General features: G+C 66.6%; 58 protein-coding genes (1 of these 58 cut by a window edge). 29 read left to right on the forward strand and 29 right to left on the reverse strand.

Annotated elements, in window-relative coordinates; all coding sequences use genetic code 11:
- Positions 1-840: YihY/virulence factor BrkB family protein (locus tag NP3_RS22540; RefSeq protein WP_084508814.1), on the reverse strand; the 840-nt coding region annotated here is incomplete at its 3' end.
- A 288-nt stretch (positions 841-1,128) separates the two neighbouring features.
- Between NP3_RS22540 and NP3_RS22545 the strand changes: the two genes are divergently transcribed.
- Positions 1,129-2,787, forward strand: a complete 1,659-nt coding sequence (locus NP3_RS22545; RefSeq protein WP_245721069.1) for a DEAD/DEAH box helicase — start codon at positions 1,129-1,131, stop codon at positions 2,785-2,787.
- A gap of 9 nt (positions 2,788-2,796) precedes the next feature.
- Here the strand turns inward: NP3_RS22545 and NP3_RS22550 are convergent, their stop codons facing one another.
- A complete protein-coding gene (locus NP3_RS22550; RefSeq protein WP_063043593.1) occupies positions 2,797-3,405 on the reverse strand; it encodes a TetR/AcrR family transcriptional regulator in 609 nt (202 codons plus the stop codon).
- Positions 3,406-3,512: 107 nt separating this feature from the next.
- Between NP3_RS22550 and NP3_RS22555 the strand changes: the two genes are divergently transcribed.
- On the forward strand, positions 3,513-4,253 hold the full coding sequence (locus NP3_RS22555) for an SDR family NAD(P)-dependent oxidoreductase (RefSeq protein WP_063043594.1): 741 nt from the start codon (positions 3,513-3,515) through the stop codon (positions 4,251-4,253).
- A gap of 15 nt (positions 4,254-4,268) precedes the next feature.
- Here the strand turns inward: NP3_RS22555 and NP3_RS46215 are convergent, their stop codons facing one another.
- On the reverse strand, positions 4,269-5,345 hold the full coding sequence (locus NP3_RS46215; protein WP_245721064.1) for an AraC family transcriptional regulator: 1,077 nt from the start codon (positions 5,343-5,345) through the stop codon (positions 4,269-4,271).
- A gap of 55 nt (positions 5,346-5,400) precedes the next feature.
- Between NP3_RS46215 and NP3_RS22565 the strand changes: the two genes are divergently transcribed.
- Complete coding sequence (locus NP3_RS22565; RefSeq protein WP_063043595.1) at positions 5,401-5,970, forward strand: class I SAM-dependent methyltransferase; 570 nt, start codon at positions 5,401-5,403, stop codon at positions 5,968-5,970.
- Between the two features lie 6 nt (positions 5,971-5,976).
- Here NP3_RS22565 and NP3_RS22570 read toward each other — a convergent pair whose 3' ends face one another.
- Together NP3_RS22570 and NP3_RS22575 are read right to left on the reverse strand one after the other, a co-directional pair.
- A complete protein-coding gene (locus NP3_RS22570; RefSeq protein WP_063043596.1) occupies positions 5,977-6,537 on the reverse strand; it encodes a hypothetical protein in 561 nt (186 codons plus the stop codon).
- A complete protein-coding gene (locus tag NP3_RS22575; RefSeq protein WP_063043597.1) occupies positions 6,537-8,282 on the reverse strand; it encodes a DEAD/DEAH box helicase in 1,746 nt (581 codons plus the stop codon). The genes NP3_RS22570 and NP3_RS22575 overlap by 1 nt, the downstream gene beginning before the upstream one ends.
- Positions 8,283-8,425: 143 nt before the next feature.
- Between NP3_RS22575 and NP3_RS22580 the strand changes: the two genes are divergently transcribed.
- The gene (locus tag NP3_RS22580; RefSeq protein WP_063043638.1) at positions 8,426-9,166 is read left to right on the forward strand and encodes a TetR/AcrR family transcriptional regulator; all 741 of its coding nucleotides are present in this window, start codon (positions 8,426-8,428) and stop codon (positions 9,164-9,166) included.
- Positions 9,167-9,234: 68 nt separating this feature from the next.
- On the opposite strand, the gene NP3_RS50560 is transcribed toward NP3_RS22580, so the two are convergent.
- Positions 9,235-9,429, reverse strand: a complete 195-nt coding sequence (locus NP3_RS50560) for a DUF7455 domain-containing protein (RefSeq protein WP_029903635.1) — start codon at positions 9,427-9,429, stop codon at positions 9,235-9,237.
- A gap of 273 nt (positions 9,430-9,702) precedes the next feature.
- On the opposite strand from NP3_RS50560, the gene NP3_RS22590 reads away from it, so the two are divergent.
- On the forward strand, positions 9,703-10,077 hold the full coding sequence (locus NP3_RS22590; protein WP_373864779.1) for a DUF952 domain-containing protein: 375 nt from the start codon (positions 9,703-9,705) through the stop codon (positions 10,075-10,077).
- Position 10,078: 1 nt separating this feature from the next.
- Here NP3_RS22590 and NP3_RS22595 read toward each other — a convergent pair whose 3' ends face one another.
- Together NP3_RS22595 and NP3_RS22600 are read right to left on the reverse strand one after the other, a co-directional pair.
- Positions 10,079-10,723 carry a response regulator gene (locus NP3_RS22595; RefSeq protein ID WP_063043598.1) on the reverse strand — a complete coding sequence of 215 codons (645 nt, stop codon included), beginning with the start codon at positions 10,721-10,723 and terminating at the stop codon, positions 10,079-10,081.
- Positions 10,720-11,916, reverse strand: a complete 1,197-nt coding sequence (locus NP3_RS22600; RefSeq protein WP_063824863.1) for a sensor histidine kinase — start codon at positions 11,914-11,916, stop codon at positions 10,720-10,722. Before NP3_RS22600 ends, NP3_RS22595 begins: the two co-directional genes overlap by 4 nt.
- A gap of 103 nt (positions 11,917-12,019) precedes the next feature.
- Here NP3_RS22600 and NP3_RS22605 point away from each other — a divergent pair, with 103 nt between their 5' ends.
- Positions 12,020-12,502: a cation:proton antiporter regulatory subunit gene (locus NP3_RS22605; protein WP_063043599.1), complete on the forward strand. Its 483-nt coding sequence runs from the start codon at positions 12,020-12,022 to the stop codon at positions 12,500-12,502.
- 4 nt (positions 12,503-12,506) lie between these two features.
- The gene (locus tag NP3_RS22610; protein WP_063043600.1) at positions 12,507-13,691 is read left to right on the forward strand and encodes a cation:proton antiporter; all 1,185 of its coding nucleotides are present in this window, start codon (positions 12,507-12,509) and stop codon (positions 13,689-13,691) included.
- Here NP3_RS22610 and NP3_RS22615 read toward each other — a convergent pair.
- Positions 13,593-14,537, reverse strand: a complete 945-nt coding sequence (locus NP3_RS22615; RefSeq protein ID WP_174566251.1) for a rhomboid-like protein — start codon at positions 14,535-14,537, stop codon at positions 13,593-13,595. The two genes, NP3_RS22610 and NP3_RS22615, sit on opposite strands and share 99 nt — an antisense overlap.
- 600 nt (positions 14,538-15,137) lie before the next feature.
- On the opposite strand from NP3_RS22615, the gene NP3_RS22625 reads away from it, so the two are divergent.
- Positions 15,138-15,914 carry an MHYT domain-containing protein gene (locus NP3_RS22625; RefSeq protein WP_063043602.1) on the forward strand — a complete coding sequence of 259 codons (777 nt, stop codon included), beginning with the start codon at positions 15,138-15,140 and terminating at the stop codon, positions 15,912-15,914.
- A 58-nt stretch (positions 15,915-15,972) separates the two neighbouring features.
- On the opposite strand, the gene NP3_RS22630 is transcribed toward NP3_RS22625, so the two are convergent.
- The 3 genes from NP3_RS22630 to ppgK form a co-directional block, all read right to left on the reverse strand.
- Positions 15,973-16,818, reverse strand: coding sequence for an MHYT domain-containing protein (locus NP3_RS22630; RefSeq protein WP_063824862.1), 846 nt, complete (start codon positions 16,816-16,818; stop codon positions 15,973-15,975).
- A gap of 413 nt (positions 16,819-17,231) precedes the next feature.
- Positions 17,232-18,605, reverse strand: coding sequence for an RNA polymerase sigma factor (locus NP3_RS22635; protein WP_063043603.1), 1,374 nt, complete (start codon positions 18,603-18,605; stop codon positions 17,232-17,234).
- Positions 18,606-18,801: 196 nt separating this feature from the next.
- Positions 18,802-19,560 carry a polyphosphate--glucose phosphotransferase gene (gene ppgK / locus NP3_RS22640; protein WP_063043604.1) on the reverse strand — a complete coding sequence of 253 codons (759 nt, stop codon included), beginning with the start codon at positions 19,558-19,560 and terminating at the stop codon, positions 18,802-18,804.
- A 180-nt stretch (positions 19,561-19,740) separates the two neighbouring features.
- Between ppgK and NP3_RS22645 the strand changes: the two genes are divergently transcribed.
- The gene (locus tag NP3_RS22645; protein WP_063043605.1) at positions 19,741-20,646 is read left to right on the forward strand and encodes an inositol monophosphatase family protein; all 906 of its coding nucleotides are present in this window, start codon (positions 19,741-19,743) and stop codon (positions 20,644-20,646) included.
- A gap of 63 nt (positions 20,647-20,709) precedes the next feature.
- Here the strand turns inward: NP3_RS22645 and cei are convergent, their stop codons facing one another.
- Positions 20,710-21,390: an envelope integrity protein Cei gene (cei, locus tag NP3_RS22650; RefSeq protein ID WP_040692557.1), complete on the reverse strand. Its 681-nt coding sequence runs from the start codon at positions 21,388-21,390 to the stop codon at positions 20,710-20,712.
- A gap of 373 nt (positions 21,391-21,763) precedes the next feature.
- Between cei and NP3_RS22655 the strand changes: the two genes are divergently transcribed.
- Positions 21,764-22,066: a DUF4193 domain-containing protein gene (locus NP3_RS22655; RefSeq protein ID WP_040692543.1), complete on the forward strand. Its 303-nt coding sequence runs from the start codon at positions 21,764-21,766 to the stop codon at positions 22,064-22,066.
- 65 nt (positions 22,067-22,131) lie between these two features.
- On the opposite strand, the gene NP3_RS22660 is transcribed toward NP3_RS22655, so the two are convergent.
- Positions 22,132-22,611, reverse strand: coding sequence for a DUF3093 domain-containing protein (locus NP3_RS22660; RefSeq protein ID WP_063043606.1), 480 nt, complete (start codon positions 22,609-22,611; stop codon positions 22,132-22,134).
- Positions 22,612-22,690: 79 nt separating this feature from the next.
- Here NP3_RS22660 and dut point away from each other — a divergent pair, with 79 nt between their 5' ends.
- The gene (dut, locus tag NP3_RS22665; protein ID WP_084508820.1) at positions 22,691-23,188 is read left to right on the forward strand and encodes a dUTP diphosphatase; all 498 of its coding nucleotides are present in this window, start codon (positions 22,691-22,693) and stop codon (positions 23,186-23,188) included.
- Positions 23,189-23,193: 5 nt separating this feature from the next.
- Positions 23,194-24,171: a DUF3710 domain-containing protein gene (locus NP3_RS22670; protein WP_245721065.1), complete on the forward strand. Its 978-nt coding sequence runs from the start codon at positions 23,194-23,196 to the stop codon at positions 24,169-24,171.
- Here the strand turns inward: NP3_RS22670 and NP3_RS22675 are convergent.
- Positions 24,168-24,884, reverse strand: a complete 717-nt coding sequence (locus NP3_RS22675) for an alpha/beta fold hydrolase (RefSeq protein ID WP_245721066.1) — start codon at positions 24,882-24,884, stop codon at positions 24,168-24,170. The two genes, NP3_RS22670 and NP3_RS22675, sit on opposite strands and share 4 nt — an antisense overlap.
- Before the next feature lie 130 nt (positions 24,885-25,014).
- Between NP3_RS22675 and NP3_RS22680 the strand changes: the two genes are divergently transcribed.
- The 3 genes from NP3_RS22680 to NP3_RS22690 all read left to right on the forward strand — a co-directional run bounded on the left by NP3_RS22680 (position 25,015) and on the right by NP3_RS22690 (position 26,909).
- Positions 25,015-25,392 carry an OB-fold nucleic acid binding domain-containing protein gene (locus NP3_RS22680; RefSeq protein ID WP_063043609.1) on the forward strand — a complete coding sequence of 126 codons (378 nt, stop codon included), beginning with the start codon at positions 25,015-25,017 and terminating at the stop codon, positions 25,390-25,392.
- A 3-nt stretch (positions 25,393-25,395) separates the two neighbouring features.
- Complete coding sequence (locus tag NP3_RS22685; protein ID WP_084508806.1) at positions 25,396-26,124, forward strand: DUF3159 domain-containing protein; 729 nt, start codon at positions 25,396-25,398, stop codon at positions 26,122-26,124.
- 149 nt (positions 26,125-26,273) lie between these two features.
- Entirely contained in the window at positions 26,274-26,909 is a 636-nt protein-coding gene (locus NP3_RS22690; protein ID WP_084508808.1) for a sigma-70 family RNA polymerase sigma factor, read from the forward strand.
- A gap of 40 nt (positions 26,910-26,949) precedes the next feature.
- Here NP3_RS22690 and NP3_RS22695 read toward each other — a convergent pair whose 3' ends face one another.
- Entirely contained in the window at positions 26,950-27,621 is a 672-nt protein-coding gene (locus NP3_RS22695; RefSeq protein ID WP_063043610.1) for a potassium channel family protein, read from the reverse strand.
- A gap of 1 nt (position 27,622) precedes the next feature.
- A complete protein-coding gene (locus NP3_RS22700) occupies positions 27,623-28,288 on the reverse strand; it encodes a potassium channel family protein (RefSeq protein ID WP_040692532.1) in 666 nt (221 codons plus the stop codon).
- Positions 28,289-28,530: 242 nt separating this feature from the next.
- On the opposite strand from NP3_RS22700, the gene NP3_RS22705 reads away from it, so the two are divergent.
- From NP3_RS22705 to NP3_RS22715, 3 genes are all read left to right on the forward strand, one after another.
- Positions 28,531-30,519, forward strand: coding sequence for an APC family permease (locus NP3_RS22705; protein WP_063043644.1), 1,989 nt, complete (start codon positions 28,531-28,533; stop codon positions 30,517-30,519).
- A complete protein-coding gene (locus NP3_RS49905) occupies positions 30,516-32,141 on the forward strand; it encodes a class I SAM-dependent RNA methyltransferase (RefSeq protein ID WP_063043611.1) in 1,626 nt (541 codons plus the stop codon). Before NP3_RS22705 ends, NP3_RS49905 begins: the two co-directional genes overlap by 4 nt.
- 147 nt (positions 32,142-32,288) lie before the next feature.
- On the forward strand, positions 32,289-32,588 hold the full coding sequence (locus NP3_RS22715; RefSeq protein WP_063043612.1) for a DUF1330 domain-containing protein: 300 nt from the start codon (positions 32,289-32,291) through the stop codon (positions 32,586-32,588).
- Positions 32,589-32,591: 3 nt separating this feature from the next.
- Here the strand turns inward: NP3_RS22715 and NP3_RS22720 are convergent, their stop codons facing one another.
- From NP3_RS22720 to glsA, 3 genes are all read right to left on the reverse strand, one after another.
- Positions 32,592-33,395 (reverse strand): enoyl-CoA hydratase, encoded by an 804-nt coding sequence (locus NP3_RS22720; RefSeq protein WP_063043613.1) that lies wholly within the window; start codon positions 33,393-33,395, stop codon positions 32,592-32,594.
- A gap of 63 nt (positions 33,396-33,458) precedes the next feature.
- Positions 33,459-34,142, reverse strand: a complete 684-nt coding sequence (locus NP3_RS22725) for an SIMPL domain-containing protein (RefSeq protein ID WP_063043614.1) — start codon at positions 34,140-34,142, stop codon at positions 33,459-33,461.
- 77 nt (positions 34,143-34,219) lie between these two features.
- On the reverse strand, positions 34,220-36,085 hold the full coding sequence (glsA, locus tag NP3_RS22730) for a glutaminase A (protein ID WP_084508810.1): 1,866 nt from the start codon (positions 36,083-36,085) through the stop codon (positions 34,220-34,222).
- 201 nt (positions 36,086-36,286) lie between these two features.
- Here glsA and dxs point away from each other — a divergent pair, with 201 nt between their 5' ends.
- On the forward strand, positions 36,287-38,185 hold the full coding sequence (dxs, locus tag NP3_RS22735) for a 1-deoxy-D-xylulose-5-phosphate synthase (RefSeq protein WP_063043615.1): 1,899 nt from the start codon (positions 36,287-36,289) through the stop codon (positions 38,183-38,185).
- Between the two features lie 59 nt (positions 38,186-38,244).
- Here the strand turns inward: dxs and NP3_RS22740 are convergent, their stop codons facing one another.
- A complete protein-coding gene (locus NP3_RS22740) occupies positions 38,245-38,814 on the reverse strand; it encodes a CGNR zinc finger domain-containing protein (protein WP_063043616.1) in 570 nt (189 codons plus the stop codon).
- 107 nt (positions 38,815-38,921) lie between these two features.
- Between NP3_RS22740 and NP3_RS22745 the strand changes: the two genes are divergently transcribed.
- On the forward strand, positions 38,922-39,338 hold the full coding sequence (locus tag NP3_RS22745; RefSeq protein WP_063043617.1) for an SRPBCC family protein: 417 nt from the start codon (positions 38,922-38,924) through the stop codon (positions 39,336-39,338).
- Positions 39,339-39,351: 13 nt separating this feature from the next.
- On the opposite strand, the gene NP3_RS22750 is transcribed toward NP3_RS22745, so the two are convergent.
- Positions 39,352-40,626, reverse strand: a complete 1,275-nt coding sequence (locus tag NP3_RS22750) for an HRDC domain-containing protein (protein ID WP_063043618.1) — start codon at positions 40,624-40,626, stop codon at positions 39,352-39,354.
- 22 nt (positions 40,627-40,648) lie between these two features.
- Positions 40,649-41,200 carry a DUF3000 domain-containing protein gene (locus NP3_RS22755; RefSeq protein WP_063043646.1) on the reverse strand — a complete coding sequence of 184 codons (552 nt, stop codon included), beginning with the start codon at positions 41,198-41,200 and terminating at the stop codon, positions 40,649-40,651.
- A gap of 171 nt (positions 41,201-41,371) precedes the next feature.
- Between NP3_RS22755 and hemE the strand changes: the two genes are divergently transcribed.
- Together hemE and NP3_RS22765 are read left to right on the forward strand one after the other, a co-directional pair.
- Complete coding sequence (gene hemE / locus NP3_RS22760) at positions 41,372-42,427, forward strand: uroporphyrinogen decarboxylase (protein WP_063043619.1); 1,056 nt, start codon at positions 41,372-41,374, stop codon at positions 42,425-42,427.
- A gap of 36 nt (positions 42,428-42,463) precedes the next feature.
- The gene (locus NP3_RS22765; protein WP_063043620.1) at positions 42,464-43,018 is read left to right on the forward strand and encodes a uridine kinase family protein; all 555 of its coding nucleotides are present in this window, start codon (positions 42,464-42,466) and stop codon (positions 43,016-43,018) included.
- A 78-nt stretch (positions 43,019-43,096) separates the two neighbouring features.
- On the opposite strand, the gene NP3_RS22770 is transcribed toward NP3_RS22765, so the two are convergent.
- A complete protein-coding gene (locus NP3_RS22770) occupies positions 43,097-43,738 on the reverse strand; it encodes a TetR/AcrR family transcriptional regulator (protein ID WP_063043621.1) in 642 nt (213 codons plus the stop codon).
- A 217-nt stretch (positions 43,739-43,955) separates the two neighbouring features.
- Between NP3_RS22770 and NP3_RS22775 the strand changes: the two genes are divergently transcribed.
- The 5 genes from NP3_RS22775 (at position 43,956) to hemQ (ending at position 50,084) form a co-directional block, all read left to right on the forward strand.
- A complete protein-coding gene (locus NP3_RS22775; RefSeq protein WP_063043622.1) occupies positions 43,956-44,759 on the forward strand; it encodes an SDR family NAD(P)-dependent oxidoreductase in 804 nt (267 codons plus the stop codon).
- Between the two features lie 29 nt (positions 44,760-44,788).
- Positions 44,789-45,916 carry a DUF5938 domain-containing protein gene (locus NP3_RS22780; protein WP_063043623.1) on the forward strand — a complete coding sequence of 376 codons (1,128 nt, stop codon included), beginning with the start codon at positions 44,789-44,791 and terminating at the stop codon, positions 45,914-45,916.
- An 82-nt stretch (positions 45,917-45,998) separates the two neighbouring features.
- Complete coding sequence (locus NP3_RS22785; RefSeq protein WP_063043624.1) at positions 45,999-47,534, forward strand: acyl-CoA synthetase; 1,536 nt, start codon at positions 45,999-46,001, stop codon at positions 47,532-47,534.
- A 102-nt stretch (positions 47,535-47,636) separates the two neighbouring features.
- Positions 47,637-48,995: a protoporphyrinogen oxidase gene (locus tag NP3_RS22790; protein ID WP_063043647.1), complete on the forward strand. Its 1,359-nt coding sequence runs from the start codon at positions 47,637-47,639 to the stop codon at positions 48,993-48,995.
- Between the two features lie 393 nt (positions 48,996-49,388).
- Positions 49,389-50,084: a hydrogen peroxide-dependent heme synthase gene (gene hemQ / locus NP3_RS22795; protein ID WP_063043648.1), complete on the forward strand. Its 696-nt coding sequence runs from the start codon at positions 49,389-49,391 to the stop codon at positions 50,082-50,084.
- A gap of 88 nt (positions 50,085-50,172) precedes the next feature.
- Here hemQ and msrB read toward each other — a convergent pair whose 3' ends face one another.
- The 4 genes from msrB to NP3_RS22815 form a co-directional block, all read right to left on the reverse strand.
- Positions 50,173-50,616, reverse strand: a complete 444-nt coding sequence (msrB, locus tag NP3_RS22800; RefSeq protein WP_063043625.1) for a peptide-methionine (R)-S-oxide reductase MsrB — start codon at positions 50,614-50,616, stop codon at positions 50,173-50,175.
- 47 nt (positions 50,617-50,663) lie between these two features.
- Complete coding sequence (locus tag NP3_RS22805; protein WP_245721067.1) at positions 50,664-52,010, reverse strand: glycosyltransferase family 87 protein; 1,347 nt, start codon at positions 52,008-52,010, stop codon at positions 50,664-50,666.
- Positions 52,011-52,231: 221 nt separating this feature from the next.
- Complete coding sequence (locus NP3_RS22810) at positions 52,232-53,788, reverse strand: alpha/beta hydrolase (protein ID WP_063043626.1); 1,557 nt, start codon at positions 53,786-53,788, stop codon at positions 52,232-52,234.
- Between the two features lie 32 nt (positions 53,789-53,820).
- A complete protein-coding gene (locus tag NP3_RS22815; protein WP_063043627.1) occupies positions 53,821-54,582 on the reverse strand; it encodes a pyrimidine reductase family protein in 762 nt (253 codons plus the stop codon).
- A gap of 35 nt (positions 54,583-54,617) precedes the next feature.
- Here NP3_RS22815 and zapE point away from each other — a divergent pair, with 35 nt between their 5' ends.
- On the forward strand, positions 54,618-55,634 hold the full coding sequence (gene zapE, locus NP3_RS22820) for a cell division protein ZapE (protein WP_063043628.1): 1,017 nt from the start codon (positions 54,618-54,620) through the stop codon (positions 55,632-55,634).
- Positions 55,631-56,440 (forward strand): tyrosine-protein phosphatase, encoded by an 810-nt coding sequence (locus tag NP3_RS22825; RefSeq protein ID WP_245721068.1) that lies wholly within the window; start codon positions 55,631-55,633, stop codon positions 56,438-56,440. The genes zapE and NP3_RS22825 overlap by 4 nt, the downstream gene beginning before the upstream one ends.
- 1 nt (position 56,441) lies before the next feature.
- Here the strand turns inward: NP3_RS22825 and NP3_RS22830 are convergent, their stop codons facing one another.
- Positions 56,442-56,518, reverse strand: the 3' portion of a protein-coding gene (locus NP3_RS22830; RefSeq protein ID WP_063043629.1) for a GbsR/MarR family transcriptional regulator. It continues 415 nt past the right edge of the window; 77 of the gene's 492 nt are visible here — the last part of the coding sequence; its start codon lies beyond the right edge, outside the window — the gene reads right to left on this strand; the stop codon is at positions 56,442-56,444.

Genomic DNA, 56,518 nt, shown 5'->3' on the forward strand with positions numbered 1-56,518 from the left:
GGACAGATAGCGGCGCAGCCCCTCGCTGGCGGCCATGAAGAACACGCCCGCGACCAACGCCCCGCCGAACAAGCGATGCCACGGCAGCGATTTGTGCAGTGCCAGCTTGTAGAGGGTGGTGAGCCCGATGATCAGCACCAGGCCGACGCCCGGGTAATAGAACGAGTCGATCAGCCGCAACCCGGGTTCCCGCCACGAATCCGGCAGGACCCGTCCGATCAATGTCGGCCCCAGCGCGATCAGCGGGAGCAGGAATACCGCGACCACCAGGAACAGCACATACAGGAGCAACGCGAAGATGCGCTGCCACACCGGATGCCGGGCATCCTTCTGGCCGTGCGCCTCGACGATCGAATCCACGAAGGTCGACATGGCCGAGGATCCCGCCCACAGCGACATTACGAAACCCACCGAGACGAAGGCGGCGCGTCCGCGACTGAGCACATCGGTGACGGTCGGTTCGATCAGATCGCTCACCACACTGGTGCTGAACAGGTCCCGGCTGAAGGCGATGATCTTCTGCTGGACGATCTCCACGGTATCGGGTCCGAACCATTCCCCGACGTAACCGAGGCTGCCGAGCACCCCGAGCAGCAGCGGCGCCAGCGACATCGTCTGCCAGAACGCCGCGGCCGCGGATTTGGCGAAAATCGAATCGTTCCATGACTTCACCGCCACCCGGACGACGAGTTTGCCACCATGTCGCGCGACATGCGCAGCTCGCGTTGCGGCGTTGCGCACATAGGTCGCCGCCGTGGGTTCCGCGCCGCCTCCGCCGCTGTGGATCGGCTGGTCGCCGACCCCCGGGGTATGGCGCGGTAGAGCACTTTCGTCGGTCATGATGCTTAACAGCATCGCGCATCCGAGCATATTGTTCCGGTTTGCCGTGGCATCGAGTCGATGGGGAGCAGATGAACACGGCGTGGCGCACGGTTCGGCGTGTGACGCCCGTCGCCCACGCCGCGTCGGTTTGGCGACACGCCATGGGGGACAGCTAGGGTCGTCCTCGTGACTGTGTCGGGTGGCGCCGCTGTGGCGGGAGAAGCGGAAACACCGGGCGATTCGCAAAAATCGAGCGCCGCGGGTTCCTCAGGTGGTTCGCTACGTGCTTGGCAGCGCCGGGCCCTGATGAAGTACTTGTCCACCAAGCCCAGGGACTTTCTCGCGGTGGCGACGCCGGGCGCGGGTAAGACCACCTTCGCACTGCGGGTCGCGGCCGAACTGCTGGCCGACCGCACCGTCGACCAGGTCACCGTGGTCGCCCCGACCGAACACCTCAAACATCAGTGGGCCCAATCCGCGGCCCGCGTGGGCATTCAGCTGGATTCGCGCTTCTCCAACGCGACCGGTGCGACCTCCGGCGACTATCACGGCGTCGTGGTCACCTACGCACAGATCGCCTCGCATCCCGCGCGGCACCGTGTCCGCACCGAAAGACGCAGAACGCTGGTGATTCTCGACGAGATCCACCATGCGGGCGATGCGAAGTCCTGGGGCGAGGCGACCGCCGAGGCATTCGGTGACGCCACCCGCCGACTCGCGCTGACCGGTACCCCGTTCCGCAGCGATGACAGCCAGATCCCGTTCGTGATCTACGAACCCGATGAAGCCGGTTTCCCACGCTCGCGCGCCGACCACACCTACGGCTATGCGGAGGCTTTGGCAGACGGCGTGGTCCGGCCCGTTGTCTTTCTGGCGTATTCCGGTGAGGCGCACTGGCGCGACAGCGCGGGGGAGGAGTACTCGGCCCGCCTCGGTGAGCCGCTGAGCGCGGAACACACCGCCCGTGCGTGGCGCACCGCCTTGGATCCAGCTGGCGACTGGATGTCCAAGGTGCTCGTCGCCGCGGACACCCGGCTGCGCCAGCTGCGTGCGACCGGTATGCCCGATGCCGGTGGGCTGGTGATCGCCACCGATCAGGAGCGGGCCCGGGATTACGCCGAACTGCTGGAACACATCTCGGGCGAGCGGCCAGCGGTGGTGCTCTCGGATGATCCGTCCTCCTCGAACCGGATCGCCGAATTCAGCAAGAACACCCAGCCGTGGATGGTCGCGGTCCGCATGGTCTCCGAGGGCGTCGACGTGCCGCGACTCGCGGTCGGCGTCTATGCGACCAGCGCCTCGACCCCGCTGTACTTCGCCCAGGCCATCGGCCGGTTCGTGCGCGCGCGCAAGCCAGGCGAGACCGCCAGCGTGTTCCTGCCGTCGGTGCCGGTGCTGCTCGATCTGGCCGCGCAACTGGAACTGCAGCGCGATCACGTCATCGGCAAGCCGCACCGCGAGCAGAACGGCCTCGAAGACGAACTCCTGATCGACGCGAACAAGCAGAAGGACGAGCCGGGCGAGGACGAGAAGCCCTTCGTCGCGCTCGCCGCCGACGCCGAACTCGACCAGGTGATCTACGACGGATCCTCCTTCGGCACAGCGACTTTCGCGGGCAGTGCCGAGGAGGCCGACTACCTCGGGATTCCCGGGCTGTTGGACGCGGAGCAGATGCGGGCGCTGCTGCGTGAACGTCAGTCCAAGCAACTCGCCGAACGCGGTGAGGCCACGACGCCCGATCCTGGTCCGCAGGTCGCCTCGGCCGCCGAGCGGGTCGCGACTGCGGACAAGCTCGGTGAGCTGCGTCGTGAGCTCAACAGTCTGGTCGCCATGCACCACCATCGCACTGGCAAGCCGCACGGTGTGATCCATGGTGAGTTGCGCCGCGAATGCGGTGGTCCGCCAACGGCATTGGCCTCCGCGGACCAACTCGGTGAGCGCATCGCCGCCCTGCGCCGTAAGTAACCGCGGCGATCAGCGTGCGCTGGCCGATGCGGGCCACGCTGCCATGGCGCAGTCGATGGATCGGGTGAGTTCGGTGTGCGAAGCGCCGTCGCGGGCGCGGATCGACAGGCCGTACAGGACCGTGGTGTAGAAGCTGGCGAGTGCCGCGGTATCGGTGTCGGAAGGCAGATCACCTTCCGTGACTCCGCGATCCAGGCGTTCGCGGATGTCTTCGGTTGTCTCGCGGCGCTTTTCGACCAGGAAGTCGCGGATGGTTTCGCTGCGGGTGGTGTAGGTGGAGCCCGCCAGTACGACCATGCAGCCGTGCGGTTTGTCCTCGTGGGTATAGGCAGTGGCATTGTCGCGCAACATGGCTTCGACGCTGGCGCGGGCGGTGGGTTCCTCGCGCAGCGCGCGTGCGGTGTAGCCGCCTTCGGTCTCGCCGTACAAGCCGACAGCCGCGCGGAACAGCTCTTCCTTGCCGCCGAAGGCGGCGTAGAGGCTCGGTGAGTTGATGCCCATCGCCGCGGTGAGATCGCTCATCGACGAGCCCTCGTATCCGTGTTCCCAGAACACCTCCATGGCGCGACGTAGCGCGACCTCGCGGTCGAATGCGCGTGGGCGTCCACGTTCGGCCATGACCCGTTCCTTTCTGTGTCGATCGTTAAATATACCCCTTGACGCCGTCGCAGCTCATGCGCTTAGCTATTTATGTACTGATCGACACAGAATTAGGAGGAGTCACGATGGCGGATCTGACGGGCAAAGTTGCGCTGGTGACCGGGGGCAGCCGGGGGATCGGAGCGGCGATCGTGCGGCACCTGGCCGCGGCGGGCGCGGATGTGGCACTGACCTACCAGCACAACGAACTGCTGGCGAAATCGGTGGTCGCCGAGGCGGAAGCGTTGGGGCGGCGCGCGATCGCCATTCGAGCCGACAGCGCCGACGCGGGCGCGGTCGTTGCGGCGGTGCATCGGGCCGCGACCGAACTCGGCGGGCTCGACGTGCTGGTCAATAACGCGGGCATCTTCCCGGCCAAGCCGTTCGAGGAGTTCACCGTCGAGGAGATCGACCGCGCGCTCAATATCCACGCGCGGGCGGCGTTCGTCGGTTCACAGGCGGCGGTCGAGCATATGGCCGAGGGTGGACGAATCATCAGCATCGGCAGCAACCTGTCCGAGCGCGCCGCATTCGGTGGACTTACGCTGTACAACCTGAGCAAATCCGCACTCAACGGATTCACGAAGGCCCTTGCGCGCGAACTCGGTCCGCGCAACATCACGGTCAACCTGGTGCAGCCGGGCTCCACCGACACCGATATGAACCCGGCCGACGGCGACCACGCCTCCCACCAGATCGACCTGACCGCGCTCGGCCGCTTCGGCACCACCGACGATATCGCCGCCACCGTAACCTTCCTCGCCGGTCCCTCCGGCCGCAGCATCACCGGAGCGACCTTCACCGTCGACGGCGGCACCAACGCCTGACTCCGCAGCGCGCGATTACCCGGTGAAGTAGCGGCCCGGGGAGACGCCGACGGTGCGGCGGAAGGCGGCCACGTAGGCGCTGGGGGTGGCGTAGCCGACGCGGCCCGCGATGCGGGCGATCGGCAGGCCCTCGGCGAGCAGGGGGAGGGAGGCGGCCAGGCGGATCTGGGTTCGCCACTGGCCGAAGGAGATTCCGGTTTCGACGAGGAACAGACGGGCCAGGGTGCGGGGGCTGGTTGCGGCGTCGGCGGCGAATTCGGCGAGGGTGCGGGGGTCGGCGGGATCGCGGGTCATGGCGTCGGCGACCCGTCCGGCTCGGGCATCCACCGGTCGGCGCGCGCCTACGGGGATCACCTCGACCGGCTCGAGCAGGTCGAAGATGACCGCCTCCGCGCGCCCGCGCCGCGCGGCGGCGTTGTCGTCGGCGGGATTTCGGGTCGTCGCTGCGGCGGTTCTTTCAGGTCGAGCGTCCGTGAGCGGGCGGGCGCTGACCGGATTCTCGTCGGCCTGCTCGAATCGAACCGCTTCCGCGCGCTCGCCTCGTGCGGCGGCGTTGTCGGCGGGATTTCGAGTCGCCGCGGTGACCATCCCGTCGGTTCGGGTGTCCGTGCGCGGGTGCTCGCTGGCAGTGGGCTCGTCGACGTGCTCGCGTCGCTCCGCGTCATCTCCGCGCGCGAGGGCGGTGTCTGGCCCGGTGAGATGGTCGAACAGTTCGCGCAGCAATGGCGACACTCTGAGCATTGTCGGGGTAGTGAGCGAGACCGGGCATCGGTCGGGTGCCACGAAGATGCCGCGCATGGTCGCGCCCTGGGCGGTTCCGGTTCGGTGTCGGGTGCCGCCGGGGATCCACAGGGCGCGGGTGGGTGGCAGCACCCAGTACCCGTCGCCGATTTCGACGGCGATGACCCCTCTTGCCGCCCAGGCGATTTGGTGCTGCGGATGTTCATGGGTGTCGAACCAGTAGCCCGCGGATATGACGCCCGCGCCGAAGACCATGGCGGTATCACCGATCGCGGCCGGGAATATTACGGATCCGTCGTTCGGCTGGGATGTCCCGGGTTGGGGCACCAAGAATTGGCCGTTTCGCGACACAACTTGTCACCGTAGCCTCTCGTGGTCACAGCTGGCCGCTTCTAGCGTGAATCGCATGGCGATGAACTACGTACACAAATTGATGTGCCGATCGGCGGCGTGGGAGCGTACGAGTACGACACGGATCGTCCCGTGGGCGCTGTCCGGTCTCGACCTCGGTGCGTCCGCACTCGAGATCGGCCCCGGCTACGGTGCCAATATCCGCGCCTTGCGAGAGCGCACCAGCAAGCTGACCGGTGTCGAGATCGATCCGGTGCTGGTCGATCGGCTGCGCACCCGGCACGGCAGCGCGATGACGGTGATCGAGGGCGACGGCGCGGATATGCCCTTGCCCCCAAGGCAATTCGACTCGGTCGTGTGCTTCACCATGCTGCACCACGTACCCACTGTCGGAGCACAGGACGCGCTTTTCGGCGAAGCCCTGCGTGTCCTGCGTCCCGGCGGTGTATTCGCAGGCAGCGATGGCCTCGACGGCCGCGTATTCCGCCTGCTGCACCTCGGCGACACCTGCGTGCCGGTACCGCCGGAGCACGCCGCGGACCGGCTCACCCGAGCCGGTTTCACCGATGTCGAGATCGAAACCGGCGAACGCAGTTTCCGCTTCCGCGCCCGCCGTCCCGAGTGAATCCTTTCAGCGCACCGCTATCGCGGCCTCGAAGTAGTCCGCGGGATCGAGTGCATTGATCGGCGTCCAGCGGGGAGACTCGACCGGCGCTGTCGAATCCTGCGGTGCCGCTTGGAAATAGCCCTGGATCTCCAGCGCCAGGCGAGGGTTCTCGTCCACGCGGCGGGCCATGTCGTAGAACACCGCGAGGACGTGCACGCAGCGGGGGGTGCGGGCCGAACAGGAGCAGTCCGTCCCGGCCGGGCCAGACGCCGGGCTGATGCCAGCGTTGACCAGCGCTCGGTGCATTTCGTCGGTGAGAACTGTGGTAACCGGGATGATTTCGGCGATCGCTGTGATGTCCGAACGGGAAAGTGGCGCGACTTCGAGGTGGGTTACCGAGGCCTGCCCACCGCGATGGATGGCGGCGCGCACGATGCGCCCTTCGACGGTCGCCTGGACACCGTTGTTGCGTGCAATGCTGCGGGCACGGGGGAGCAGCGGGTCGGGTCGGGTCTGGCGCAGAGGTTCGGCGAGCCGGACCCAGTCCATCCCCCATGCCGTGTATCCGAATTCGTTGTCCGCCATCAGTTCTCCCTCTTGCGGCGCAGGATTTCGATGAGCTGGTCGTCGTCGAGGCGGGCCAGTGCGGCGATCCCGGCCGAATCGTTGAGGTCCGCGAGGGCGGATTTGCGCTCGTGCATGCCCGCGATGTGCTCCTCGACGGTGGTGCCCGAGGTCAGGGTGGTGATGGTGACGGTGCGGGTCTGGCCGATGCGGTGCACCCGGTCGGAGGCCTGAGCTTCGACGGCCGGATTCCACCAGCGGTCGAAGTGGATGACATCGGCGGCACGCGTCAGGGTGAGACCGGTGCCTGCGGCGCGCAGACTCAGGATCAACACGGGTGGACCGTCTTCGGCCTGGAAACCCGAAACGATCTCGGCTCGCTCGGCCTGATCCAGTCCGCCGTGGAAGAACGGCGCCCGCACCCCGAACTGCTCGTGCAGGTGGCGGACCAGCAGGTCACCGGTGGCGCGATACTGGGTGAATATCAGTGTCGGGTCGCCGGTTTCGAGATTGTTGGCCACGATATCGGCGCACAGGTCCAGCTTTCCGGACCGGCCCGCCAATTCGCCCAGCTCACCGGTGATCAGTCCCGGATGGTTGCAGACCTGCTTGAGAGCGGTCAGCGCCGCGAGCACCCGGCTCTGTCGTTGCACGCCGTGGCCGAAGCCGTCATCGATCGCCCTGTCGAGCAGCTGGTCGTAGAGCCGTTCCTGTTCGGTGGTCAGATCGCAGAGCAGATCGCTGTGGATCTTCGCGGGCAGTGATGCGGCGACCTGAGCCTTCTTGCGCGCCAACAGCACCGGTTCGAGCGCATCCCGCAGCCGGGCCGCCGCGACCGCCGAACCCTCGTGGACAGGCCGGACGAATCGACGGCGGAACTGGGTGCGATGCCCGAACAGCCGCGGCGCCACCAGATTCAGCAGCGCCCACAGCTCCGCGAGATGGTTCTCCACCGGCGTACCCGTCAGCGCGACCTTCGCCTCCGCCGTCAATGCCCGCGCCGCCTTGGACACCTGGGTACGCGGATTCTTCAATGCCTGCGCCTCATCGAAAACGACTGTCGCCCAGCAACGATCGGTCAACACAGCACCGTGCAACCGCAGTATCGGATACCCGGTCACCACAATCGTCCCGGCCTCATCGGCGATCTCGCCCCCGCGCCACGCCACCACCCGCAGCCCGGGCGCGAACCGCGTGATCTCATGCGCCCAGTTCCCCACCAGCGACGTCGGGCAAACCACGAGCTGCGCTCCGCTCTCGGCCCGCCCGAGCAGAAACCCGATAGTCTGCACTGTTTTCCCGAGCCCCATCTCATCGGCCAAGACCGCCCCACCGTGCGCCGCGACGGTCTCGTGTAACCATCCCACCCCGCGCACCTGATACGGCCGCAACTCCGCCTTCAGCCCCGCCCGCAGTTCCGCCCCGGCGCACCGTGTTTCACGCAACACCCGCACCGCACGCTCGGCGGACACGATCGATGTTCCGACAGCGTCAGGGACAGCGTGCGCCGCAATGGGCAGCGGCACCATCTCGGCATCACCCGGTTCGGCTCCGTCCTGCAGTACTGCGCGCCAAGTGTGTACGGACGGGCCCGCGTTACCGAGCTCCAAGTCCAACAGCTCGTCCGGATCAACTAGTGCGCATTCGACATCCGTGACCTCGATCGCGCCGTCCGGACCCGTCGGCACTGCCAAAGAGAGTGCTTCCCGATCGCCGTCGGGCGCGCGGCCGGGCGCGGATCCGTTCCAGGTCCACAGCGCGAACATGTGGCGGTCGGGTAGATAGGTGGCCTGTGTGCTGGGCAGAGCTGTCCCCTAGATCGTCGTATGGCGTACGGAGTATTATAACAACGTACAGCGTACCGAATTAATTCCGAGGGGACCACGTGACCGACCAGGCGAAACAGTTGATGAGCCTGCTCTGGCGACATGCTGTGCCGCCGCGATCCGGTGGGCGCGGCCCGAAGCAGACGGTGAGTGTCGATGAGGTCGTCGTCGCCGCGATCGCCCTCGCCGATCGGCAGGGGTACGAGAAGGTGTCGATCCGCGCGGTCGCCGCCGAACTCGGCCTGCGCCCGATGAGCCTCTACACCTATGTGCCGAGCAAGGAGGCTTTGACCGTGTTGATGGTCGACACGGTCGCACTGGAGGACGTGCCCATCCCGATCGATCTCCCGGTCCGTGACCGAATGTCCGCGATCGCCGAACAGGTCCGTGCGGAATTGGTCGCGCACCCATGGCTGCTCGAGGTGCCACCGTGGCGGCTGGTCCTCGGTCCGGGCCGGATGCGCCGATATGAAAGGCAGCTGGCCGCGATCGAGGGGATCGGGTTATCCGATCTGGCTATGGATCGGGTGATCGCGGTGCTGTCGGAATTCGCGACCGGCAATGCGCGGATGGCGATCGCCGGAATCCGCAGTACCGCGGAGCTGACCGACGCGCAGTGGTGGGAGCGGCACGGCCCGCTGCTGACCGAGGTCATGTCGGTCGAGGAGTTCCCGATCGCCTCGCGGGTCGGTGCGGTGGTAGGCGAACGCTATCAAGCGCCATCGGACCCGCCGGGCGACTTCGCCTTCGGTCTCGGCAAACTGCTCGACGGCATCCTGTCCGGAGTCGCGGGACCGGAAACGCCGACAGCGGGCGACCTGTAGGTCGCCCGCTGTCGTCTATCAGCGATGTTCTGTTGTTCGATGCTGTTGTGTCGGGACGCGAGGACTGGTCAGAGCGCGGGAGCCGATTCCGTATCGATCACGGCTTCGAGCTCACGCAAGCGATCCATGTGTTCATTCGCGTGGTGCTGGCAGAAGAGCAACTCGCCACCTGCGGGCAATACGGCACGAACTCGTGCGGCAGCACCGCAGCGGTCGCAACGATCGACCGCGGTCAGTGGGGTGCTTGTCAGGGTTCCTGGCATGACTCCTCCGTCCTGGCTCCCGGCACTACAGTCCGTTCACCTGGTGTGGGGCCCGTGGTCACTCCGCGGGCTCGCTACCGCTACTTCCCAGCAGGGGTATGACTACTCTGTCAGACGTTCGGGACGGGGGCTTTGTTCCCGGAAGTGATTCTGTGTGTTTTCGATAACACCACCTGGGATTTCGCTACTGGCGAACATCGCTGGTTACGTATCGAACTCCACTCGACCACGATCACGAACAGGCCTATCCAGTTGTCTACCGGGAGATTACCCGTGATCCATGACACTCACACGCTCGTTCACATTTGCACACTCGCCGATTGGCTGAGCGCCCGGCAAACCGGCGAGTACCGCCCGGAGTCGTTCGAAGAGATCGGGTTCATCCATCTGTCCACGCCACAGCAGGCGCATCTGCCCGCCAACCGATTGTTCGCCGGACGGCGTGACATGGTGCTGTTGCGCATCGATCCGGCCTGCGTCGGCGCGCCGGTGAAATGGGAACCGGGCGTGCCCACCGATCCGGAATCGATGCTGTTCCCACATCTGTACGGTCCGCTGCCGGTCGGCGCGGTCACCGCAGTAGTGGAGTACCAGCCCGGGTCGGACGGCACCTTCGCCGCGCTCGACCCGAACTTTCCGGCGTCCTGACCTACCGCTTCCTGGCCTCGCGCGCCACGATGGCGGCCTGAACGCGAGACCGCACACCGAGTTTGGTGAGCACACGTGAGACATGTGTTTTGACTGTTGTCTCGCCGATGAACAGCCGCGTGGCGATCTGAGCATTGGACAGACCGTCGCCGAGACAGTCGAGCACCTCGCGTTCGCGTTCGGTCAGCTTGTCCAAGCCGTCCGGCGCGGGCCGGGCCGGTTCGCCATCGGTCGAGGCGAACGCATGGATCACCGCGGCGGTCACCTCGGGCGCGAGCACGCCGTCACCGGCGGCCACCGCGCGCACCGCATCGATAAGTGCCTGTCCCGACACGGATTTCAGCACGAAGCCGGACGCTCCGGCGCGCAGCGTCCGGAAAACATACTCGTCCAGGTCGAAGGTCGTCAGGATAAGCACCCTGGCCAAGGCGTCTTCGGTGATGCGGCCGGTGGCGGTGATGCCGTCGACGCCCGGCATGCGCACATCCATCAGCACCACATCCGGGCGCAGCGCCTTGGCCTGCGCCACCGCGATATCGCCGTCGGCGGCCTCGCCGACCACTTCGATGCCCTCGGCGGTCTCCAGGATCATCCGCAGTCCGGCCCGGATCGCGCCGTGGTCATCGGCGATCAGTACCCGGATCATGACACCTCCGTCGTCGAGATCGGCAGTCGCGCAAGGACTTCCCAGCCGTCGGCGCTAGGTCCGGCGGTGAAGGTGCCGCCGAGCGCCGCGGCTCGTTCCCGCATATTCATCAGACCACTGTGGCGCGCGTCGTCGGGCGGTCGATTGCGCGCCCGTACCGTGGGATTGCGCACCGAGAGGGCCAGATCCGTTGCCTCCGTACGCACATCGATATCGACCTCCTGTCCCGGTGCGTGTTTCATGGCATTCGTCAGTGCTTCCTGCACGATTCGGTAGGCGGCCTGGTCGACCGCGCTCGGCAGCACCGTGCCGTTCAGTGAATCCCGCACGCGCACGGTGATTCCGGCGGCGCGGGCCGCATCGACGAGAATCGGCAGCTGAGCCAGTTTGCGCGGCGCGGCCGCATCGTCCTCGGCGCCGTCGTCGCGGCGCAGGAGACCGATCATGGTGCGCATTTCCTGCAGCGCGCTGACGCTATTGGACCGGATCGACGAAACGATCCCGGCGACAGTGGGATCGGTTTCCTGCCGGGCCAGCACCCCGAGCGCCGCTTCGGACTGGACGGCGATGGCCGACAGGTGTCCCGCGATCACGTCGTGCAGATCGCGCGCCATCGTCTTGCGTTCGTCGGCGATGGCGGCGCGCCGATCCAATTCGGCGACCAGTGTCATCGCCTGTGCGCGTTTGCGTTCGGCCTCGGCGATCTCCTTGTGTCCGCGCACCGACAGTGCCCACCACAGCGGCGTCGCGACGAAGGCGAACAGCGCGGCGATGGTGATCACCGCGACCCGCCAGTCGCCGAGCACGAGCGCCAGCACGGTCAGTACGGCCGAGACCACCCCGCAAACCGTGACCAGCCAGCGCGAACGCGTGGGCGCGGCATACAGCACACCCGAATAGATCAGATCCGAATAGATAAGCCAGACCGGCACTGTCGGACCGAATGCGAAATCGATGGCGAACGGGATCAGCCCGATACCGAGCGCCGTCATCGGCATGCGACGCCGCAGGAAGCTCGCCACGCAGATCAGCGCGAGCACCCCGAACCGCACCGGCAGCGACGGGTGGCGGCTCAGGTCACTGGCCATCTCGAACAGGCCGGTCAGATAGAGCGCGGCGCCGAGTACAAGCGCGAAGGCGGCGCCCAGCGCGTCCTGCGCGGTCGCCGACAAAGCATCCCAGTGCCGTCGCATCGCCCCATCACAGCACATGCCCTCGCGTCCCAGGGTCCGCCGAAGGAATGAGTGTCGGTGGGCTGTTGGGCGGTCAGCCGCTTTTGCCGGTTAGGGTGGAGGTGTGAACGTCGATGTCACCGCCCTACCCGGGATCGGGGTACGCAAAGACTTCCAGCTGCGGTCGGGCCGCAGGATCGGTGTGGTCGATCACCGCGATGGCGGCATCGATCTGATCGTCTCCAAACCCGATGACCCGGACTCCTGCGCCGCGCAAGTACCGCTGACTCCGGACGAGGCCGCGGTGCTCGCCAACCTACTCGGCTCGCCGCAGCTGGTGGCGAAGCTGCGCGAGGATCACCGCGACCTACCCGGGATCACCACCCGCCAGCTACCCATCGCCGAGGATTCGCCGTACGAGGGCCGCACCCTCGGCGAGACCGGAATGCGCACGCGCACCAAGGCTTCCATCGTCGCGGTGATGCGTGCGGGGCAGTTGCACCCCTCGCCGGGACCGGATTTCACTTTCACCGCCGATGACATACTCGTGGTCGTCGGTACCCCCGACGGTCTGGACGCGGCCGCGAAGATCCTGACGCACGGGTGAGAGCGTGAACGAAACCGCGCTCGCCCTCATCGAGCTCGGGGGGGTGTTATTCACCCTCGGCATGCTCGGGAGAGTGGCGGCACGCTTCGGCATGTCCCCGATTCCGCTCTATCTGCTCGGCGGGCTGGCCTTCGGCCAGGGTGGCTTGGTAGAACTGGGCGCCGCGAACGAATTCGGCCATATCGCAGGCGAAATCGGCGTCGTACTGCTGTTGCTACTGCTCGGCCTCGAATACACCGCGGCGGAATTGGTGACCGGATTGCGCCGCTCCTGGGCCGCAGGTCTGGTCGATCTCGTCGCGAACGCGACGCCCGGCGTGGTGGTCGCCCTGATACTCGGCTGGGGGATGACCGGAGCGATCACCATGGCCGGGGTCACCTACATCTCGTCATCGGGCATTGTCGCCAAGGTGCTGAACGACCTCGGCCGCCTCGGTAACCGGGAAACTCCGGTGATCCTGTCGATCCTGGTCTTCGAGGATCTCGCGATGGCGATGTATCTGCCGATCCTCACCGCGATCCTGGCCGGTACGAGCTTGCTGAGCGGGTTGACCGTGCTCGGTCTGGCCCTGGCCACTGTCACCGTCGTCTTGGTCGTCGCGCTGCGCTACGGCCGGTACGTCTCGGCGATCGTGGACAGCGCCGACCGCGAGGTATTCCTGTTGAAGCTGCTCGGCGCGGCCCTGCTGGTCGCCGGTCTGGCATCGGCGCTGAATGTTTCGGCGGCGGTCGGCGCGTTCCTGCTCGGTATCGCGATCTCCGGTTCCACCGCGCACGAGGCGACCAAACTGCTGGAACCGATCCGGGATCTGTTCGCGGCCATCTTTTTCGTGGCCTTCGGATTCAGCACCGATCCGCGGGCCATTCCGCCGGTACTCGGCTGGGCGATCCTGCTCGCAGTGGTCACCGTGCTGACCAAGGTCGCCACCGGCTGGTGGGCGGCGAGTCGGCAGGGTATCCGCCGGACGGGGCGGGCGCGCGCGGGCGCGGCACTGGTCGCGCACGGTGAATTCTCCATTGTCATCGCGGGTTTGGCGGTGGGCATGGGTGCGGTCGACGTCCAACTCGCCGCACTCGCCTCGGCCTATGTCCTACTGATGGCGGTGCTCGGCCCGATCGCGGCCCGCGTCGTCGAACCGGTCATCGGCATGGTGCAGCGCCGCTTCAGCCCCGCCGTCAGCACCGGATAGCGGCTGCGCCGCCACGGAATTCGTTCCGGTATCGGCGGCGGCCGCGGGAATCCGGGGCACCGTGAGCCGATTCGTCGACGCCGGTGTCGGCGCCGCGGAAATCGCGTCGCGTTCGGAACGAAGACGTTCGATGCGCCGCCAGAAAGTCGACGCGACGAATCCGACCGCCAAACCGATCAGGGCCGCGCACATATGCCCGTAGTCGGTGAAGGTCGGTCCGATCAGCAGCGCCGAGCCGAGGAATACGACGATGACACCCGCCCACAGTGCGCGGACCACACCGCGGAAGTGGAACGCCATGGCCGCTAAAACGGCGGTGAACCCGTAGCTGGTGCCGACATCCGCCGCATACTCCACCCGCACCGGGATGACGTGGTGGTCGATGGCATGGTCGATGGTAGTGACGGTGAGCAGCGTCGCGCCGATATGTCCGGTCGCGAACAGCAGGATCCAGCGACTGGTGCCGAGCCAGCGTTCGGCGAAGCCCATGACCACCAGAATCTCCGCGATGGTGACCCACGGAAATTGCCCCTGAGTCCAGAACGCCGAGGCCACCAGCACCTGGATCGGGTTGTGCTGCATGTTGTAGAGGTTGGTGGAGGCCGAGAAGATCAGCCTGCGCTCCACCGAATCGCCGACGCCGCGCAGCGTCCACCAGGTGACAAACAAGGTGAACGCGTAGGCCGTGCTGGCCGGTGCGCCGGACAGGTCCTGGCGCAGTTCGGGCAACAGTCGGCGCATCAATCGGGGCCGCCGCGCCCATGACCAGACCGCACGCAATTCGTCACCGAGGTCGACGGTCTGCGTCCAGGGGGAGTGGATTCGGCGCAAAGTGGGGGCAACCACATGCACGAGTCTGCCGGTTCCGGGGAACTTCTGCGCGCAGACCCGCCCGGTCTGTGTCCTGGCTCACCTGAGCTGGTCTTTCCGCCCTGACGTCGATTCGCACCCGCAGCAACGTCGGCGCCGCGGAGTCCGCCGACCAAGAGAGCAGGCTCTGTGGGTTCGGCGCGAATGGTGCAGACCCGCCGCGAGCACACGATGCCGGTCGAGTCCGGTTGGCGACCCGAACCTCATCCAGCTCGGCGGCACTGGGCCGCAATGAGATTCGGCATGCGTACCGAAATTGCTGTGGTGTTCTTGCAAATGCGCGAACGCCTGGTGTCGACCGGTGAATTCATGAGATCCATTGTGGCCCAGCAATATCAGTGCTGATCGATTGCCGGGCGGTGGCGATCGGCAGGATTCAGCGGCGGGGACCGTTCGGTATGTATCGGGCACAGGTGATCGCCGACGGATAGCGGGCACTGTCTCACTGATCGGATTCATCCCATGACAAATTTAGCGGACGGTAGTACTGTAAATCGCCTACCTGCTGGTTCTTAGAAGCGGGCAGGCTCGCACTGTCGCGATGACGGTCGACGTCAGCCCAACGAGGGAGTTCGCGTGCTGGAAATCGATCACTTCAGCCACGGGTTGCTCACGCCGGTTGTTGCGTATCTGATGTCATTCACCGGATCATTGCTGGGGCTGCGGTGCGTGGTTCGGGCGCGGGCCGGTAGCGGCCACGCCGGATGGCTCGTCGCCGCGGCCGTCGCGATCGGCGGCACCGGGATCTGGGTCATGCATTTCATTGCCATGCTGGGCTTTTCGATCCACGGCGCATCGATCCGCTACGACGTGCCGATCACCCTGCTCAGCGCGGTTATCGCGATGGTGGTGGTGTGGATCGGATTACGGGTCGCGCAGCTGCCGGGATTGGAGCCGGTGGCGCTGTACATCGGTGGTGCGATCACCGGCGTCGGTGTCGGTGCCATGCACTATTCCGGCATGTATGCGATGAAATCCGACGCGGTCATCGAATACGACGGACGAATAGTGTTGGTGTCCATGGTGATCGCGGTGATCGCCGCGACGGCGGCGCTCTGGTTCGCGCTGCATATCCGCGGCACCCTGGCCACCATCGGCGCGGCGCTGGTGATGGGCGTCGCGGTCTGCGGTATGCACTACACGGGCATGTTCGCGATGCATGTGCAGAACGGCCAGCGCATGCACCCACCCGCGGGCGCGGGCGCGACACAACTGCTGACTCCGCTGACGGTCGGCGTCGGCATGGTCACCATGATGCTGCTACTGCATATCGGCATCACCGATGTCGAGGATCCGGCCTACGACGGTGCGCGCGGACCGCGCCCGGCGCGCTACTGGCCGACCAGGGACTGAGTCGCATCGCCCGGTGAGATCGTCGTGGGTGCTTGTCGCACAGGCGATTTCGATGGGTTCAGTGGCGCGGTACCTCGGTCCGCGTCGGCCAGTACGCGGTCGGCAGTATCTGCGGTTCCACCGGCGGCAGCGGCGGTAGCGGATCGGTTTTGGCGCGCGGTGCGATGCGCAGCGGCGGCAGTTCTACACTGCGATCGATCTCGGTCAGGCTGACGCTGATGAGCAGCAGCATCGTCACCACGCTGATCACGACGATGATCGGCGCGATCAGCTCCATGGCACCGGTCCCTTCCGGGGCGTGCATATCTCCGGTGTGCGCATGCATCGCCGACATCCCGGTGTAATGCATGCCGCAAACGGCCACACCCATGATCAGTCCGGCGCCGATGGTTGCGAAGAATCCCCTGACCCGCAACGTGAACCAGAGTGCAACCGTGGCCGCCACCACCGCAATGACCAACGACAGCCCGACCCGCCGCGCGTCATAGCTGATCATCGCATTCGACTTCATGGCATACATGCCCATGTAATGCATGGCCCCGACGCCGAGGCCGGTGATCGCACCCCCGGCCAGCAGGCCGCGCAGCGACGGTTCGGGTTTGACCACGATGAACAGCCCGATGCCGACCACGGCTATCGCGGTGATCGCGCTGAGCAGGGTGAGCGGAATGTCGTACCGGATCTCGGTGCCGCGGATCGAAAAGCCCAGCATCGCAATGAAATGCATGACCCAGATGCCGGTGCCGCCGATGGCGACCGCCGCGCCGAGCAGCCAGCCGATCCGATCCTTGCCGCTGCGGGCGCGTGCGGCGCACTGCAAGCCGAGCAGGCATCCGGTGACCGACATGGTGTAGGCCAGCAGCGGGGTCAGTAGACCGTAACTGAAATGGTAGATGTCGAGCACGCACGCCCCCACTGCCGAAGAAAAAGCATCGGCGATTGAAACAACAGCGGGTCAGACGATACGACAGCCGTCGACCCGATGGGAGCCGAAATCCGGTTTCGCAGAAGTGGTTTCGGTCACTTTTAGGTTTGATTGAAACCCGAATTGGTTAGCGAGCCGGACGCTGTCTCGTTTGCCGCCCCGTGGCTGATCGGTTGCGCGGCAGAACGCCGAAAGTGACTGTTGCAGAAGCAATTCGGCTCGATGCGGTTGAAAACCCCAATGGGTGCAGCCGGATTCGCCGATAGCGGGACCGTAGGCGGAGCGAATGCGGGCGAAGTTGCCGGTCGACCGAACGACAAGGAGGCCGGTTGCGAAAAAACGAAACGCCCGCGCTGTCAGGCGCGGGCGCTTCGGAAAGCGAGCAGAACGAACTAGTCGAGATAGTCGCGCAGGACCTGCGAGCGGCTCGGGTGGCGCAGCTTGCTCATGGTCTTCGACTCGATCTGCCGGATGCGCTCACGGGTGACCCCGTAGACCTGGCCGATCTCGTCGAGGGTGCGCGGCTGGCCGTCGGTCAGGCCGAAGCGCAGCCGAACCACGCCTGCCTCGCGCTCGGACAGCGTCTCCAGCACCGACTGCAGCTGATCCTGCAGCAGGGTGAAGCTCACCGCGTCCACCGCGACGACGGCCTCAGAGTCCTCGATGAAGTCGCCGAGTTGGCTGTCGCCCTCGTCGCCGATGGTCTGGTCCAGCGAGATGGGCTCACGCGCGTACTGCTGGATCTCGAGGACCTTCTCCGGCGTGATGTCCATTTCCTTGGCCAACTCCTCCGGGGTGGGCTCGCGGCCCAGATCCTGGAGCAGCTCGCGCTGGATGCGGCCGAGCTTGTTGATGACCTCGACCATATGCACCGGGATGCGGATGGTGCGGGCCTGATCGGCCATGGCGCGGGTGATGGCCTGCCGGATCCACCAGGTGGCGTACGTGGAGAACTTGTAGCCCTTGGTGTAGTCGAACTTCTCCACCGCGCGGATCAGCCCCAGGTTGCCCTCCTGGATCAGGTCCAGGAATGCCATGCCGCGGCCGGTGTAGCGCTTGGCAAGCGAGACCACCAGACGCAGGTTGGCTTCCAGCAGATGGTTCTTGGCGCGGTTGCCGTCGCGAACGATCCAGGTGTAGTCGCGGCGCATCGCGACCGGCAGCTTCTCGCCCTGCTCGGCGAATTCGCGCACCTTCTCCGCCGCGTAGAGACCGGCCTCGATCCGCTTGGCGAGTTCGACCTCCTCCTCGGCGTTGAGCAGCGCGACCTTGCCGATCTGCTTGAGGTAGGCGCGCACCGAGTCGGCCGATGCGGTGAGTTCGGCATCCTTGCGGGCCTGACGCAGCGCCTCGGATTCCTCCTCGTCCCAGACGAAGTCGCCGGAGGCCTTGTCCGCGGCGGACGGTTCTTCGGCCTCGCCCTCCTCGACTTCCTCGGCGACGTCCTCGACCAGTTCCTCGGCCTCGTCGGCGAGATCGTCCTCGGAGACCTCGAGATCGCCGAGATCCTCGATGTCGAGATCCTCGGCCTCGAGGTTCTCGTCGCCGCCGGGTTCGCCGTCGGGTCCGGCCTTCTTCGGTCCGGCCTTCTTGGCCGGGCCCTTCGTCGCCTTCGCGGCGGCGGCCTTCTTGGCCGGAGCCTTCTTGGCAGCGGCCTTCTTGGCCGGGGCCTTCTTCGCGGCAGCCTTGCGGACCGGCCGTGCTTCGGTTACATCTGCGGAGTCGGCATCGGCCGATTCGGCGGTCTGACGAGTCGTGGCTACCACGTACGCCCTTTCGTGACGGTCTCGTGCGGCGTCACGCCAGAGTGGTGTTCCGGCGGAGCGGTCTGTCGGGTTTCACCGGCTGAGCGCCGGGTCTGGGGTTTCCGGCTCGCGGCCGGAGTACGTTCCATTGTAACGATCGAACCAGGGTACCTACGGCACGATCCCGGCAACGGCTAATGCCGCACCCTCCGCGCGTCTACGGTGCGATGCCCGCATCGATGGCCATGGCCGCCCCCACGATGCCCGCGGTGTTCTCCAGTCGGGCGGGAATCACCGGGGTTCGGTTGGTGAGCAATGGAATCCATTGTTCGGCATCGCGACTGATGCCGCCACCTGCGACGAAGACCTTCGGCCAGAACAAATTCTCCAGGCCGCTGAGCGCAATGCTGACCTGGGCGGCCCACTGCTCGTAGGTCAGGCCGTCGCGATCCTTGATCGAGGCGGCGGCGCGGTGTTCGGTCTCCATGCCGCCGATCTCGAGATGGCCGAGTTCGGTATTGGGCACCAGCGTGCCGTGGAACAGCAGCGCCGAGCCGATGCCGGTGCCGAAGGTCAGCAGCACCACCAGACCGTCGAATTCCTTTGCCGCGCCGTAGCGATCTTCGGCCAGACCGGCCGCGTCGGCGTCGTTGAGCACGGTGACGGCGCGGCCGTCGAGTGCCGCGGAGAACAGCGCCCGCGCGTCGGTGCCGATCCATGCCTTGTCGATATTGGCGGCCGTCTGCGCGACGCCTTCCAGCACGACCGAGGGCAGCGTGATGCCGACCGGGCCGTCCCAATCGGCCTGGGCGACCAGTTCGGCGACCGCGTCGGCGACCGCCTGCGGTGTCGAGGGATGCGGTGTGAGGATCTTTATCCGCTCATGGACCAATGCTCCGGTGGCCAGATCCACCGCGGCGCCCTTGACGCCGCTGCCACCGATATCGATACCGAATGCGTGCCCCCGAGCGGACATGACGTTCCCTCGTTCCCTGTGCTGGCCGATGTGATGAACGCGCCGCCGCACAGGAGCTCACCACCGGCTGGTCGCGGAGCATGCGGTGTTGTGCCCGACGACGGCGTTGTGTCGTGCACGACAAGAGTAATGGGCGGGCATCGGTTCCCGTTCGCCGAGGATGTGTGATGGCATGGGGGCATGCCGGAGACCACAGCGCCAGTTACCGCCCGCCCGCCCGCGACGCCATCGGCGGATGTCGCCGAATTGCGCCGGATCGCGGTCCAACTCGCCGAAACCGCGGCCGCGCATGTGCGCTCGCGCCGGCCCGAGGTATTCGGTCCGGAGGGCGCGCGCGACGGGGTCGTGCAGGCCAAGGGCCACCCCACCGATCCCGTGACGATCGTCGATACCGAGACCGAGGATCTGATCCGGCGGCTGCTCGACGAAGCGCGTCCCGGCGATCCGATCCTCGGTGAGGAGGGCGGCGGCAGCCTGGCCGGCGGTGACGGGGATACCGTGCACTGGGTGGTGGACCCGATCGACGGCACCGTGAACTTCCTGTACGGCATTCCGGGCTATGCGATTTCGGTGGCCGCGATGCGCGACGGACAACCCGTCGCCGGGGCGGTGGTCGATGTCGCGCGGGCGGCCACCTACAGCGCCGGACTGCGGATGGGAGCCACGAAGGTGACCGGTGACGGCGCCGTGGAACACCTGCGCTGCACGCCGGTGCGATCGGCGGCGATGGCTTTGGTGGCCACCGGATTCGCGTACGGCAAACACCGCAGGGCCAGGCAGGCGGAGCTGATCGCGCAGATCCTGCCGGAGATCCGCGATATCCGCCGCCTCGGCGCGGCGGCACTGGATCTGTGCTTCGTCGCCGAGGGCCGCGTCGACGCGTACTACGAACACGGACTCAACGCGTGGGACTGGGCGGCGGGTGCTTTGATCGCCGCGGAGGCGGGTGCGGCGCTGCGCTTGCCCGCGGCGACCAGCCCGGGTGCGGCAGGTGAGCTGGTCGTTGCCGCCGCACCGGGCGTCGCGAACGAGTTGACCGAACTGTTCGAGCGTGTCGGCGCGACCACCGCGATCCCGGACGCCTGAAAACGGATCGCCCCGGTCTGCCGAAGCGGCAGACCGGGGCGATGAAGGTCGGTTCAGGAAAGGTCAGCAGCGTGCCGTGCGCGCCGCGGACAGCAGTTTGGGATCGATGGACGTCGATCCGCCCGGTGCCGGATTCTTCAGCGATTTCAGCACTTCCTCGGCGTCGGGGCTCGGCCGCAGCGATTCGCCGAATACCGAACCGAGCACCAGGTCCACGGTGTCGTCGTTGCGCTGATCCTCGATCAGCTCGGCGCACGGCGCGACCAACTGGACCGAGGCGGCGGCCGGTCGGCCGTTCACGCCGAAGCGGATCTGGCCGGTGCAGTTCAGGTCGCCGTTGACATAAACCGGATCGTTACCGAATTGCTGTCCCGGCGCGCTCGCGAAGCCCAGATCGCCGAGCGCCGAGGCGATGTGCGAGGCCTGACCGCTCTTGTTGTTCGCGTTCAGCACGCGGACCTTCGACGAGGCCAGTGCCGCCGGTTCGACGTCGGTCAGCCGCGATTGCCCCACCCGCTGACCCATCGGGGCCGGTTGGGGCGATTTCGCGTCGGTGGCCGGGCTCGGCGAATTGCACGCCATCGCGGTTCCGCTGCTGTCCTCGGTGGTCAGGGCCTTGATCCACACCACGGTGCAGATCAGGAGTAGGACGCCGACCAGGATCAACCATGGCTGGTTGCGTCGCCGGAGGAAGGGTTGACCCGTTCGATCCGTTGCGCTGCCTTCGGTGATGAGTGAAACCACGTGCATACTCTACGAAAATGTGTCCGCGCCAGTGCGTAAGGTCTCGGCGAGTTCACGGTTGGTGTCGATTACCCCTCAGTTTCGAATCGTCTGTGTTTTGATTGCGACTTTTGCCGTGGCGTCCGCTATTGTCTGGCGGCCCAGATCGAAACATCGCAGCCCAAAACGGTGGTCGGTCGCGGGAACAAGAAGGGCATGTCCTGCGTTTACCGAGCGCTATCAAAGGTGGGTCCGCATGATCCGCGCTGATAGGGGACCGGTGTACGTGTGACGTGCACCACCGGCGGGGCGGAGCTGGTCATTCCGATTCCGAGGGAATCGGTGTGAGTGGCCCGGTCCGGGATATACGGAGTAAGGACGAGGGGAAGACGACATGGCAACTGACTATGACGCACCGAGGCGCACTGAATCCGACGAAGTGTCGGAAGATTCGCTGGAGGAGCTGAAGGCTCGTCGCAACGAGGCACAGTCCGCCGTCGTGGATATCGACGAATCCGATACCGCGGAGTCGTTCGAGCTTCCCGGCGCGGACTTGTCCGAGGAAGTCCTGACAGTTCGGGTGATCCCGAAGCAGGCCGACGAGTTCACCTGTTCCAGCTGTTTCCTGGTCCATCACCGGAGCAGGCTGGCCAGTGAGAGTGGCGGTCAGCTGATCTGCATGGACTGTGCAGCCTGATCTCCGGCGCGAGATCTGATCTCCAGCCGAGATCAACGGTCAGCCCGCGCTCGGCACGCCCGGCCTCAGCCAGGTATGCCAAGCGCGGCCAAGACCCGGTCCGGCCGTCGCGTACTGATCAACCAGTACGGCGTCGGATCGTCCGGGTCGTCGAGTACAAGTAGCACCATCGGCCCCACCCATGGCCGATGTTGGACATAGGCGGCGGGGTCGAGCTGGCGGCCCAGCGCCGCACTCTTGGCGGTGGGGGCCACCGTGGCCGATCTGGCCACGAAGTTCACCGGCAGATGCGCGCGATCGGCGCGGAGTTCGCGGATGCCGGAACCGTCCTGGGCGACCTCCACCCGATGACGGCTCAGCCACAACAGCACCCACACCGGTACCGGAAACAGCAACGCGTAGGGCAACCAGGCGCGCAGACCCGGTGCGCCCATATGGATTTCGGCGGCCAGCAACCCGGCGATGGCGAACGCGATCGGCCACCACCACAGCGGCACCCACAGGCGCTCGCGGTAGGGCTCGAAGCTTCGCTGTTGTTCGTCCATAGTCACTGGGTTGGGCTGGTCCGACACGACTCAACACTAATTCACTGAGGTCGAGGGCGTACGCGTAGGCTCGGTGAACGTGAGCGCCCTTTCACCCATACCCTTGCTGCGGCTTGATCCCGGCATCCCCGTGCCAACGCGTGCCCACCACGGAGACGCGGGCGTGGACCTGTGCACTACAGAGGACGTCATCATCGAACCGGGGGAGCGCGTGCTGGTCGGCACCGGTGTCGCGGTCGCACTGCCGGTCGGCACGGTCGGCCTGATCCATCCCAGGTCCGGACTCGCCGCGAAAACCGGTCTGTCCGTGGTGAATACGCCGGGCACCGTCGATGCGGGCTATCGGGGCGAAATCAAGGTGTGCCTGATCAATCACGATCCGCGCACCCCGATCGAATTACGTCGCGGCGATCGGATCGCGCAGTTGCTGGTGCAGCGGGTGGAACTGGTCGATTTCGTGGAGGTCGACGTACTCGACGACACCACGCGGGGTGCGGGCGGTTACGGGTCGAGCGGTGGCCACGCCAGTCTGGCCGCGTCGGCCGACGCGGCGGCCACTCTCGGCAAGGAGGCATGACCGGCATGTTCGGGAAGAGACGCAAGTCCGGCGGACGTGATGAATACGCCGAGGACCGATACGACGACTACGTCGACGAATACGGCGAGTACGCCGCCTACGGCGACGCGGGTTACGACGATGAGCCGATCACCGACGAGAACCCCATCATCGATCCGATCACCGACGAGAATCCGATCGTCCCAGCCGCTTACGTCGCCGCGCACTACGACGACGAACCCGAGTACGACGAATCCGAGTACGACGAGCACGACTACGACGACGATGACGATGTCGTGGACATGCCCAAATCCGGCCCGTACGACTACGACGAGGTGGCCGAGCTGCTGGACAACGTGTCCGATCAGCGCCTCGATCTGGGTTCGGTGATCCTGCCGGTGCCGCCGGGCGGCCAATTACAGGTCGAGATGACCCCGGACGGCACGCCGCAGGCGGTGCACCTGGCGACCGAACACGGTCGGATCACTGTCGCGGCCTATGCCGCGCCCAAGTCGGCGGGCCAATGGCGTTCGGTGGCAGCGGATCTGGCCGAATCGCTACGCAAGGACGGCGCCAGGGTCGCGGTGGAGACCGGACCGTGGGGCCGGGAACTGCTCGCCATCACCGAGGGCGCGGACCTGCGCTTCATCGGGGTGGATGGTCCGCGATGGATGGTGCGGCTGGTGGCGGCGGGGCCGCAGGGCGCCGCCGATGACGGTGGGCCGCTGGTGCGGGCCGCGCGAGCGATCTTGACCGAGACCGTGATTCGGCGCGGCGACGATCCGATGCCGGTGCGCGAGCCGCTGGCCGTCGTGCTGCCACCGGAACTGGCCGAGCAGCTGGCCGCCGCGCATCAGGCGCAGGTGGACGCACAGCAGCAGGCGGTGGCCGCACAGCAGGCCGCGGTCCAGCCCACACCCCAGCCGCTGGTCCCGCCGCGTATGCCCAATGAACCGCGACGCGGTGCGGACGGCTCCGCCATGCAGCAGCTCGGGCTGAACTAGAACGCCGCGAGTCCCGCGTTTCCGAGAATCGCGGGATCCGCGCCGAGTTCGTCGAGGGTGATCCGGATCAGCTCGGCGCGCGGGATCAGCTCGGCCCATTCCTCGGCGACCGACAGCGGGTGCACCGGATCGTCGACAGCGGTGACGATGGTGACGGGCACCTCGACGGTGCCGAGTCGTTCCGCATCGGGCCACTTGTAGTCGGCGGCCTCCTGCAGCGCCTCGGGCAGCCGCGGCCACTGCGCATGCCAGGACTGGGTGAGCGCGTCGGCGAGCCAGCGCGGGCTGCTCGCGCGCATGCGTTCGATCACCGCGTCGAGCCCGTCCGCGCGCAACTGGGCCGCGGTGGCGGCAGCGCTGAGCGCGGCCGGGCACGCGGCGGTATCGGGACCGGTCCAGGCCGGTAGCGCCGCCACTACACCGGTTGCTGCCCCGGGATGTTCAGCCGCCCATTCGAGTGCGACCGCCGCGCCGAGGGAGATCCCGGTGGCCAGGACCGGCCCGTGCCCGGCGGCCTCGTCGAGCGCCGCCCGATACCCGGCAACCACTCCGCGCGGGTCGGGTTCGACGGCGATGAATTCGATTCCGCGTGCCGCACAAGCCGGTCCGAAGGCGCGGCGAGCGAAGTCGGCATCCGAACCGGTTCCCGGCAACGCCACGGCGATCGGGGCGCGGCCGCTGCGGTCCGGCGCGAAATGTGGGGAGTCGAACACCGGTCCGAGCGTAGCGGGGGGATGGTTGCCCATCTACAGTGGCGGGTATACGGCCTTAAGCCGGTCGTCACCGGAACAACCATGATGGCGTGGGACCCACGTCGTCTTGCTCCACGCAGGAGAGCGTCAAATGTCATCCGCCGCCTCAGGTTATTTTCGCCGTCTGAGCCGCAGACTGACCGAGGATCTCGATCAGTTGGACGCCGAGGAACTCGCCGAATCGGCCGATGCGTCGGGTGCCTGCCGGGCCTCGGACTGTCAGCGCGGTGACGAGGCGACCATGCTCGGCCGACTACGCAGTGTCGAGGCGTGTCCGAAGTCCGTCGGCGCCAGTGTTCAGGCAGAATTCTTCGACGGCACCGATGCCATCAGTCTGGTGTGGATCGGTCGCCGCCGGATTCCCGGTATCGAACCCGGACGCAAGATCCTCGTCCGCGGTCGTGTGGGTGACCGGGATGGTCGTAAGGTGATCTACAACCCCTACTACGAATTGCGTGAGAACAGCTGACGTATGCCATCGAGCAACGAGAACGCCGCCGAGATCCACACCCGAGGTCGTGAGCCGATCGACGCGGGCCCGTCCGACGTCGTAGATCGCTCTGTAGACGCCGAAACCGAAGAGGCCGAACAAACCCTCCTCGAGCAGCTGGGCGGCTTCAGCGGCCTGATCTACTCGACGCTGCCGGTGCTGGTCTTCGTGCCCGTGAACACCTTCGCCGGGCTCACCGCGGCGATCTGGTCGGCACTCGGCGTGGCCGCCGCGATTCTGGTGTGGCGGCTGGTGCGGCGCAGCCCCATCCAGCCCGCGATCTCGGGCTTCCTCGGGGTGGGCATCTGCGCGTTCATCGCCTACCGCATGGGTGAGGCGAAAGGCTTCTTCCTGTTCGGCATCTACACCAGCCTGGTCTACGCCGGGGTGTTCCTGGTGTCGATGCTGGTGCGCTGGCCGCTGGTCGGCGTGATCTGGGGTGTGCTCAACGGCCACGGCACCGAATGGCGGTCCGACCGCCGCGTCGTGCGCCTCTACGACCTGGCGACCACCACCTGGGTGATCGTGTTCGGCGCGCGCTATCTGGTGCAGTCACAGCTCTACGACACCGATCGCACCGGCTGGCTGGCCTTCGCGCGCATCGCGATGGGGTGGCCGCTGACCGCCGTCGCGCTGGCCGTGACCGTGTGGGCGGTGCGCCGGGCCGGACATTTGCCGGTGCGCCGGGATACGGCCGCCGAAACGGCCTAGGAATTCCCGCCCCGAATTCCGCTGGGGTGTTAACGAATCGCCGCCGGAGGTGGGGGAGTACCCACCCTGGGGTGCCTGGTTGGGCGACCGAGTTCATCAGACGATCAGTGCAAGCAAAAAAGCACGATCGGCGAGGAAGGACTCGGAAGTTGGCTACCGAGCACAACATTGCGACACTGTCGAAAAACCAGGCCCACCACAACCCGGCCCTGTCGGAGAGCCGCCGGGTATCGGCCGAACTGGATAAGTTGATCGGTCCGGCGGCCGCGGGCGACCGCGCGGCGGTCACCGAGATCATCCGGCTGGTCCACCCGCTCGTGCGCCGGTATTGCGGTGCGCGCCTTGGCAATACCGCACATCTGCACGTCACGGCCGACGATGTGGTGCAGGAGATCCTGCTGGCCACCGTCAACGCCATCCCGCGCTACCGCGATCAGGGCAAGTCGTTCCTGGCGTTCGTCTACGGCATCGCGGCCAACAAGGTGGCCGACGCGTTCCGGCGTTCGCAGCTGCACCCGATGTACCCGGTCGACGAGGTGCCCGATACGGCATCGACGGCTGCGGGCCCCGAAGAGTGGGCGATCGCGTCCGAACGTCGCGAGGCCACCCGGGAATTGATGAAGATCCTGGCGCCCGCGCACCGCGAGGTGCTGGTGATGCGGATCGTGCTCGGCTGGACCGCAGCGCAGACCGCCGAGGCCATCGGCACCAGTCCCGGCGTGGTTCGGGTCATGCAGCATCGCGCGCTGAACAAGCTGCGCGCGCAGCTCGCGGCCGCATCCTGAGGTCGGACAGGCGCTGATCCGTATCAGCCTTGTCGGGGAGTCAGGGTTTGATACCGTGCGTGGCCAGCGCCACCCGCAGGTCTTCCTCGGCCTCCACGGAGGTCACGAACAACAGCTCGTCATCGCCCTCGAAGGGGTCGTCGGGCTGCGGCACGATCACGCGGCCGCCGCGCAGAATCGTCACCAGGGCGGCGTCGCGCGGCAGGGTGAGCGTGCGGACCGGCTTGCCCGCCAAGGCGGTATCGCTGGGCAGGGTGATCTCCACCAGATTGGCCTGACCCTGCCGCAGCGTCATCAACCGGACCAGATCGCCGACCGAGACCGCCTCTTCCACCAGCGAGGCCAGCAGCCGCGGCGTCGACACGGCGACATCGACGCCCCAGGACGCATCGAAGAGCCATTCATTGCGTGGGTCGTTGACCCGCGCCACCACCCGGCGCACGCCGAATTCGGTCTTGGCGAGCAGGCTGTGCACCAGATTCGTCTTATCGTCACCGGTGGCGGCGATGACGACCTCGTAAGTCTGCAGGCCCGCGTCCTCCAGCAGCGCGAGTTCGCACGCGTCGGCATGGACCCAGATGGCATCCGGGATGGCGGCGGGGTCGATGTGATCGAGCTGGCGCTCGAGCAGCATCACCCGATGGCCGCCGCGCAATAGCTCCCTGGCTATCGATCGGCCGACTGCGCCGGCTCCGGCGATCGCCACTTTCATTTCAGTCCTCGCTTGCTGGGGGCTTACCGGCCAAGGCGACGGCCTCGCCTACGGAGCCGGAGGTGGCTGCGACATAGACGACGTCGTCGGCTTGGACCACGGTCTTGCTCTCGGGGAGCAGGCCCTGACCGAACCGGATGATGAAGGCGACCCTGGCGCCCACATTGCGCTCCAGATCGCGCACGGTGCGCCCGTACCACTCCTCGTGCAGCGTCAACTGGGCTACCGCAACGGTGCCCGTCGGATCCCGCCAGGTGGTGGTGCCGCCGTCCCCGATCAGCGTGGTGAGGAAGCGGTCGGTGGTCCACGGCACGGTGGCGATGGTCGGAATGCCGAGGCGCTCGTAGACGGCGGCGCGTTTGGCGTCGTAGATGCGCGCGACCACGCGCTGCACACCGAACATTTCCCGGGCCACCCGCGCGGAGATGATGTTGGAGTTGTCACCGGAGGAGACCGCGGCGAAGGCGTCGGCCCGCTCGATTCCCGCGCGGGTCAGCACATCCCGGTCGAAGCCGACACCGACCACCCGCTCGCCCGGAAAGTCCTCGCCGAGGCGCAGGAAGGCGCTGTGATCCCGGTCGATCACGGTGACCTCATGGCCGACTCGGACCAGGGCGCGTGCCAGCGATGAGCCGACCCGTCCGCAACCCATGATCACTACGTACACCGCAACCTCGTTCCTGGAAACTGTGTTCAATTGGCGGCACTCGCAGGCCCTACGTGGTTACGCAAGCTACCGCCTTCGGGCCGTGAGCTCGCGCCGCGGGGCGTTCGGTTTGCTTACCTCGGCATCGAACCGTACCCGCCAGATGTTTCCATGGCCCAATTTCCCCTCCGCCTGTCAACCAAACATACGACGCGAACCGGCCGAGGGAGCGCTGCATCCTGCGGGGATCTATGCTCGCTCCAGTGTCCAAGTTGACGACGGCAGCCAAACGTTTGCTGCTGGGCAGGCCTTTCCGTAGCGATGCGCTGGGCCACACCCTGCTGCCGAAGCGAATCGCGCTTCCGGTGTTCGCCTCCGATGCCATGTCCTCGGTGGCCTACGCTCCGGAGGAAATCTTCCTTGTTCTTTCGGTGGCGGGCATTTCTGCCTACGTCTACGCGCCCTGGGTTGGTCTGGCCGTCTCGTTCGTGATGGCCGTGGTGGTCGCCAGCTATCGGCAGAACGTGCACGCCTACCCCTCCGGCGGCGGTGACTACGAGGTCGCCACCACGAATCTCGGGCCCAACGCCGGGCTCACCGTCGGCAGTGCGCTGCTCGTCGACTATGTGCTCACGGTGGCGGTATCCATCTCCTCGGCGGCGTCGAATATCGGGTCCGCGATTCCGTTCGTCGCTACGCACAAGGTGTTGTTCGCGGTCGTCGCCATCGTCGTGCTGACATCGATCAATCTGCGCGGCATCCGGGAATCGGGTGTCGCCTTCGCGATTCCGACCTACGCCTTCATCTTCGGCATGTTCGCGATGCTGGGCTGGGGGCTGTTCCGCATCTTCGTACTCGGCGACGACCTGCGTGCCGAATCGGCGGGCTTCCAGCTCAATGCCGAGGAGGAGCACCTATACGGACTCGCGTTCACCTTCCTGATCGCGCGGGCGTTCTCCTCCGGCTGTGCCGCGCTCACCGGTGTCGAGGCGATCAGCAATGGTGTGCCCGCATTCCGGAAACCCAAGTCGCGCAACGCCGCGACCACGCTGCTGATGCTCGGCAGCATCGCGATCGCGCTGCTGATGGGCATCATCATCCTGGCCCAGAAGATCGGGATCGTGTACGCGCACAACGAATCCGAGTTGATCGGCGCGCCTGCGGACTACCACCAGAAGACGCTCATCGCCCAGCTGGCCGAAACCGTCTTCCACGGCTTCCCGATCGGGTTCTTCTTCATCACCACGGTGACCGCGCTGATCCTGGTGCTCGCCGCGAATACCGCGTTCAACGGCTTCCCGGTGCTGGGTTCGATTCTGGCGCAGGACCGTTACCTGCCACGGCAGTTGCACACCCGCGGCGACCGATTGGCGTTCAGCAACGGCATTCTGTTCCTCTCGGGTGCGGCCGTCGCATTCGTCGTGGTGTTCGGCGCCGAGGTGACCAAACTCATCCAGCTGTACATCGTCGGGGTTTTCGTCTCGTTCGTGCTCAGCCAGACCGGCATGCTGCGGCACTGGACCCGGTTGTTGCGCACCGAAACCGATCCGTCGCAGCGGGCGCGGATGAAGCGTTCGCGGGTGATCAACGCGATCGGGCTCAGTGCCACCGGGACGGTGCTGGTCATCGTGTTGATCACCAAGTTCTTCGCCGGTGCCTGGATCGCGATCTGCACCATGGTGGCGATCTTCGTTGTGATGAAACTCATTCGGCGGCACTACGATTCGGTTTCCCGCGAACTCGATGAGCACGAATGGGACGGCGTGCTGCCGAGTCGGTCGCATTCGATCGTGCTGGTGTCCAAACTGCATCTGCCGACGCGCCGGGCGTTGGCCTACGCGCGCGCGACCCGCCCCGATACTTTGGAGGCGGTGACGGTGAACGTCGACGAGGCCGACACCAGGGCGCTGGTGCGGGAGTGGGAGCGCAGCGATATCACGGTGCCGCTCAAGGTGATCGAATCGCCCTATCGCGAAATCACCAAGCCGGTATTGGATTACGTCAAGCGGGTGCGGCGCGATTCGCCGCGCGATGTGGTGACCGTATTCATTCCGGAATACGTTGTCGGACACTGGTGGGAGCAGATTCTGCACAACCAGAGCGCGTTGCGGCTCAAGGGCAGGTTGCTGTTCGAGCCGGGTGTCATGGTGACGAGTGTGCCGTGGCAGTTGACGTCGTCCGCGAAGGCCAGGCAGGCCGGTGTGGTGAATGCGCCCGGTGCGGTGCGGCGCGGGTACGAGGACCGAGGGTGACCGACTGGCGCTCGAACACCTTCCAGGTGCGGCTCGGCCCGCCCGGGCACGGCGGATTCTGTGTCGCGCGGCACGAGGGCCGGGTAGTCTTCGTGCGACACGGGCTACCCGATGAACTGGTTCGAGTGCGGGTCACCGAGGATCGCGGGGGTTCGTTCTGCCGTGCCGATGCGATCGAAATCCTGGAGGCATCCCCGGATCGCGTTCCCGCCACCTGTCCCGTCTCCGGTCCCGGTGGCGCGGGCTGCTGCGATTTCTCCTTCGCTACTCCCGCCGCGCAGCGGGCGCTGAAGGCGGCGGTGGTGGCGGAGCAACTGCATCGCATCGCCGGAATCGAACGAGATATCACCGTGGAGCCGATCGCCGGATATCCGGCCGACGCCACCGGCGGCTGGCGCACCCGCGTCCGGCTGGCCGTCGATGCCGAGGGCCGAGCCGGAGTGCACGGATACCGCAGCACCGAAGTGATCACCGATCTGCGCTGCCCCCAACCGGTTCCGGGTGCGATGGACGGTATCGCGGACCGACTGTGGACGCCGGGTGCGGATCTGGTGATCGCGGTGGACGGTGATGGGATGCGACACATCGTCGAGCTGGCCCCGTCCGTGGTTGGGGGTCGTGCCGAGCGTGGGAGCGATCGGCCTTCGGCGCGAGGTGGGGATCGGCGTGGCAAGCGGGAGACGGACCGGCGCGGCGGTAAACGCCGTGGCGCGGAGCGAGGACCCGGTGATGCCGAGTGGCCGCGCACCGGCGCCCGCGGACACGGCGACGAAGGCCATCGTGCGAGTCGCGGTGGCGCACAGTGGCAGCGCTTCGACGAGGGCGACAGCAGTCGGAGTCGTCGTGGTGCCGAACCCGGGGATGATGGCGACTGGAGTCGCGGTGGCGATCGGGGCGGGCGGCGGGGACGGTCTGGTAGTGATGAGCTCGGTGGTGCAGGCTCGCAACGCGGTGATCGGCCCGGATCGGTTGGGGGCGAGGGGGTTCGGCGGCGGGCCGCAGCGCGGCGGGCGGCGACGCACGCGGCTCGGGACGAGTGGGTGATGGGTGGTAGCGGTCGGACGGTCGAATATGTGGCCGGGCGCCGGTGGGAGCTGGCCGCGACCGGGTTCTGGCAGGCGCATCATGGTGCGGCGCAATGTTATTCGGATCTGGTTGCCGGATGGGCGGGGCTGGGTCTCGGTGCGCGGGCGTGGGATCTGTACAGCGGCGTCGGGGTTTTCGCGGCGGCGCTGGCCGGACAGGTCGGTCCGACCGGTTCGGTGCTCGCGGTGGAATCGACGCGGTCCGCCGTCGCGGACGGCAATGCCGCGCTGCGCGATCTGCCCTGGCTGGACCTGCGCGCCCAACGCGTCGAACATTGGCTGGCCGAACATGCCAGCAGTGCCGCTCCGGATGTGGTCGTCCTGGATCCACCTCGCGCGGGCGCGGGCAAGGAGGTCGTCACCGCCGTGACCACCAGCGGCCCGTCCCGCATCATCCACATCGGTTGCGACCCAGCCTCTTTCGCCCGCGACCTCGGCCTCTACCAGTCGGCGGGTTACCACCTCGCCGACCTGCGCGCCTTCGACGCCTTCCCTGCCACCCACCACGTCGAATGCCTCGCCCTCCTCGAGCGCTGACCTCACAACGCCTTTGGCGCGCACCGCGGACTCGATCAAGATCAGGTGGCATCTATGGCGGCATTCGTCGAGAGGCTCCCTCCACCAGTTCCACTTGATCTTGATCCGCCCTGCAGCGTGGCGGTGATGGCGGCTTAGAGTCACGGCATGACCGTGTATGTGGTGGCGCAGTTGAAGTTCATTGATCGTGCGGCTTACGATCGCTACCGTGCGCGCTTCCTCGAGGTGTTCACCCGCTACTCCGGCACTCTGCTGGCCTCCGATGAATCCCCGCGGGTGATCGAGGGCGATTCGGATCGCGAGAAGGTCGTGCTGATGTCGTTCCCGGACGAGCCCGCATTCCGCGAGTGGGCGGATTCCCCTGAGTACCAGGAGATCTCGAAGGATCGTCACGTGGGCGCGGATACGGTGACATTGCTGGTCGACGGCATCGACCGCCGCTCGTGAAGGTCAGTCTTCGTACACCGGTGGCCGCCGGTCGCGCCGCGCCCGGATGGCTTCGTCGAAATTCTCGGTGGTGAGTCGGACGTAGAGCTGCGACATGCCCTCGTGCTGCATATGGGATTCGAAACCGCCGGCCTCCATACCGCTCCACAGCATGCGTTTGGTGAGCTCGGTACCGACGCGGCTGAAGCTGATAATCCGTTCGGCCAGGTCGTAGCAGGTGTCCAGCAGTTCGGCGGCGGGCACGACGCGCGAGACGAGGCCGATCCGTTCAGCCTCGATCGCGTCGACATCCCGGCCGGACAACATGATTTCGAAGGCCCGCGAGGCGCCGATGGCGCGCGGCAGCAGGTAGCTGATCCCCAATTCCGCTGAGGTGAGGCCGTTATTGATGCCCGCCGCGCGAAAGTAGGCGTCCTCGCCAGCGATTCGGATATCGGTGGCGACGCTGAGACAGAAGCCACCGCCGATCGCCGCACCGTTGATCGCGGCGATGACCGGTTGGTTCATCCGCCGCAGCGTGATCATCACATCGTTCAGCAGATCCATCGAGCGCCGCGCAACGCTGGTCTTGGTCAGACCTTCGGTATCGGGAATCCGGCCCGCGTTCTGCAGATCCGCGCCGGAGCAGAAGCCTTCGCCCGCGCCGGTGAGCACCACGACCCGCACTTCGTTATCGGCACTGACCGTTTCGAGTGCCTCGCGTAGCGGGATCATCACATCGAAGGCCATCGCGTTCATCCGTTCCGGCCGATTGAGCGTGACCAGCGCGACCTGCGGTCGCGGTTTCTCGATGAGCACGAACGACATGCGGACCCCTTCGGACACGATGAGGCCCTCACTATACCCAAGCAAGCGTTAGGTCGAGTGGAATCAGTCGAGCTGCCAGGTCGCGCGGATGGTCGCCGAGATTTCGGATTCGCCGAGTTCGACCGGAACCGGAGCGCCACCGTACGACTCGTTCATCGGGGCCGACACGGCCATGAGCCGAGGCGTCGCGGGTGGTGCGGAGGTGGCGTTCTCGGTGATTTCCAGCACCGGGCCGAGGGTGCGCCGCGCACGGCCCGCATACTGCTCAGCCTTTGCGAGCGCGTTGTCCCAAGCGGCATCGCGGGCGCGGATCAGCAGGCTCTCCCGATCGGCGAAACCGAGATCGAGGCCGCCGAGGCGGACATCGTCACCACCGGCGTCGACACAGTTGGCGATGATCGTGGCGGGGCCCGGATCGGCCGTTTCGCCGATGTCGCGCAGCACGACGGTGAGGTCGGTGGTCGCGACGTAACCGGTGATCTTCGAGCCACCGCCCTCGAGCCAGACCGTTTCGGTGCGTACAGACAGTCCGCTGGTCGCGATATCGGTGCCGGGAACGCCATCGGAGCGCAGCGATTCGGTGACCGCGGCGACGCGCTCACCGGCCTGGCCGTAGGCGAGCGCGACCTTGCCTGCGCGAGTTTCGATGGAAATGGTGACGCGCATCAGATCCGGGGTGGCGCGGGCGCTGCCGGACCCGAAGGTGGTGACCGTGCTCGCGGTGCCGTCGGACTTCTTCTTGCTCACAGCGCTCTCCTGACTTCATCGGTTTCGGACGCAACGGTCGATGCTTCGGAAATGTCCCCTTGACCCGGGCAAACCGGTCAATAGTCGCCGCCGCGTACGGCGATCGCGCGTACCGCCGCATCCATCTGCGCATACGCTCCCGCGGCGAGTCGCTCGAGCAGCGCGAGCTTGAGGTCCGGCGCTTGCTCGGTGAGCATGTCGAACCGCTTCGGACGCAGCACCGCGACGCGCACCGCGCGTTCCGCACGTGCCTCGTTCGCGAACGGTGTCCCGACCAACATCGGGACCTCGCCGAAAGACATTCCCGCCGAAAGCGATACCAGCCGATGGGTCCGGGCATCGGTGCCCTCGAAGGTGATCCGGACCCGGCCCTCGAGAATCAGATACAGCCCGGAGCGGGCGCTGCCGCGCTCGGCGATGACCTCGCCGCGGGCGATGGTGCGGACCTCGAAGTCCTTGGCCAGCCGACTGCGATCGTCCGGAGCGAGAGCCGCGAGGGCGGGATGGTCCTCGATCGGCAGGGATGTGCACGCCGGTTCGTCCGCGGGCCGATGGTGGTCGAGGACGATGTCCTCACACCATTCGGTCGCGGTATCCCGATCGATGAAGACCCGCCCCTGTGGGTCGGCCGGATCCAGGCTGGAGACCAGATGCCCCAGTTTGCCGTCCGGGTCGACAATGGCGACGCGGCAGCCCGCCGCGGCGAGTTCGATCTGCAAGGCATCGAGCATCTGGACCGCGATCCCGCTGACCTCACCGACCCGCCGCAGGTCCACTACCAAGGCCGCCAACTCGCGCGCCTGCTCCTCGACCGCGCGCACTGCCCGCTCCGCACCGGTGAACAACAGGTCGCCGTGCAGTTCGTAGACGCGGGCACGGTGCCCGAATGCGGCGAGGACGTTCAACTCGTCGGTGGTGCGTCGCAGCCGTGACGGCACCTCGGCCACCGTGTACGCGGCGCGGATCGCGGTGCGCGCGGACCGGGTGACGTGCAGGAAGTGCAATTCGAGCCGCTGTGACAGCGCCCGGCAGGCCGCGACACCGCGCACGCTGCTGCCGTGCGTGTCCAGCCGAGGGGAATAGACGGCGATGCCGATCTGGCCGGGCAGCACGGCCACGATGCCGCCGCCGACACCGCTCTTGGCGGGGAGGCCGATGGTGGTCACCCAGTCGCCCGCGGCGTTGTACATGCCGCAGGTAGTCATCACACTGAGCACGCGTTCGGTCAGGGCCGCGGTCAGTGCGCGTTCGCGGGTCAGTGGGTTGAGTCCGTTATTGGCCAGCGTCGCGGCCATCAGCGCGAGATCGCGGCAGGTGACATCGATCGAGCACTGCCGGAAGTACCGGTCGACCGCCTCGTCCGGATCGGATTCGATGATGCCGAAGGAGCGCAGCATGTAGCCGATGGCGCGATTGCGGAATCCGGTGCGCGCCTCCGATGCGTACACCGCCTCGTTCATGGTCAGCTCGCGCCCGGCGAAGCGGGAGTAGCAGCGCCGGATGCGCTCGAAGCGCTCGGTCGGGTCGCGGCCGGTGACGAGTGCGGCCGCTGTGATGGCCCCGGCATTGATCATCGGATTGCGCGGGCGCTCGGTCACCGGATCCAGGCTGATCTCGTTGAACGCTTCGCCGGAGGGTTCGACATCGATGTGCTCGGCGACGGTCGCGATGCCCCGATCGGCCAGTGCGAGTGCGTAGGTGAAGGGTTTGGAGATCGACTGGATGGTGAACTCGGTGGTGACGTCGCCGGTACCGTAGACCCGTCCGTCCGCGGTGGCCAGGCACAGTCCGAACGAATCGGGTTGTACGGCAGCCAGTTCGGGGATGTAATCGGCGAGTTCCCCGGAATCGTCGGCGCGGCACAATTCGTAGACATCGGTGACGATGCGTGCCACGACGCCGGGGTCGACCGTTTGCGGAACCTTCTGCTCGGGCAGGGCCACGGGTCCACTCTAAGCTGGGTAACGTTAGGTGGACCGGCGAACTCGTCCGCCCGAGCGTGTCTTCGGATGGGCGGCGATTCGTGTGGAGGCTCACACTTCCACGCGAACTCGGCTGGTGGCGGGGCATTGTCGTGCGGAGCCACTGGCGCGGCTCCGTAGACTGATCGGATCAGATGCGCTATCCGGAGGGAGCGAGTTCAGGTGGGAGTGCTTTCCCGGGTCGATACGCCCGAAGACCTGCGACGGCTGACCGTTGCCGAATTGGGTGAACTGGCGGAGGAGATTCGCGAGTTCCTGGTGCAGAAGGTCGCCGTCACCGGCGGGCACCTCGGCCCCAATCTCGGCGTGGTCGAGCTGACCATCGCACTACACCGGATCTTCGACTCGCCGGCCGATCCGTTGATCTTCGACACCGGGCATCAGGCCTACGTGCACAAGATCCTCACCGGCCGCAAGGATCAGTTCGACACGCTGCGCAAGCAGGGTGGATTGTCCGGCTACCCGAGCCGATCCGAGAGCGCCCACGACTGGGTCGAGTCCTCGCATGCCTCGGCTTCGCTGTCCTATGCCGACGGTCTGGCGAAGGCCTTCGCACTGACCGGGCAGAACCGGCATGTGGTCGCGGTCGTCGGCGACGGCGCGCTCACCGGTGGCATGTGCTGGGAGGCGCTGAACAATATCGCCGCCGCGCCGGACCGGCCCGTCGTCGTGGTGGTCAACGACAACGGCCGCTCCTACGCGCCGACCATCGGCGGCCTCGCCGACCGGTTGACCGCGCTGCGCACCCAGCCCGCCTACGAGCATGCGCTGGATGCGGGGAAGCGGATCCTCAAGAGCATTCCGCGCGTCGGTGAATCCGCGTACTCGATGGTGCACGCGGTGAAGGCCGGGATCAAGGATGCGGTGAGTCCGCAGGAGCTCTTCAGCGATCTCGGGTTGAAGTATGTCGGGCCGGTGGACGGCCACGACACCGTCGCGTTGGAAGCGGCGCTGCGTCGCGCGAAGGATTTCGGCGGGCCGGTCGTCGTGCACGTGGTGACGCAGAAGGGGCGCGGCTACTCACACGCCGAGAACCACGTCGCCGACCAGATGCACGCCTGTGATCCGATCGACCCGCTCACCGGCCGCCCGCTCGGCGGCCCCAAGGCGCTCGGCTGGACCTCGGTGTTCTCCCAGGAGCTGATCGCGCATGCGGAGAAGCGCGACGATATCGTCGCGATCACTGCGGCCATGCCCGGACCGACCGGTCTGGCGGCATTCGGGGAGCGGTTCCCGGAGCGGATGTTCGATGTCGGCATCGCCGAACAGCACGCGATGGCCTCGGCGGCCGGACTCGCCCTCGGCGGCATGCATCCGGTGGTGGCGATCTACTCGACATTCCTCAACCGCGCCTTCGACCAGTTGCTGATGGATGTCGCACTGCTGAAGCAGCCGGTGACGGTGGTGCTGGATCGCGCCGGAATCACCGGTCCGGACGGCGCCTCGCACAACGGCATGTGGGATCTGTCGGTGCTCGGCATCATTCCGGGCATGCGCGTTGCGGCACCGCGCGATGCGGCGACATTGCGTGAGGAGTTGGCCGAGGCGCTCGCGGTGAGTGACGGACCGACCGCCATCCGCTTCCCGAAGGGCAGTGTGACCGAGGATATTTCGGCCGTTGAGCGGCTCGACGGAGTCGATGTGCTGCGGCTGCCCGAGCGTGAGGGTGGCTCTGCTCGAGCCCAGCGCGGTGATGTACTGCTCGTCGCGGTCGGACCTTTCGCCTCGATCGCGGTCGCGGTCGCGGATCTGCTGGAGCCGGAAGGTATTTCGGTCACGGTCATCGATCCGCGGTGGGTGCTGCCGGTTTCCGATACCGTCGTCAAACTCGCCGAAAACTACCGTCTCGTAGTGACTCTGGAAGACGGCGGTCTGCACGGCGGCATCGGATCCACCGTATCCGCACGCTTGCGCGGTGCGGGCTTGGATGTGCCGACTCGCGATCTCGGTGTGCCGCAACACTTCCTGGACCATGCGTCGCGCAACGAGGTGCACGAAGAGCTCGGACTGACGGCTACCGATATCGCCCGCCGCATCTCGGGCTGGCTCGACGCACGCTGATCCAGGGTTGTCGCTCCGGTGCCGACCGGCGCTGGGCGGCACCATCATTGGTGCTTCGACTACCGTGCTGCGTTACGGCGGTGGGAGGCACGGACTTTCACGCGATTGCCGCAGACGTCCATCGAGCACCATGTGCGGCCGCGGTTGCGGGAATGATCGTAGAAGGCCCAGCGGCAGCTCGGTTCCCGGCAGGTCTTGAGGCGTGACCAGGTGCCCGCGGCGACCGCGGTGGCGACGTCGGCGAGCAGGGTGGCCAGGGCATGGTCGACGCGGTCGTCGGTGTGCGGGACCAAGCGGGGCGGGATGCTGGTCACCTCCAGCGTGAGTGGCAGCGCCGCGGTGAGCGCGGCGAGTTCGGTGCGGGCCGCTGGGTTCAGACCGTCTGGACGGGGACTGGTGACGGGTTCGGCATTGTTCGTGGCGAGTAGGGCGCGCAGACCCTCGCGGACGCGGACGGTTCGCTGTTGTGCGGCCGCATCGGCTGAGCCCTCGGGCAGCAATTCGTGTGTGCGGAGCCAACTCGTCAACTGCTCGGGTGTGCCGATGTCGTCGCCGTCCGCGCGGCGCGTGTTGACGAATTCCACCAGACGAGCGAGCGCCGCAGGTGCGGCATCGACTGTGTCGGACATGAAGTCAATAGTAACCGTCCATTGACGATGGCCGGTTACCTAACTACCGTTTCGGGAACAGAAGTTATCCAGAGCGGAGACTCCGCTCCGATACAGGAGGATCAATCATGGGATCGGTCAAGAGGGAGATCCTCGTCGAGGCGCCCGCCGAGCAGCTGTGGGCGATCATCGGCGACTTCGCGCATGGCCCGGAACGTATGGCGCCCGGTTTCGTCACCGACAGCACCCTCGACGGTCCGGACCTGCGTATCGTCACCTTCGCGAACGGCACGGTGCTGCACGAACGGTTCATCGCGCTCGACGAAACCGAACGCCGGATCGTGTTCTCCATCGTCGGCGGAAGCGTCACCCCGGAGCACGACAGCTCGTCCATGCAGGTTTTCCCGCACGCCGACGGCAGCCGTTTCGTCTGGATCCACGACACCCTGCCGCACGAACTCGCCGACGCGTTCGGCGCATCGATGGAGCACGGCCTGCGGGTCTTCAAGCAGTCCGTCGAGACCGCCGTCGCGACCTCGTCCTGAAGGCCGAGTCCGCCTACTCGGAGGTTGGGGTCAGGGCGGCGGCGAGTCGGGGGACCGCGAGTTCGCGCTGCCAGGGTCGCGCGCCACACGACTTGAGGAATCCGTCGATCGCGGCGGATAGGTCGTCGAACTCGCCCACACGGTCGTAATCAGGGAGTCCGTCCCAGCACAAGCGGCGCACCAGGTCGGGGGCGAGCAGATTTTCCACCGGAATCGCGTACTCGATGGTCAGTTCACCCATCGCCGCGCGGGCTCGAACCAGTCGGGCGGCGGCGGCCGGATCGCGGCGCTCCCAGCGGTTCACCGGGGGCGGTCCCTCGAACGGTTGGGTCAGGGGTGGTAGGTCGGTGTCGGGGAGGGCGCGGCCGCGGTCGACGGCGGCGAGCCAGTCGCGGGAGTAGCGGCGTTGGCGTGGCCCGCCGAAGACCGGCAGGGTGCGCAGTTGGGCGATGGTGCGCGGTTCGGCATTCGCGGCGGCGATGATCGCGGCATCCGGCAGGATGCGGGCCGGGGCGACATCGCGGGTGCGCGCGAGGGTATCTCTGGTGGTCCACAGTTCGCGCACGATGGCCAGCTGGCGGGTGCGGCGCAGGGTGTGGATGCCGGAGGTGCGCCGCCAGCGGTCGGCCTTCGGCGTACCGGGTTCGGTGATCCGGATATGCTCGAATTCCTGTGCGGCCCAATCGGCCTTGTGCTGGACGTCGAGCGAAACGGCCACCTCGTCGCGCAGCTCGAGCAGCAATTCGACATCGAGCGCCGCGTAGTTCAGCCAATCGTCGGGCAGCGGCCGGGTCGACCAGTCGGCCGCGCCATGACCCTTGCGCAATGCACGGCCGAGTAGCCGCTCCACCATGGCCGCCAGTCCGACGCGCTCGAAACCGGCCAGCCTGCCACCCAATTCGGTGTCGAACAGTCGCGCGGGGCGCAGGCCGAGTTCGGCGAGTCCGGGTAGATCCTGGTCCGCCGAATGCAGCACCCACTCCAGATCGTTGATCGCGGCGGCCAGCGGTTCGAGCGCATCGGCGACCGGAATCGGATCGATCAGGAAACTGCCCGAACCCGCGCGCCGCAACTGGATCAGGTAGGCACGCGCCGAATACCGGAAACCGGAGGCGCGCTCGGCATCGACGGCCAGTGGACCGGTGCCCGCCGCGAGCCGAGCAGCGGCGTCGGCGACCTCTGCTGCGGTTACGAGCACGGGGGGCACACCGGCGGCAGGCACGAGCAGCGGCTCCGCCGTGCTTTCTGGTGGCGTGTTGCTTTGCTCGGACTCGTCTGCTACCGACATAAACCTGAACTTTACGTGGCGATCAGGTGTGGTCGTTGCTGGTATACGACTCCGGTCGCAGATGGGTGATTCCGGCGGGCGGCAAACCGGCCGCGTAGGCCAGCACTTCGCAGAAGCCTTCCACGTGCGGACGCATATCGGTGGTCATCGCGGTCCAGGAGGCGCGCAGCTCCAATTGGTGTGCGCGCGGCGGTCCGGCGATATCGCCGTAGCGCACCGAACTGGTGGAGGTGACGGTGCCGCCGAGCGCGGTGAACGGTTCGCCGCGGGTTTCGAGCGCGTCGACCAGCCAGCTCCAGGCGACCTCGGGCAGCAGCGGGTCGGTGGCCAGTGCCGCATCGATATCGGCCTGGATGTAGGCCACCAAGCGGAAGACACCGTGCCAGGCCTCGCCGCCCTCGGGATCGTGCAGCAGGATCAGCCTGCCGAAGGCATCGCCCTCGGAATCGACCGGCACCACATTGGATTCGGGGTGTTTGACTTCCGCGCCTAGTGCGTACGAAAAGGGTGCCAGGCGTTGTGGGGGCCGGATAGGTGCCAGCTCGATTCGAGGGTGCACGGTTGCGGTGCCCATCGCATCGACCGCGGCGCGAAATTGAGCTGGCTCGCCGTTGGGTCCTTCGGTCGGTGCGGCTCCGTCGCGGAAGTCGAGCGGTGTCACGGAAGCGACGGTAGACCTTGCGTGCCCGGCGCAGTCGGAGGCGCGCCGCTAGAGGGCCTTGCGGGCCGCATACGATAGGCGGTGATGAGCACTCAAACCCGTCGCCGGTTGACCGATGCCCCGTTCCTGGCCGCCGCCACCGGCGCCGCACCGAGCCGTCGTCCGGTGTGGTTCATGCGGCAGGCCGGACGGTCGCTGCCCGAGTACCGCGAACTGCGCAAGGGCATCGGCATGCTGGAGTCGTGCTTCGACCCGGAGCTGGTGTGTGAGATCACCATGCAGCCGATCCGGCGCCACGGTGTCGATGCGGCGATCTTGTTCTCCGACATCGTCGTTCCGCTGAAGGCCGCCGGTATCGATCTCGATATCGTGGCCGGTGTCGGGCCGGTGATCGCCTCGCCGGTGCGCGCCATCTCGGATGTGCGCGCACTGCCGCGGCTGCGCCCCGAAGAGGTGGGCGCGGTGACCGACGGGGTGAAGCTGCTGACCGACGCGCTCGGCGATACGCCGCTGATCGGATTCGCCGGTGCGCCGTTCACGCTCGCGTCGTATCTGGTCGAGGGTGGGCCGAGTAAGAACCACGAGCGCACCAAGGCGATGATGCACGCCGACCCGAGGACCTGGCACGAGTTGCTCGGCGTCCTGACCGATATCACCATCGCCTTCCTGCAGGCACAGTTGGCCGCCGGTGTGGACGCCGTGCAGTTGTTCGATTCGTGGGCCGGTGCGCTCTCGCTGGCCGACTATCGCGAATTCGTGCTGCCGCATTCGGAGCGGGTATTCGCGGAGGTCGCCGCGGCCGGGGTGCCGCGGATCCACTTCGGGGTCGGGACCGGTGAGTTGCTCGGTGCGATGGGCGAGGCGGGAGCCGATGTCGTGGGCGTCGATTGGCGGGTGCCGCTGACCGAGGCGGTGCGTCGGGTCGGCCCCGGAAAAGCGTTGCAGGGCAACCTGGATCCCGCCGTGCTGTTCGCCGGATCCGCTGCCGTCGAGGCCGAGGCGCGGCGTATCGCACACGAGGCCGATGAGGCGATCACCATGGGTGCGGCCGGTCATATCTTCAACCTCGGGCACGGAGTGCTGCCCGACACCGATCCGGGTGTGCTGACCGACCTGGTGCAACTCGTCCACGAACTGTGACCGGCCGGTCAGCCGGTGCCGCCGGGTAGGAGTCCGGTGCTCGAAGAGATCGCGGGTCGGGTCGCCGCCCGCGCGCCGCGACTCGGTTCGACCCGCCTGGTAGCGGTGGACGGTCCGGCTGGAGCTGGAAAGTCGACGTTCGCAGCGTCTTTGGCGGCCCTGTGCGATGCCCAGGTGGTCCCCGCCGACGACTTCGCGGCTGGAAACAACCAACTCCCCTGGTGGCCGCGGCTCGAACAGCAGGTGCTGGTGCCGATCGCCCAGGGTCGTGTCGGTCGATATCAGCGATACGACTGGGACAAGCGGGGTTTGGCCGAATGGCACGATGTCGGACCCGGGGGAGTGCTCATACTCGAAGGCGTCTCCTCGGCCCGCGCCGTCGTCCGCGATCGGCTATCGCTCGCGGTATGGATCGACACCCCGCGCGCGGTGCGTCTGGCCCGCGGTCTCGAACGCGACGGTGTCCACACCCTGCCCTTATGGGAGCAGTGGATGGCCGCTGAAGACGAGCACTTCGCCACCGACAACACGCGCGACCATGTGGACCTGATCATTCCCGGTTCGCCTCGACCGCCCTCCGCAAACGAATGACGTAACGGACTTGTCGCGCGGATCGCGCCTTATGTGCGGCCGTAAATGGCCGTGCAACAGTGCGATTCCGGAAGTCGGCTAGGGCTTGCGCTGTCCGATCACCACATCGAGCAGGGCGGCGGCTTCGATGGCGAGCGTGTCGACGGCATCGCTGTGTCCGGCGAGTTTGCGCAGCAGCGCCTGTTGGAAGAGGCCGTCGAAGATGGCGTAGGCGGTGGCGGAGGGGACCAGGAGCGGTCGACCTGACAGCTCGGCGAAGCGGTCGACGACGTTGCGGATCATCTCCTCGCGATGGCCGTCGATTTCGAGCACGTCATCGCGGAAGGACTCCTCGAACAGACTCTGGTTGCGCAAGTCGTACCAGAGCCGATGCAGGGGGGCGTCGGCATCCAGGGTGGCGGCCATTGCGGCGCCGAAGTCGCGCCGGAGCTGTTCGGCTGTCGCCGCTGCGGTGACGATGTCGTCGTAACGGGTGACGCACACCTGCTCGTATTGCCGCACCGCGTGGGTGATCAGCTCGACCTTGTCGTTGAAGTAGTAGTGCAGCACTCCGTGGGTGAACTCGGACTTCTGCGCGATCTCCCGCAGGCTGGTCCGGGCATAACCGAGTTCGGCGAGGGTGTGCAGTGCGGCGGCGGCCAGCTGTGCGCGTCGCTCGCCGAACTTGTCGACCTGTCGGCGCGCGATTCGATCCCGCCTGGTCTCGACGATTTCGGTCATCGTGGCTTCTCTCCGTCACCGCTCGTGTGAATTCGCCCAGTGTATCGCGGTATCGGCGATGGGCGACCAGCTGGTTTGACGATCGTGCAAGAAATGCTTGACGACTGTCAAAGAAAGTCTTGACGACCGTCAAGCATGCGCGCACACTGTGATCCACGTCGCATCCGATCAGTCGAATGCGAAATCCGAATGGACGATCTCGAGGAGGAGATGCCGGATGAGTGGGTACGACCTGACCGGGCGCACGGCCCTGGTAACCGGTGGTGCGCGAGGACTCGGCGCGGGTATGGCCGAGGCGCTGGCCCGCGCCGGAGCGGCGGTCGCGATCGGCGATGTGCGCGAGGATCTCGGTAAGGAGACCGTGGAAGCGCTGCGGACCGGCGGCGCGACGGCCGAATTCGTGCCGCTCGACATCACCGATGACGCGCACTGGGCGCAGGCGGTCACCGATACCGTCGCGGCGCTCGGTGGCCTGGACATCGTGGTGAACAACGCCGGTGTCGAAATCACAAGTCTCATGGTCGATCTCGACCCGGAAGAAGTGCGCCGGATGCTCGAGGTGAATGTGCTCGGCACCGCACTGGGCATCAAGCATGCGCTGCGGGCGATGCGCCCCGGCGGCGCTGCGGGTCGCGGTGGCGCCATCGTGAATATCGCCTCGGTCGCCGCGACCATCGCCTTTCCCGGCATTTCGGTGTATTCGGCGACCAAGTCCGCAGTGGATCGGCTCACCAGGGTTGCGGCGATGGAGTCCGGGAAGCTCGGCTACGGCGTGCGGGTGAACTGCGTATACCCCGGACTCGTCCCGACCGAGATGGGTACCCAGTTGGCCGACGATGTCGCTCGGATCGGCTTGTTCCCCAGTGCGGAAGCCGCCGTCGGCGCCGTCATCGAACAGACGCCGCAGGGACGGCTCGGCGAGGTTGCCGATATGGCCGACGCAGTGGTGTTCCTCGCATCCGATGCCGCGCGCTTCATCACCGGTGCTGGTCTGCCGGTCGATGGCGGCATGGGCATGTGAGCACTGCGACAACGAAAGGTTCGAGATTCATGAGCACCGATAAGCCCGTCGTCGTCTACGGCGCATCCGGATACACCGGCCGTCTGGTCTGTGAATACCTTCGCGAATTCAATATTCCGTTCGTCGCCGCGGGCCGGGACAAGACCCGGCTGCAGGAGGCGATCGACAAGATTCCCGGTATCGACACCGTGGAGCACGAGGTCGTCGAGGTCGCCCACGAGGTCGCCTCGCTGACCGAGCTGTTTCGTGGCGCCGGGGTTGTCTGCAACACTGTCGGCCCGTTCGCGCAATACGGCCACGAGGTGGTACAGGCCTGCGTGGCAGCGGGGACCCACTACCTCGATACCACCGGCGAACAGGATTGGCTGATCGACTGCGATGAGCAGTACGGCGCCGAGATGGCGGCTCGCGGTCTGCTGCTCGCGCCGGGCGTGGCGCAGATGTACACCACCGGCGAGATCGCCGCGAATATCTGCCTGGAAACCCCCGGTCTGGACACCCTCGATATCCAGGTCTTCTGGAAGGGCTTCCCGACGGTCGCGTCCACGAAGACGATCCTGGTCAATGCCGCGCTGTCCAAGGCCTACTACCTCGAACAGAATCAGTATGTGGAGTGGCCCGCGGACGCCGGACTCTACGACGTGGTGGTGCCCGGCCAACACGAGATCGGGCTCGCACTGCCCTGGGGTGGTACCTCACATCCGGTGTGGTTCAAGCGCGATCCGCGGGTCGCGAATGTGAAGGTACTCGGCGGCGTTTTCAACCGGCCGCTGATGCAGGGCGTGCCGCAGATCGTGCAGGCGGTCGTCGAGCAGGTCAAAGACCTTCCGGTGCAGGAGAAATACCGCGTCTTGGCCGAACAGGCCGCACTGGTGCGCGACGAGATGCCGCCGCGGGAGAATCCGCGCATCAACACCTCGCTCGATTCCGTGCACGCGTCTGGACCGCTGGCGCGCGCCCACTGTGTGACCTATGGGAACTGCAACTACAAGCAGACCGGCCTGATGCAGGCGTTTGCCGCGAATGCGCTGCTGCAGACGCCGCCGAAACGAACCGGGTTCGCCTCGGCGTGCCAGGCCTTCGGTCATCGGGAACTGCTCGGAGTGCTGCGCGGTTTCGGATTGGTCAGTGAACCGGTCCTGAACGTGCACCGTTGATCGCGGCCTCGGGCCACGGGCGTCCAGCGCTGCCCGTGGCCCGAATCGGCCACTTCCACAACAGCTTCCGCAGAGGATTACCGTGCGTTTGACCGACTATCTCGACAAGGGCGCTTCACTCGGCGGCGCCGCGCCCTGCCTGACCATGAACGGGCGCACGCTGACCTATGCGGAGGTGCAACAGTTGTCGTGGCGCATCGCTGGGGCACTGGCGCGATCCGGCATCCGGCCCGGCGAGCGGGTCGCGATCCTGTCGGCGAACGACACGCTGGCCTTCGCCTGCGTATTCGGCATCGCCCGCGCAGGCGCGGTGTGGTGTCCGATCAATCCACGTAACGAGGCGGCGGAGAATCGGGAACTACTAGACCTTTTCGACTGCACCTGCCTGATATTCCAATCCGCCTTCGCGCCACTCGTTTCGGTCATCGCACCGCAACTACCCGGACTGCGGACCCTGGTCTGCTTGGACGGAAATGCCTCCGACGCAACAAGTTTCGAGGACTGGGTGCGCGATTGTCCGGCCGATCCAACGCAGGTCGAGCCGATCGACGAACTCGCCATGCTGGTCGGCACCGGCGGCACGACCGGACGACCGAAGGGTGTCCGGCTCACGGGCCACAATATCGAGGCGATGACCGCACTGACCCTGATGAGTTATCCATTCGAACTCCGGCCCCGCTACCTGGCGCTGGCACCCCTGACCCACGCGGCGGGCGTGCTGTGCTTTCCGATCCTCACCCTCGGCGGTGAGATCGTGGTGATGCCCGCCCCGGATCTCGGTGAATTTCTCACGTTGATCGAGCGGCACCGGATCACCCACACCTTCCTGCCGCCGACGCTCATCTACATGCTGCTGGATCACCCGGCGCTGCCGGAAGCGAATCTCGGTTCGCTGCAGTGTCTTTGGTACGGCGCCGCGCCGATGTCGACGGCCCGGCTGGCCGCGGCGCTGGATCGGATCGGCCCGGTCATGGGCCAGCTGTTCGGACAGTCCGAAGCGCCCATGATGGTTGCTACGCTGGCGCCGAAAGATCACTTCCGTCCCGACGGATCGATCGCCACCGAACGACTGTCATCGGCCGGACGGCCGACCCCGCTCACCCAGGTGGCCATCATGGATGCCGAGGGTCGGCTGCTTGCCTCGGGTGAGCGCGGCGAAATCGTGGTCAGGGGTCCGTTGGTGATGGCCGGGTACCACAAGAATCCGGATGCGACGGCCGAGGTGTCGCGGTACGGCTGGCATCACACCGGAGACATCGGTTACCTCGATGCCGACAACTATCTCTACGTCGTCGACCGGGCCAAGGACATGATCATCACCGGCGGATTCAACGTGTACTCCGCCGAGGTCGAACAGGCGATGCTGACGCATCCGGCGGTCCAGGACTGCGCGGTCATCGGACTTCCCGACGATAAGTGGGGTGAGCGGGTCACCGCTGTCGTGCAATTGAACCTCGGCCATACCGTGACCGTCGACGAACTGCGCGAGCACACCAAGGCGCGACTCGGCGGGGTGAAAACTCCCAAGCAGGTGGAGATCTGGCCCGATCTGCCGCGCTCGAAAATCGGCAAAGTGCTCAAGCCGGAGATTCGGGCGCAGCTGCGCGGCGACCGTTGAAACACCCGCCCGGTCCTCGGACTCCGGGTGCTGACCGTGTGCTCGGTCACGAAGGTGAGGGGTGTGGTCGGTGCGGATCCGTCGGCGGGCTACGGTCGCGACATGAGAATCGCGGTGGTCGGTGGCGGGATCAGCGGGCTTGTCGCGGCGTACCGGTTACGGGGGCTGCTTGGGACGCAGGCGGAGATCGTGGTCATCGATCGGGGCGCGCGGCTGGGCGGGATTCTCTATACCGGCGAATTGGCCGGAGAGCCTTTGGATCTCGGGGCGGAGGCGTTCGTCGGGCGCCGGCCGGAGGTACCCGCGCTGCTGCGCGAGCTCGGGCTGGAATCGGAGTTGGTGGTGCCCGCCGGGTTGCGGCCGCTGGTCTGGGCGCAGGGCAGCGCGCATCCGCTGCCGGAACGCACGTTGATGGGCATTCCGTCGGATGCCGAGTCGATGCGCGGGCTGGTCGATGCCGAGACGCTCGAGCGGATCGATGCGGAGACGCGACGGCCGCTGGCCTGGTATCCGGACGCCGACATCGACGTCTACCGCCTGGTAGCCGACCGGTTTGGCGCGCAGGTCGCCGAGCGCAGCGTCGATCCGCTGCTCGGTGGCGTCTATGCGGGCAGTTCGCGCTCCATCGGGGTGCGCGCCGCACTGCCGACGCTGGCCGCCGCACTCGACAATGGTGCGTCGAGCCTCACCCAGGCGGTCGCGGCCGCGATGCCGCCGCCCTCGAACGCGCCGGTTTTCGGCGGCCTTCGTGACGGCTACCGGGTGCTCCTCGACGCATTGGCCGCCAAGTCCGAGGCGGAATTCATCACCGCGATCTCGGCCACCCACCTCACCCGCGCGTCCCACGGCTGGGTAGTCGACCCGGTCGGCGCGGTGGACGCGGTGGTGCTCGCCACCCCCGCCCCGGTGACCGCGAACCTACTGCGCCCCGTCGCGCCCGCCGCCGCATCGGCCGCCGGTGGCATCGAATTGTCCTCGTCTGTCGTTGTGGCCCTGGCCCTTCCGCGTGACACCGCGCTGCCGCAGAACTCCGGCATCCTGGTCGCCACCGGAGAACCCTTGCGCGCCAAGGCCTTCACCCTGTCGAGTCGCAAGTGGACCCACCTCGCCGAACGCGAAACCGCCGCAGTCCGAGCCTCATTCGGCAAATTCGGCGACGACTCCACCCAGACTTGGTCCGACACCGAACTCATCGCCGCCGCCACCGAAGACCTCGCCACCGTCACCGGAGCCACCATCGAACCGATCTCGGCCGTGGTTCAGCGCTGGCCCGGCGGTCTCGCCCAATACGCCCCTGGTCACCTCGACCGCATCGCCGAAATCGAAGCCACCACAGCCGATTTCGAGGGCCTTGCGATAGCGGGCGCCTACCTCCACGGTGTCGGCGTCCCCGCCTGCGTAGCCTCCGGCAGCGCCGCCGCCCACCGCATAGCCACCACCCTGACCCACACCGCCGCCTGATCCGCGCGGCGCCGGGGTAGGCAGCACCTCGAGCTGCGGTGTCTTGATGGCGCTGCGCGATGTGACTACCGGGTAGGCAGTGCCCTGACCTGAGCCGCGGCAGCCGTGCCACGGACCGCGACTATGGGCTGGCCAGCGCCAGATCTGAGCTCCGGCATCGCGATCGGCGCCGCGTAGTGCGACTTCCTGGTGGTCGGGGCCCGACCTGCGGCGTCCAGATCGGCGTTGCGCCTGCGCGGTGCCGCGACCGGGTTGCAGTGCCATAACCCGAGCCGCGGCGAGCTGATCGGCACTGCGTCGCACGCTGCCCGCCGCGGAGATGCGGCGCGTGCATCCGCGTCGGGAACGGCCCGCACGGATACATCGATTCGGCGCAGTGGCACCATAGGAATCATGGCGCGACTCGACTATCAAGCACTCAATTCCACCATCCGCTACCTGATGTTCTCGGTGTTCCAGGTGCAGCCGGGGGTGCTGGGGGACGACCGTGAGGCCGCTGTCAAGGAGGCGCGGGCGTTCTTCGATGGGCTCGCCGAGCGTGATGTCGTGGTTCGCGGCATCTACGACGTCGCGGGGATGCGCGCCGATGCCGACTTCATGATCTGGTCGCATGCCGAGCGGATCGAGGATCTGCAGTCGGCGTACGCGGATTTCCGGCGCACCACCGAACTGGGCCGGGCCAGCGCCCCGGTCTGGAGCAATGTGGCGCTGCATCGGCCCGCCGAATTCAACAAGAGCCACATTCCGGCGTTCCTGGCCGGTGAGGATCCGGGCAACTACATCTGCGTCTACCCGTTCGTGCGCTCCTACGAGTGGTATCTGCTGCCCGACGACGAGCGCCGCAAGATGCTCGCAGACCACGGCAAGGCCGCACGCGGGTACCCGGATGTGCGCGCCAACACCGTCAGCTCCTTCGCTCTCGGCGACTACGAGTGGATCCTCGCCTTCGAGGCACCGGAGCTGCACCGCATCGTCGACCTCATGCGTGATCTGCGCGCCACCGAGGCTCGCCTGCACGTGCGCGAAGAGGTTCCCTTCTTCACCGGTCCCCGCGTCGAAATCGAAAAACTCATCGCCGCCTTGCCATGAGCTGAAGACCGATCGAGCATGCCCCAGTTTTTCGGGGCATGCGCAACAAGCCGGTCGGTCTGTATCTTTCGCTCAGCGCGCAGTCGTTCTATTCCGCTGCACTGCCCGAGGGGTGCAGTTGCAGGGCGATGGAGTTGATGCAATAGCGCTTATCGGTGGGCGTGTTGTATCCCTCGCCCTCGAAGACGTGGCCGAGGTGGCTGTGGCAATTCGCGCACAGCACTTCGACCCGGTGCATGCCCAGTGTGTCGTCGGAGCGCAGAATGACCGCCTCCGACTTCGCCGGGTCGAAGAACGACGGCCAACCGCAATGCGAATCGAATTTCTCGGCGCTGCGGAACAATTCGGCCCCGCACGCCCGGCACATATAGCCGCCCTCGGTCTTGGTGTCGGTGTACTCGCCGGTGAACGGGCGTTCGGTCGCGGCCTGTCGCAGCACCGCGTATTCCTCCGGATTCAGCTTGGCCTTCCACTCCTGTGGGGTCAGCTGGATCCGGGGTGCGGGTAGGGACGTGTCGGCGTCAGAACTCATTGCTCCACGCTAATAGGTTTTCGCTGCCCGCGCCGACTGTCCAGTCGCTACTTGAGTGCGCTCGCCCGCGGGTCATCGAGCAATTCGCTGCCGTTCGTCGCCTCGCCGGGAGTGCTTTCGTATCCCGTCTCCGGCTCGACCACCAACGGCGCGTCTTCGGCGGCATCCCGCGAATCCGGCGCCGAGCGCATCCACTCCGGATCGATTCCGAACTGCAGCCGACCTTCCCGTCGCGCCGCCAGATACCGATCGCCGAGCACACACGTGATGACGATCAGCAGCAGACCCCAGCCGAAGGTGATGCGCAGATACTCCAGATTGCGCCCGAGGCCCTGCCAGCGGTCCGAGAGCCACTTGTCGTAGGACATGAATCCGAAGACCGCCAGCCACGCCGGCCAGTTCCGCAGCACCGAATTGCGCAGTACCACCGACATCAGCAGCGGGAACAACATCATCGAGTAGTACATCTGACCCAGTGAGGACAGCAGGAACGACGCGGTCATCAGCACACCGGACGAGGTCGTCACGAAGAACAGTTCGTCGTCGCGGTAGTAGCGGTACAGCAGCCACAGCGAGATAGCTACCACCACGCCCATCACGATGCGAATACCCCAGGTCAGCCATAGCGGCAGACCGTAATATGCGGCATTGCCGACGATCGCGCTGTTGAAGTAGTCCCGGGATTCGAAGATGTAGCGCGCCGTCCGGGTGAAGAACTTGTCCGCGTCCTTCGACAGCGGCCAGGCGACAGCGGTGAGCGCGACCGGAACACCGATAGCGGTGTAGAACACCTTCCATTGCCCGCGCGCGGCCGCGATCAGCACCAGCGGTGCGAGCGTCGGTTTCACCGCGATACTCAAACCCAATATCGCACCGGCCCACAGATCCCGCCGGGCGAGCAGCAGCATGATGAAGGCCACCTCGGCCAGCAGCACGCATCCGTTCACATTGGTGAAAACCAGTGTGTTGATGACGGTTTCGGAGCTGAACATGGCCAGCAGCAGGGCTGGCGCCGCCACCGACGACACCGTGAACTTGAACAGCTTGAGCAGCAGGTACCAGGCCAGGATGATGGCCGCGGCATTCAACAGGATGAAGCACCAGCGCGACTTCTCGGGATCGATCAGCGCCAGGGGCGCGATCAGCAGCGTGCCGCTCGGGGGATACAAGTAGTGCGGATCCACCAGATTGTAATTCGCGGTGTACACCGGTCGGTGGTTGAGGAACGCCAGCGACGCGTTGTAGACCGGTTTGAAGTCGTCGGTGATGAACCCGTTGACTGCCTTGATGAAGACCCGGTTGAGCACAGTCATGACCGCGAGCGGCCAGAGTGCGAACTTGATCACCTCGGCGGTGGTGCGAGCGGTGCGAGGCTCGAGCTGTCGAAGTAACACTGGGGCACGGTACACCGGATCCACACACGACGGTTGCCTGGACCTACCTGGCGCGCCGAGGTTAGGGGAAATGACTGCGCCTCGCTAGCGCTCGGCTCCGTCATATCCCCTAAAGGGGCTGTGTCATCGATTCGCTCACTGCGCTCGCTCATACGACTGCGCCTCGCTAGCGCTCGGCTCCGCCATATCCCCTAAAGGGGCTGTGCTCTTGATGCGCTCGCTCATGCGGGGCACGCCGTCCCATCAGCAGGCAGCTTGGCGTCTTTCAGGTAGTCGATGAGAGCCCGCTGCGCACAACCGGAATGGGCGAAAACCGGATGCCCCCAACCCTGCCAGGTGATCGCGGCCTTGCGCGCGCCGGCGGCGCCGAGCGCACCGGTCACCGAGGCTTGACCGCCGTCGCCGACCAACGGATCCGCGATCCCGCCGAGCACGAGAACCGGCAGGTCCAGCTTCTCCGGCAGCGGCGGTGCGGCACTGACCGGCCACGCGACGCATTCCATCATCCCGATCGCGGCCGACCTGCCGAAGACCGGATATTTGGTGCCCCAGGTGTCCGCGAGCTCCTTGGCCTTGGTGGGGCTCGGCGGCAGCTGGTTGTCGGTGCAGCGGTTGACGAACTGGCCGTCGGCCGCAGTGGCGGCGGTTTCGCGCTGGATCAGCGTCCCGAGCGGACCGCGATCGCCGCGCCCGGCGGCCGAGAGCGCGTCGGCGAGTTCGGCGACATGCGCGGCTTGGTCGCGTGGCGCGGCCAGGAAGCCCGACACCCCGGTCAGCAGCGCATTCGCGGAGATATCGCCGAGTCCGCCACTGCTCGCCTTGCGCACCAGATCGATGATCGCCGCGCGCGGGTCGGCACCGAGTGAGCAGCCGACGCCGGTACAACGCTGGGCGAATGCGGTTACCGCGGCCTCCGCGCCCTGGATACGCTGTTCGGTGCGAGTGACGGCATCGGCGCCGACGGCCTCCGGTGAGTCCAGCACCAAACGCGCCAGGTGGTCGCCGAATTTGCGCGCGTAGCTGAGCGCGACCTTCGCACCGTTGCCCGAACCGAGCAGGTCGATCCGGTCGACCTGCCATTGCCTGCGCAGTTGCTCGATGTCGTCGGCGGCGTGCGGTGCGTCGAAGGTGCCCTCGTAGGGCTGCAGGAAGTCGCGACAGGCGATGGTGGCGTCCTGGCTGAATCCGGTCACCGCTTCGACGGGATCGCTTGCACCCGGCCCGAATTGCCCGTTATCGGCCAGGCCGCGGCGGGACTCGGCGGTCATGCAGTCGATCGGTTGCGAGGTGCCGAGACCGCGCCGGTCCACGGCGACGATCGGGCGGCTGGCCAGCAGCCCGTTGCCCGCGCCGACGGCGAGCCCGGCCAGTGTCGCGGTGGAGGAGCGGTCCGCGCCGGAGGTGATGACCAGCGGCGCGACGTCGGTCGGGGTCTGCGGCAGCCGGGCCCGCATGGCGCCGGTGCGGAAGTTGCCGAGCACACCGCCGGTCGAATCGATCGGGGTGGTGTACTCGGCGCACTCCAGGACCAGGCCGGACGGCGCGGGGCCGAGGCCGAGTAGGTCGAGCGTGGGTGTGGTGCAATCGCGCCAGGTCAGATCGGTTTTGGGGACACCGGCATCGGGCGGCGGCGCGATGACCGTGGTCGGGTGCGGACCCGCCCCGCCCTGCGGCGCGCGCTCGACGGCGACGCCGGGGCGATCGGAAGGTCCCGCACCGCATCCGGCGATCATGATCGAGAGTGTCGATGCCAGCACGACGGCCCGAGTCCAGCGCATGCGCTACAGCCTGCCAGGTTCGTGCGGTTTGTTCATGAACGGGTCCAGCGGGTCAGCACGGTGCCGTCGTCGTCGAGCAGGACATGCCTGCGCACCATCGGTACCCGGAACTCGTGTGCCGACAGCGAGATTCGGCGCGCGGTACCGCCCACCAGGATCGGCGCGGTGGTGACGCACAGTTCGTCGACCGCATCCGCCTCCAGCAACTCACCGAACAGATGCGGACCGCCCTCGCACAGCACACGCCGCAGCCCGAGGTCGGTGAGTGTGTCGAGCAGGCCCTGCGGGGTGATCGCGACACCGCCCGCCTCGATGACGTGCGCGCCCGCATCGGCCAGTTGCCGTTTGCGATCCTCCGGCGCGGTGCTGGTCGTAATGATCAGAGTCGGAACTTTGGTATCGGTGAACAGCCGCGCTCCCGCCTCCAGCGAAGCGCTCGCGGTGACCACGGCGATCGGTGGCGGTGCGCCGTCGCGATGTCCGCCGATGCCGCGGTCGTAAAGGGCGCGCCGGAAGACCGGGTCCGTCCCGGCGCCGCCGTAGTTCTCCGCCCGCGCGGTACCCGCGCCGACCACGATCACATCGGCCAATTGCCGCAACAGCATGAAGACGGTTTTGTCGGCGGGGGTGCCGAGGCCTTCGGAGACATTGCCGCTGGTGGCGGATCCGTCGATGCTGGAGACGAAATTGGCGCGGACCCAAGGTGCCTCGAGTTCGGTGGGGTAGGCGTACAGGTCGGCGAGCTCGTCCCGGCTCAGTCCTGTGAGCTGGATCGCATTGTGGATACGCTGCATGAAGAAAGATCACACCACGTCATTAGGCTTCCAGCATGCAAGAGCGCCTTGTCGATCGCCATCCGGAGGTTCCGGCGGACCAGTTGGTCGCCCAGATGGTGCCACCGCCCATGTTCGACGAGGTCAGTTTCGCCTCCTACATTCCCGATCCCAAGGAGCCGACCCAGTCGGCCGCGGTCGGCAAGGCCGAGGATTTCGCCGGTCAGGTCGCCAAGATCCATCAGGCGGCGAACAAGAAGAGCCTCTTCGGGAAGAAGAAGCCGATCAGCGGCGCCGGGCTCTACCTCGACGGCGGCTTCGGCGTCGGCAAGACCCACCTGCTGGCCTCCATCTTCCACAGCGCGCCCGCGCCGAAATCCTTCGGCACCTTCGGCGAACTCACCAATCTCGTTGGCGCACTCGGCTTCAACAATGCCGTCGAGCGGCTCGCGGCGAACAGTGTGCTGTGCATCGACGAATTCGAACTCGACGATCCCGGCGACACTATGCTGGTCTCGCGGCTGCTGACCGAACTGTCGGCGCGCGGCGTCTCCATCGCCGCCACCTCCAACACCCTGCCCGGCCAGCTCGGGGAGGGCCGCTTCGCCGCCCAGGACTTCCTGCGCGAGATCAAGAAGCTCGGTTCGATCTTCGAACCCGTGCGCGTCGACGGTCCGGACTACCGGCACCGCGATCTGCCGCCCGCTCCCGAACCAACCTCGCCGGAGCTGCTCACCGAACGCGCTTGTGCCACAACGGGTTCCACGCTCGACGAATTCGACGCGCTGCTGAAACATCTGAGTACGCTGCACCCGTCGAAGTATGGTGCGCTGATCTCCGGGGTGTCGTCGGTATTCATTGCGAATGTGCATCCGGTGACCGATCAGGCGGTCGCGCTGCGGATCGTCGTGCTGGCCGACCGGCTGTACGACACGAGCGTTCCGGTGACGGTTTCGGGTGCGAAGCTGGACGAGATCTTCTCCAAGGAGATGCTCGACGGTGGTTACCGCAAGAAGTACCTGCGTGCGATTTCGCGTCTGCTGGCGCTTTCGCGCTTCGAGGTTGCCGCGTGACCGGAGCACCCGTGGTCCGTCGTTCCGTTCGAGTCCCGGTCGCACTGGCTGCCGGTTTGACCGTCGCCTTCGGTCCGGTGGCAGGCGTCGCATTGGCCGACCCGGTCAGCGTCGCCGATCCGGTCGCCTTCGACCGCGCACTGAATCTGCAGGGCGTGCAGAACGGCCGTGACGCGGGCGGCTATCGCACCACCGACGGACGCTGGGTGCGCACCGGGCTGGTCTACCGCACCGGCCAGCTCAATAATGCGACTCCGGCCGATCTGGCTGTGCTGACCGACCGTCAGGTGCGCGTGGTCGACGATCTGCGCACCGTTTACGAGCGGGCCGTCGCGCCCGACCGCCTGCCCGCCGCTGCGGTCGCGAACTGGAACGACGTCATCGGTCAGGCCCCGCCGCAAACCCTGGTCACCACCCTCACCGGTGGCAATGACCTGTACCGCGCATTCATCACCGCGCCCGGCGCGAACGAGGCCTTCGCCTCGGTGCTGCGCGACATCACCGACACCGACGGCGCCGTACTCTTCCACTGCACCGCGGGCAAGGACCGCACCGGCTGGACCTCCGCGGTCCTGCTGACCATCCTCGGCGTGGACCGCGACACCGTCACGCAGGATTACCTGCTGTCCAACCAGTACCGCAATGCCAGCCCGAACGATCCGCTCAACGGCGTCTCGGCCGCGTGGCTGGATGCCGCGTTCGACCAGGCGAACCAGAGTTACGGCAGTTTCGAAAACTATGTCCGTGCGGGATTGAAGCTGTCGGCCACCGATGTGGCGGCACTGAAGGCGAAGCTGCTGGCCTGAATCAGGAGGGATGCTCGGCATACCACCGATCGATCAGCGCGGGCAGTTCCTTGCCCATCCACACGAAGAACTCGTGCA

The organism is Nocardia pseudovaccinii NBRC 100343 (genome assembly GCF_001613225.1).
Taxonomy (GTDB): Bacteria; Actinomycetota; Actinomycetes; order Mycobacteriales; family Mycobacteriaceae; genus Nocardia; species Nocardia pseudovaccinii.

Excerpts from the sequence above, each read along its gene's own strand:
- NP3_RS22545 (WP_245721069.1), top strand. The coding sequence starts at position 1,129 with ATGAAGTACTTGTCCACCAAGCCCAGGGACTTTCTCGCGGTGGCGACG.
- NP3_RS22550 (WP_063043593.1), bottom strand. The coding sequence starts at position 3,405 with ATGGCCGAACGTGGACGCCCACGCGCATTCGACCGCGAGGTCGCGCTA.
- NP3_RS22555 (WP_063043594.1), top strand. The coding sequence starts at position 3,513 with ATGGCGGATCTGACGGGCAAAGTTGCGCTGGTGACCGGGGGCAGCCGG.
- NP3_RS22565 (WP_063043595.1), top strand. The coding sequence starts at position 5,401 with ATGGCGATGAACTACGTACACAAATTGATGTGCCGATCGGCGGCGTGG.
- NP3_RS22570 (WP_063043596.1), bottom strand. The coding sequence starts at position 6,537 with ATGGCGGACAACGAATTCGGATACACGGCATGGGGGATGGACTGGGTC.
- NP3_RS22575 (WP_063043597.1), bottom strand. The coding sequence starts at position 8,282 with ATGTTCGCGCTGTGGACCTGGAACGGATCCGCGCCCGGCCGCGCGCCC.
- NP3_RS22580 (WP_063043638.1), top strand. The coding sequence starts at position 8,426 with ATGAGCCTGCTCTGGCGACATGCTGTGCCGCCGCGATCCGGTGGGCGC.
- NP3_RS50560 (WP_029903635.1), bottom strand. The coding sequence starts at position 9,429 with ATGCCAGGAACCCTGACAAGCACCCCACTGACCGCGGTCGATCGTTGC.
- NP3_RS22595 (WP_063043598.1), bottom strand. The coding sequence starts at position 10,723 with ATGATCCGGGTACTGATCGCCGATGACCACGGCGCGATCCGGGCCGGA.
- NP3_RS22600 (WP_063824863.1), bottom strand. The coding sequence starts at position 11,916 with ATGCGACGGCACTGGGATGCTTTGTCGGCGACCGCGCAGGACGCGCTG.
- ppgK (WP_063043604.1), bottom strand. The coding sequence starts at position 19,560 with ATGTCCGCTCGGGGGCACGCATTCGGTATCGATATCGGTGGCAGCGGC.
- NP3_RS22645 (WP_063043605.1), top strand. The coding sequence starts at position 19,741 with ATGCCGGAGACCACAGCGCCAGTTACCGCCCGCCCGCCCGCGACGCCA.
- NP3_RS22655 (WP_040692543.1), top strand. The coding sequence starts at position 21,764 with ATGGCAACTGACTATGACGCACCGAGGCGCACTGAATCCGACGAAGTG.
- NP3_RS22660 (WP_063043606.1), bottom strand. The coding sequence starts at position 22,611 with ATGGACGAACAACAGCGAAGCTTCGAGCCCTACCGCGAGCGCCTGTGG.
- NP3_RS22670 (WP_245721065.1), top strand. The coding sequence starts at position 23,194 with ATGTTCGGGAAGAGACGCAAGTCCGGCGGACGTGATGAATACGCCGAG.
- NP3_RS22680 (WP_063043609.1), top strand. The coding sequence starts at position 25,015 with ATGTCATCCGCCGCCTCAGGTTATTTTCGCCGTCTGAGCCGCAGACTG.
- NP3_RS22685 (WP_084508806.1), top strand. The coding sequence starts at position 25,396 with ATGCCATCGAGCAACGAGAACGCCGCCGAGATCCACACCCGAGGTCGT.
- NP3_RS22695 (WP_063043610.1), bottom strand. The coding sequence starts at position 27,621 with ATGAAAGTGGCGATCGCCGGAGCCGGCGCAGTCGGCCGATCGATAGCC.
- NP3_RS22715 (WP_063043612.1), top strand. The coding sequence starts at position 32,289 with ATGACCGTGTATGTGGTGGCGCAGTTGAAGTTCATTGATCGTGCGGCT.
- NP3_RS22720 (WP_063043613.1), bottom strand. The coding sequence starts at position 33,395 with ATGTCGTTCGTGCTCATCGAGAAACCGCGACCGCAGGTCGCGCTGGTC.
- NP3_RS22740 (WP_063043616.1), bottom strand. The coding sequence starts at position 38,814 with ATGTCCGACACAGTCGATGCCGCACCTGCGGCGCTCGCTCGTCTGGTG.
- NP3_RS22745 (WP_063043617.1), top strand. The coding sequence starts at position 38,922 with ATGGGATCGGTCAAGAGGGAGATCCTCGTCGAGGCGCCCGCCGAGCAG.
- NP3_RS22750 (WP_063043618.1), bottom strand. The coding sequence starts at position 40,626 with ATGTCGGTAGCAGACGAGTCCGAGCAAAGCAACACGCCACCAGAAAGC.
- NP3_RS22755 (WP_063043646.1), bottom strand. The coding sequence starts at position 41,200 with ATGGGCACCGCAACCGTGCACCCTCGAATCGAGCTGGCACCTATCCGG.
- hemE (WP_063043619.1), top strand. The coding sequence starts at position 41,372 with ATGAGCACTCAAACCCGTCGCCGGTTGACCGATGCCCCGTTCCTGGCC.
- NP3_RS22770 (WP_063043621.1), bottom strand. The coding sequence starts at position 43,738 with ATGACCGAAATCGTCGAGACCAGGCGGGATCGAATCGCGCGCCGACAG.
- NP3_RS22775 (WP_063043622.1), top strand. The coding sequence starts at position 43,956 with ATGAGTGGGTACGACCTGACCGGGCGCACGGCCCTGGTAACCGGTGGT.
- NP3_RS22780 (WP_063043623.1), top strand. The coding sequence starts at position 44,789 with ATGAGCACCGATAAGCCCGTCGTCGTCTACGGCGCATCCGGATACACC.
- NP3_RS22790 (WP_063043647.1), top strand. The coding sequence starts at position 47,637 with ATGAGAATCGCGGTGGTCGGTGGCGGGATCAGCGGGCTTGTCGCGGCG.
- hemQ (WP_063043648.1), top strand. The coding sequence starts at position 49,389 with ATGGCGCGACTCGACTATCAAGCACTCAATTCCACCATCCGCTACCTG.
- msrB (WP_063043625.1), bottom strand. The coding sequence starts at position 50,616 with ATGAGTTCTGACGCCGACACGTCCCTACCCGCACCCCGGATCCAGCTG.
- NP3_RS22810 (WP_063043626.1), bottom strand. The coding sequence starts at position 53,788 with ATGCGCTGGACTCGGGCCGTCGTGCTGGCATCGACACTCTCGATCATG.
- NP3_RS22815 (WP_063043627.1), bottom strand. The coding sequence starts at position 54,582 with ATGCAGCGTATCCACAATGCGATCCAGCTCACAGGACTGAGCCGGGAC.
- zapE (WP_063043628.1), top strand. The coding sequence starts at position 54,618 with ATGCAAGAGCGCCTTGTCGATCGCCATCCGGAGGTTCCGGCGGACCAG.